General features: G+C 55.1%; 53 protein-coding genes and 1 riboswitch (1 of these 54 running past the window's edge). Of the genes, 34 read left to right on the forward strand and 19 right to left on the reverse strand.

Annotation, left to right across the window (positions count from 1 at the left end; translation table 11 throughout):
* A partial coding sequence (locus NAC44_RS10560; protein WP_250940581.1) for a hypothetical protein occupies positions 1-418 on the forward strand: 418 nt, incomplete at its 5' end.
* A gap of 37 nt (positions 419-455) precedes the next feature.
* On the opposite strand, the gene NAC44_RS10565 is transcribed toward NAC44_RS10560, so the two are convergent.
* From NAC44_RS10565 to NAC44_RS10575, 3 genes are read right to left on the reverse strand one after another with little or no spacing between them, the layout of a single operon-like run.
* Positions 456-737 carry a hypothetical protein gene (locus NAC44_RS10565; RefSeq protein WP_250940583.1) on the reverse strand — a complete coding sequence of 94 codons (282 nt, stop codon included), beginning with the start codon at positions 735-737 and terminating at the stop codon, positions 456-458.
* Between the two features lie 40 nt (positions 738-777).
* Positions 778-1131: a helix-turn-helix domain-containing protein gene (locus NAC44_RS10570; RefSeq protein ID WP_250940586.1), complete on the reverse strand. Its 354-nt coding sequence runs from the start codon at positions 1129-1131 to the stop codon at positions 778-780.
* Between the two features lie 9 nt (positions 1132-1140).
* Positions 1141-1392 carry a type II toxin-antitoxin system RelE family toxin gene (locus NAC44_RS10575; RefSeq protein ID WP_250940588.1) on the reverse strand — a complete coding sequence of 84 codons (252 nt, stop codon included), beginning with the start codon at positions 1390-1392 and terminating at the stop codon, positions 1141-1143.
* A gap of 88 nt (positions 1393-1480) precedes the next feature.
* Between NAC44_RS10575 and NAC44_RS10580 the strand changes: the two genes are divergently transcribed.
* The 9 genes from NAC44_RS10580 (at position 1481) to NAC44_RS10620 (ending at position 10377) form a co-directional block, all read left to right on the forward strand.
* On the forward strand, positions 1481-2083 hold the full coding sequence (locus tag NAC44_RS10580) for a glycoside hydrolase family 19 protein (RefSeq protein ID WP_250940590.1): 603 nt from the start codon (positions 1481-1483) through the stop codon (positions 2081-2083).
* Positions 2080-2367, forward strand: a complete 288-nt coding sequence (locus NAC44_RS10585; RefSeq protein WP_250940592.1) for a hypothetical protein — start codon at positions 2080-2082, stop codon at positions 2365-2367. Before NAC44_RS10580 ends, NAC44_RS10585 begins: the two co-directional genes overlap by 4 nt.
* The gene (locus NAC44_RS10590) at positions 2364-2780 is read left to right on the forward strand and encodes a secretion protein HylD (RefSeq protein ID WP_250940593.1); all 417 of its coding nucleotides are present in this window, start codon (positions 2364-2366) and stop codon (positions 2778-2780) included. Before NAC44_RS10585 ends, NAC44_RS10590 begins: the two co-directional genes overlap by 4 nt.
* A 37-nt stretch (positions 2781-2817) precedes the next feature.
* On the forward strand, positions 2818-2976 hold the full coding sequence (locus tag NAC44_RS10595; RefSeq protein ID WP_250940595.1) for a hypothetical protein: 159 nt from the start codon (positions 2818-2820) through the stop codon (positions 2974-2976).
* A 17-nt stretch (positions 2977-2993) separates the two neighbouring features.
* Positions 2994-3317, forward strand: coding sequence for a phage holin family protein (locus tag NAC44_RS10600; protein ID WP_250940597.1), 324 nt, complete (start codon positions 2994-2996; stop codon positions 3315-3317).
* 286 nt (positions 3318-3603) lie between these two features.
* Positions 3604-4569, forward strand: coding sequence for a hypothetical protein (locus NAC44_RS10605; protein WP_250940599.1), 966 nt, complete (start codon positions 3604-3606; stop codon positions 4567-4569).
* A 218-nt stretch (positions 4570-4787) separates the two neighbouring features.
* Positions 4788-5717 (forward strand): hypothetical protein, encoded by a 930-nt coding sequence (locus NAC44_RS10610; protein ID WP_250940602.1) that lies wholly within the window; start codon positions 4788-4790, stop codon positions 5715-5717.
* Between the two features lie 228 nt (positions 5718-5945).
* The gene (locus tag NAC44_RS10615; RefSeq protein WP_250941078.1) at positions 5946-7763 is read left to right on the forward strand and encodes an HAD-IIIC family phosphatase; all 1818 of its coding nucleotides are present in this window, start codon (positions 5946-5948) and stop codon (positions 7761-7763) included.
* A 160-nt stretch (positions 7764-7923) separates the two neighbouring features.
* A complete protein-coding gene (locus NAC44_RS10620) occupies positions 7924-10377 on the forward strand; it encodes a glycosyltransferase (RefSeq protein WP_250940604.1) in 2454 nt (817 codons plus the stop codon).
* Between the two features lie 673 nt (positions 10378-11050).
* Here the strand turns inward: NAC44_RS10620 and NAC44_RS10625 are convergent.
* Positions 11051-12871 (reverse strand): voltage-gated chloride channel family protein, encoded by a 1821-nt coding sequence (locus tag NAC44_RS10625; RefSeq protein ID WP_250940606.1) that lies wholly within the window; start codon positions 12869-12871, stop codon positions 11051-11053.
* 86 nt (positions 12872-12957) lie between these two features.
* Positions 12958-13034, reverse strand: a riboswitch (Fluoride riboswitch).
* Positions 13035-13437: 403 nt separating this feature from the next.
* Here NAC44_RS10625 and NAC44_RS10630 point away from each other — a divergent pair.
* From NAC44_RS10630 to trmFO, 6 genes are all read left to right on the forward strand, one after another.
* Positions 13438-14334: an NUDIX hydrolase gene (locus NAC44_RS10630; RefSeq protein WP_250940607.1), complete on the forward strand. Its 897-nt coding sequence runs from the start codon at positions 13438-13440 to the stop codon at positions 14332-14334.
* Positions 14335-14450: 116 nt separating this feature from the next.
* On the forward strand, positions 14451-15422 hold the full coding sequence (gene nadA, locus NAC44_RS10635) for a quinolinate synthase NadA (RefSeq protein ID WP_250940609.1): 972 nt from the start codon (positions 14451-14453) through the stop codon (positions 15420-15422).
* Positions 15419-16966, forward strand: coding sequence for an L-aspartate oxidase (locus NAC44_RS10640; RefSeq protein ID WP_250940611.1), 1548 nt, complete (start codon positions 15419-15421; stop codon positions 16964-16966). Before nadA ends, NAC44_RS10640 begins: the two co-directional genes overlap by 4 nt.
* Position 16967: 1 nt before the next feature.
* Positions 16968-17822: a carboxylating nicotinate-nucleotide diphosphorylase gene (gene nadC / locus NAC44_RS10645; RefSeq protein ID WP_250940613.1), complete on the forward strand. Its 855-nt coding sequence runs from the start codon at positions 16968-16970 to the stop codon at positions 17820-17822.
* Between the two features lie 315 nt (positions 17823-18137).
* Positions 18138-18281, forward strand: coding sequence for a DUF1127 domain-containing protein (locus tag NAC44_RS10650; RefSeq protein WP_250940614.1), 144 nt, complete (start codon positions 18138-18140; stop codon positions 18279-18281).
* A gap of 178 nt (positions 18282-18459) precedes the next feature.
* The gene (gene trmFO / locus NAC44_RS10655; protein WP_250940616.1) at positions 18460-19869 is read left to right on the forward strand and encodes a methylenetetrahydrofolate--tRNA-(uracil(54)-C(5))-methyltransferase (FADH(2)-oxidizing) TrmFO; all 1410 of its coding nucleotides are present in this window, start codon (positions 18460-18462) and stop codon (positions 19867-19869) included.
* Positions 19870-19935: 66 nt separating this feature from the next.
* On the opposite strand, the gene bcp is transcribed toward trmFO, so the two are convergent.
* Complete coding sequence (gene bcp, locus NAC44_RS10660; protein ID WP_250940618.1) at positions 19936-20406, reverse strand: thioredoxin-dependent thiol peroxidase; 471 nt, start codon at positions 20404-20406, stop codon at positions 19936-19938.
* A gap of 225 nt (positions 20407-20631) precedes the next feature.
* Between bcp and NAC44_RS10665 the strand changes: the two genes are divergently transcribed.
* A complete protein-coding gene (locus NAC44_RS10665) occupies positions 20632-24081 on the forward strand; it encodes an AsmA-like C-terminal region-containing protein (RefSeq protein ID WP_250940620.1) in 3450 nt (1149 codons plus the stop codon).
* Positions 24082-24229: 148 nt separating this feature from the next.
* On the opposite strand, the gene NAC44_RS10670 is transcribed toward NAC44_RS10665, so the two are convergent.
* Positions 24230-26221, reverse strand: coding sequence for an ATP-binding protein (locus tag NAC44_RS10670; RefSeq protein ID WP_250940622.1), 1992 nt, complete (start codon positions 26219-26221; stop codon positions 24230-24232).
* Positions 26222-26602: 381 nt separating this feature from the next.
* Here NAC44_RS10670 and NAC44_RS10675 point away from each other — a divergent pair, with 381 nt between their 5' ends.
* From NAC44_RS10675 to NAC44_RS10685, 3 genes are all read left to right on the forward strand, one after another.
* On the forward strand, positions 26603-28381 hold the full coding sequence (locus tag NAC44_RS10675) for an acetolactate synthase 3 large subunit (RefSeq protein WP_250940624.1): 1779 nt from the start codon (positions 26603-26605) through the stop codon (positions 28379-28381).
* A 15-nt stretch (positions 28382-28396) separates the two neighbouring features.
* On the forward strand, positions 28397-28969 hold the full coding sequence (gene ilvN / locus NAC44_RS10680) for an acetolactate synthase small subunit (RefSeq protein WP_250940626.1): 573 nt from the start codon (positions 28397-28399) through the stop codon (positions 28967-28969).
* Positions 28970-29239: 270 nt separating this feature from the next.
* On the forward strand, positions 29240-29515 hold the full coding sequence (locus NAC44_RS10685; RefSeq protein WP_250940628.1) for a hypothetical protein: 276 nt from the start codon (positions 29240-29242) through the stop codon (positions 29513-29515).
* An 11-nt stretch (positions 29516-29526) separates the two neighbouring features.
* On the opposite strand, the gene NAC44_RS10690 is transcribed toward NAC44_RS10685, so the two are convergent.
* Positions 29527-30783 (reverse strand): DUF6250 domain-containing protein, encoded by a 1257-nt coding sequence (locus NAC44_RS10690; protein WP_250940630.1) that lies wholly within the window; start codon positions 30781-30783, stop codon positions 29527-29529.
* Positions 30784-31095: 312 nt separating this feature from the next.
* Here NAC44_RS10690 and NAC44_RS10695 point away from each other — a divergent pair, with 312 nt between their 5' ends.
* A complete protein-coding gene (locus NAC44_RS10695; protein WP_250940632.1) occupies positions 31096-32226 on the forward strand; it encodes an ATP-dependent DNA helicase in 1131 nt (376 codons plus the stop codon).
* 6 nt (positions 32227-32232) lie between these two features.
* Here the strand turns inward: NAC44_RS10695 and NAC44_RS10700 are convergent, their stop codons facing one another.
* A complete protein-coding gene (locus NAC44_RS10700) occupies positions 32233-32832 on the reverse strand; it encodes a MerR family transcriptional regulator (RefSeq protein ID WP_250940635.1) in 600 nt (199 codons plus the stop codon).
* A 946-nt stretch (positions 32833-33778) separates the two neighbouring features.
* Here NAC44_RS10700 and NAC44_RS10705 point away from each other — a divergent pair.
* Entirely contained in the window at positions 33779-34531 is a 753-nt protein-coding gene (locus NAC44_RS10705; RefSeq protein ID WP_250941080.1) for a pyridoxine 5'-phosphate synthase, read from the forward strand.
* Positions 34532-34587: 56 nt separating this feature from the next.
* On the opposite strand, the gene NAC44_RS10710 is transcribed toward NAC44_RS10705, so the two are convergent.
* The gene (locus NAC44_RS10710; RefSeq protein ID WP_250940637.1) at positions 34588-35463 is read right to left on the reverse strand and encodes an SDR family oxidoreductase; all 876 of its coding nucleotides are present in this window, start codon (positions 35461-35463) and stop codon (positions 34588-34590) included.
* 128 nt (positions 35464-35591) lie between these two features.
* Between NAC44_RS10710 and NAC44_RS10715 the strand changes: the two genes are divergently transcribed.
* Positions 35592-35981: a winged helix-turn-helix transcriptional regulator gene (locus tag NAC44_RS10715; RefSeq protein WP_250940639.1), complete on the forward strand. Its 390-nt coding sequence runs from the start codon at positions 35592-35594 to the stop codon at positions 35979-35981.
* A gap of 8 nt (positions 35982-35989) precedes the next feature.
* Here the strand turns inward: NAC44_RS10715 and NAC44_RS10720 are convergent, their stop codons facing one another.
* From NAC44_RS10720 to NAC44_RS10730, 3 genes are all read right to left on the reverse strand, one after another.
* On the reverse strand, positions 35990-37204 hold the full coding sequence (locus NAC44_RS10720) for an MFS transporter (RefSeq protein WP_250940641.1): 1215 nt from the start codon (positions 37202-37204) through the stop codon (positions 35990-35992).
* A 49-nt stretch (positions 37205-37253) separates the two neighbouring features.
* Positions 37254-37862, reverse strand: a complete 609-nt coding sequence (locus NAC44_RS10725) for a TetR/AcrR family transcriptional regulator (RefSeq protein ID WP_250940643.1) — start codon at positions 37860-37862, stop codon at positions 37254-37256.
* Positions 37863-37954: 92 nt separating this feature from the next.
* Positions 37955-38668 carry an aspartate/glutamate racemase family protein gene (locus tag NAC44_RS10730; RefSeq protein WP_250941081.1) on the reverse strand — a complete coding sequence of 238 codons (714 nt, stop codon included), beginning with the start codon at positions 38666-38668 and terminating at the stop codon, positions 37955-37957.
* A gap of 172 nt (positions 38669-38840) precedes the next feature.
* On the opposite strand from NAC44_RS10730, the gene NAC44_RS10735 reads away from it, so the two are divergent.
* On the forward strand, positions 38841-39305 hold the full coding sequence (locus tag NAC44_RS10735) for an Lrp/AsnC family transcriptional regulator (protein WP_250940645.1): 465 nt from the start codon (positions 38841-38843) through the stop codon (positions 39303-39305).
* 3 nt (positions 39306-39308) lie between these two features.
* On the opposite strand, the gene NAC44_RS10740 is transcribed toward NAC44_RS10735, so the two are convergent.
* Positions 39309-39692, reverse strand: coding sequence for a DUF4087 domain-containing protein (locus NAC44_RS10740; RefSeq protein ID WP_250940647.1), 384 nt, complete (start codon positions 39690-39692; stop codon positions 39309-39311).
* Between the two features lie 178 nt (positions 39693-39870).
* On the opposite strand from NAC44_RS10740, the gene NAC44_RS10745 reads away from it, so the two are divergent.
* Together NAC44_RS10745 and ilvC are read left to right on the forward strand one after the other, a co-directional pair.
* A complete protein-coding gene (locus NAC44_RS10745) occupies positions 39871-40494 on the forward strand; it encodes a TetR/AcrR family transcriptional regulator (protein ID WP_250941083.1) in 624 nt (207 codons plus the stop codon).
* A 73-nt stretch (positions 40495-40567) separates the two neighbouring features.
* Positions 40568-41587 carry a ketol-acid reductoisomerase gene (ilvC, locus tag NAC44_RS10750; RefSeq protein WP_250940649.1) on the forward strand — a complete coding sequence of 340 codons (1020 nt, stop codon included), beginning with the start codon at positions 40568-40570 and terminating at the stop codon, positions 41585-41587.
* A gap of 170 nt (positions 41588-41757) precedes the next feature.
* On the opposite strand, the gene NAC44_RS10755 is transcribed toward ilvC, so the two are convergent.
* Entirely contained in the window at positions 41758-42642 is an 885-nt protein-coding gene (locus NAC44_RS10755; RefSeq protein WP_274706861.1) for a MerR family transcriptional regulator, read from the reverse strand.
* Positions 42643-43219: 577 nt separating this feature from the next.
* Here NAC44_RS10755 and NAC44_RS10760 point away from each other — a divergent pair.
* Both NAC44_RS10760 and NAC44_RS10765 read left to right on the forward strand, forming a co-directional pair.
* Positions 43220-44896, forward strand: a complete 1677-nt coding sequence (locus tag NAC44_RS10760) for a methyl-accepting chemotaxis protein (protein ID WP_250940652.1) — start codon at positions 43220-43222, stop codon at positions 44894-44896.
* 254 nt (positions 44897-45150) lie between these two features.
* On the forward strand, positions 45151-45909 hold the full coding sequence (locus NAC44_RS10765; RefSeq protein WP_250940654.1) for an NUDIX hydrolase: 759 nt from the start codon (positions 45151-45153) through the stop codon (positions 45907-45909).
* A 560-nt stretch (positions 45910-46469) separates the two neighbouring features.
* Here the strand turns inward: NAC44_RS10765 and NAC44_RS10770 are convergent.
* Positions 46470-47096 carry a DUF922 domain-containing Zn-dependent protease gene (locus NAC44_RS10770; RefSeq protein ID WP_250940656.1) on the reverse strand — a complete coding sequence of 209 codons (627 nt, stop codon included), beginning with the start codon at positions 47094-47096 and terminating at the stop codon, positions 46470-46472.
* 179 nt (positions 47097-47275) lie between these two features.
* Between NAC44_RS10770 and folP the strand changes: the two genes are divergently transcribed.
* The 3 genes from folP to folK are packed head-to-tail and all read left to right on the forward strand — an operon-like array spanning position 47276 to position 49008.
* Complete coding sequence (folP, locus tag NAC44_RS10775; RefSeq protein WP_250940658.1) at positions 47276-48139, forward strand: dihydropteroate synthase; 864 nt, start codon at positions 47276-47278, stop codon at positions 48137-48139.
* On the forward strand, positions 48132-48500 hold the full coding sequence (gene folB / locus NAC44_RS10780; RefSeq protein WP_250940660.1) for a dihydroneopterin aldolase: 369 nt from the start codon (positions 48132-48134) through the stop codon (positions 48498-48500). The genes folP and folB overlap by 8 nt, the downstream gene beginning before the upstream one ends.
* Positions 48490-49008 carry a 2-amino-4-hydroxy-6-hydroxymethyldihydropteridine diphosphokinase gene (gene folK / locus NAC44_RS10785; RefSeq protein ID WP_250940662.1) on the forward strand — a complete coding sequence of 173 codons (519 nt, stop codon included), beginning with the start codon at positions 48490-48492 and terminating at the stop codon, positions 49006-49008. Before folB ends, folK begins: the two co-directional genes overlap by 11 nt.
* Before the next feature lie 159 nt (positions 49009-49167).
* Here folK and NAC44_RS10790 read toward each other — a convergent pair whose 3' ends face one another.
* Together NAC44_RS10790 and fumC are read right to left on the reverse strand one after the other, a co-directional pair.
* Complete coding sequence (locus NAC44_RS10790) at positions 49168-49722, reverse strand: hypothetical protein (protein ID WP_250940664.1); 555 nt, start codon at positions 49720-49722, stop codon at positions 49168-49170.
* 1184 nt (positions 49723-50906) lie between these two features.
* Complete coding sequence (fumC, locus tag NAC44_RS10795) at positions 50907-52298, reverse strand: class II fumarate hydratase (RefSeq protein ID WP_250940665.1); 1392 nt, start codon at positions 52296-52298, stop codon at positions 50907-50909.
* Between the two features lie 521 nt (positions 52299-52819).
* Here fumC and NAC44_RS10800 point away from each other — a divergent pair.
* The gene (locus NAC44_RS10800; RefSeq protein WP_250940668.1) at positions 52820-53014 is read left to right on the forward strand and encodes a hypothetical protein; all 195 of its coding nucleotides are present in this window, start codon (positions 52820-52822) and stop codon (positions 53012-53014) included.
* Between the two features lie 168 nt (positions 53015-53182).
* Positions 53183-55039 (forward strand): L,D-transpeptidase family protein, encoded by a 1857-nt coding sequence (locus tag NAC44_RS10805; RefSeq protein WP_250940670.1) that lies wholly within the window; start codon positions 53183-53185, stop codon positions 55037-55039.
* 157 nt (positions 55040-55196) lie between these two features.
* Here the strand turns inward: NAC44_RS10805 and NAC44_RS10810 are convergent, their stop codons facing one another.
* Entirely contained in the window at positions 55197-55754 is a 558-nt protein-coding gene (locus tag NAC44_RS10810) for a c-type cytochrome (RefSeq protein ID WP_250940672.1), read from the reverse strand.
* 460 nt (positions 55755-56214) lie between these two features.
* Positions 56215-56940, reverse strand: a complete 726-nt coding sequence (locus tag NAC44_RS10815; protein WP_250940674.1) for an HAD family hydrolase — start codon at positions 56938-56940, stop codon at positions 56215-56217.
* Positions 56941-57181: 241 nt separating this feature from the next.
* On the opposite strand from NAC44_RS10815, the gene rpiA reads away from it, so the two are divergent.
* A protein-coding gene (gene rpiA, locus NAC44_RS10820; protein ID WP_250940676.1) for a ribose-5-phosphate isomerase RpiA crosses the window boundary here: on the forward strand, positions 57182-57671 show its 5' portion. The gene runs 206 nt beyond the window's last position; the window shows 490 of its 696 coding nt (coding positions 1-490); it begins with the start codon at positions 57182-57184; its stop codon lies beyond the right edge, outside the window.

Genomic DNA, 57671 nt, shown 5'->3' on the forward strand with positions numbered 1-57671 from the left:
CGACACCCAGCTCTACAAGGCCGAGCTGGCGCTTCTTTCCACCGTCAGCGAATATCCGGCCCTGCCGGAGGCGCTGGCAAACGTGCTTGCAGGCTTTGCCCCGGCCACGGAAACCGCCGACACCACCAGGCAGCGCTATGTCGCCGCCATCATGGCCGCCCTGAATGCCAAGGCGCGCGAACGCAATTATGACAGCATCGCCACGGCGGTGACCTATCTCAACGATGCCAATGCCACCTTCGCCGCAGAAGCCAAAGCGCTCTTTGACTGGCGCTCTGCCGTCTGGACCTATGCCACGGAAGAACTGGCCAAGGTTGAGGCCGGTGGCACCATTCCGACGCTCGATGCCTTTATCGCGGCGATGCCGGTGTTTGCGTGGCCGCAGGCGGCAACGACAACTGAAGGCGCTGCCGTATAAGCACCGTGGAACGAATGTTGCGGGTGCGAGTGAAGATCTATGAGCCGTTTTCGGCGTTGAAAGACTGCTCTTCTCTTGCGTGTTGAAAAAGATGCCATGCGTCAATGGCAAGATCGGCTCCGGCCCATGTCACCGTCAACCCGAAATCTTCTACCTTCGCGGTTTGCCAGACATGATCCAGTTTCAAGGCTGACAGGGGCAAACCACCTTTGTCTATCCAACTGGTGAGATTGATGGTGGATGATGTGCCATCTTGCCATTCTACCTTTAAAAATGAAGCAGACTGAGGCCTGACAGTTTTGATGCGGGGATTATCCATGCCAGTCCTCATTCATGCTCATCTCGCAGGTTGAATGTGTTCACACCAGATCGTCCAGATCGACCATGAGCGCTTCGGCGATGCTTTTCATGGCGCTGAGGCTGCCTTCCTTCTTGCCGCTCTCGATTTCCGAGATGTAAGGGGCGCTGAGGCCTGCGGCTTCGGCAAGCTGGCGGGCCGTGATGCCGCGATGATTGCGCCAGACACGAACGGGGTTTTCCCCCGAAATCAGCGCCTGAACAACCTCTGCCGGAACGCGCTCTTCACGCCCGCTGGCAAGGTTTGCGGCAATGCGGTCTGCCCGGGCGATATCGGCCTGGTCAATCAGCTGTTCATATTCCGGCAGGGAAAGAACAACCAGCGTTTCTCCGGCGGGGGTGGTGATGGTCTGCATTGTCTTCTCCTATTCGTACACGCTGCCGCGCGGGCCGATCCTGATCACATCAAGGACGGTTCCCTGATCGTCCATGATCACGCGCCAGTCGCCAACGCGCAGGCGGATATAAGGTGAGCCGACAAGCGCCTTGACGTTATTGGCCTGCGACAGCGGATCGAGCGCATATTGCTCGATCTTGGCCATGATGCGCTTTGCCTCATTGACCGGCAGGCGGCGCAGAACCTTCACGCTGGATTTGCTGTAGGCTATCTTTTTCATGATCAAAAGATAGCAAATAGCCAACAAAAATCAACGTCTCAATCGGCGTTGGTCAACGACCTCTTATTTCAAAAAACAGGATAACATCATGAACGACGCACATTTCTTTGCGGCGGTGCGCAGCGCGCTGTTTGGCGGGCGGCTGACCCAGCCGCAGGTTGACGGGATCAACGCGATTTTGACCGTGGCGCGGGCCTCTTTGCAGGATAACCGCATGATTGCCTATATGCTGGCGACGGCGTTTCACGAAACGGCGCGGACCATGCAGCCCATTCGTGAGCGCGGCGGCAAGACCTATCTGACCAATATGTATGACCCTGCCGGAACCCGGCCTTCCGTGGCTGCGCGCCTTGGCAACACCCGGCCCGGCGACGGCGTGCGCTATTGCGGGCGCGGCTATGTGCAGCTGACGGGGCGGCTGAACTATGACCGGATGAGCGGCCTTCTTGGCGTTGATCTGCTGGGCAACCCCGATCTTGCGCTTGAGCCGGAGATTGCCGGGCGGGTGATGCTGGTGGGCATGACGGACGGGCATTTCACCGGCAGAAAGCTTTCCGACTATTTCAACGGCGCACTGACGGACTGGGTGAATGCGCGCCGGATTATCAACGGCACGGACCGGGCCGAACAGATTGCGGGCTATGCCAGAGACTTTTTCTCCGCGCTTCAGCTGGGGAGGCTTTCGGCATGAGGGTGTTTGACCGCGCCGGGCGCGCAACGCGGAAGCGGGAAGCGGCGGCGCTGCTGATGCTGTGGTTGATTGCCCTTGCGACCTGGTATGCCGTGACGGGCGGCACGCCGCAGGCGGGCGAGGTGATCCAGCTTTTTCTGGTGCCGGTTGGCATGATCTTCGCCGGGGCCTTCGGGCTGGACTGGGTGACCAAGCAGACCACGCTGGCCGGGCCTCCGATGGCCCGGCCTGAAGACAAGCCAGAAGACAGGCCAGAAGAGACGCCGGAGGAAAAGCAGCCATGATTGCGCTTTTCCTGACCTTATGGCCGTGGCTTTTTGCCAGACTTTCCAGCCTCTGCCGGGCGCTTGGCTGGCGGGGCCTTGTGGCGGTGCTGATCTTGATTGCCGTCATCATCTGGCATGTCCGCGCCGTGACGGCGGCGCGGGAAGAGGGCGCGCAGGCGGTCCGGCTGGAATGGGCAGAGGCCAACCGGAAGGCCGATCTGCTGGCCATTCAGCGCCAGCAGCAACAGCAGGCAAAAATCAACGAAGCGGAACGCGCGCTGGTGAACGAGCGGGCGGCCCATGCGGCCCGCCAGAGCGAGCTTGCGGCGGCGCTGGCAGAAGAAAGGAAAGACCATGCAAAAGCTGGCGCTGATGGCCGCTGCGGCGGCATGTCTGAGCGGGTGCGCAGCGCGCTCAACGCTATCCGGTAGGGCGCAGGACCACCGCCCGGCGGTGTCTGCCTCAATGATGGCAGATTGTGTTTCACCGGTTGAAATTCCGCCCGATCCGCCGCCGGACCTGCAGCACCGCCTATGGGCGGCTGACCGGCTGGCGCTGGTGGATTGCCGGGGGCTGAACAGGGCCAAGGGCCGGGCGCTGCAGGCTGCGGGCCTTGCGCCGGAATAACGAGGAAAGGGCAGGGGATGTCTGAGAAGATTTCGACCGTGGCGGATGTGCTGACCGCGTGGTTTGGCGGGGCAGGCACCACCATGATTGGCGCGCTGATCGGGCGGGCGATGTGGCATGTGCAGGAAGTGCGCCGCGCCCACCGCCGCCCGCTTGGCCCGGAGCTGTTTTGGGAACTGCCGATTGCCATTGGCATGGCGCTGATTGGCGAGGGGCTGGCCGGGTGGCTGGGCCTTGGCCAGCCGGTTTCCACCGGGCTGATTGCGGCGCTGGCCTATCTCGGGCCACGCGGGGCCGAAGCGCTCTTCATGAAATGGTGGATGGGGCGCAAGCCTCAGTGACGATCAGAAAGGCCGGGAAATCGCTTTCCCGGCCTTATGCCATGTATTACTTCGAGCAGATACTCTTATATTTAGCTCTATATCAGAAATTAAATTAGTGATCATCAAGAGAATTACATATCATGAGGCGAATATTATTTAATTTTTCTATAGATATATAAAATATTATAAAACATGCGAATTAATAAAATAAGAATAATAAGCGTCATCGTTGTGTAGATTTATTAATTGATTTTAAATTATTATCTTTAATTTTGCGCATAATTCAGACGGAACGGAGTTGGAAATGGTTGAAGCTCGCAAAGGTGTCGATCCTGCTTTGATTGTATTTATACACATCATGAAGGCTGCCGGAAGTAGCGTGAATAGATTTCTTCAATACTGCTCACCGAAAGGAGAGGTTTGGCTACATAATTTTCTTAGCTCTCCTAATACATTGCGTGATGTTGCTCATCAAAGCGACTGGATCAGTGGTCATTTTAGAAGAGATGAAATTGAGCCAATAATTAAGGGTATAGGCCGAAGTGTAGAGTTTTATTCATCGGTTCGAAATCCGGCACGTCGAATCCTTTCTCACATTAATTATAGTGTAGAACGATACAGGCGACCGGATTATTATAAGCTTCACAGCAAGCGCGAGCAAATGATGGACTTCTCCATTATGTCTAAAAATTTGAATAATAAATATAATATATTCGAAATAATTTTAGAAAACGAAGAAGAATTCTGCAATATGCAGGCGAAAATGCTGCTAGGTGGAAATTTTAAAGAAATGACAAATGAAAATGCAAGAGAAATAATATCTTCATATAAATTTATTTCTACAGAAAGTAATATAGAGGAATTGTATTATAATTTTGGATTCTTATGCGAAGATAATGATGAAACGGCAGTGTTTTTTGAAAATAAATCAACACAGCACATAAACCCTGAATTGGCAGAAGATGAAGAGGTGATTGCCTTCTGTAATGAGCATTGTGGATATGATTATGTGGTATACGAAATGGTAAAGGAAATATTTGGAACAAGCGCGCCTCAAGAGAGGTGCAGGCCATCATTCACGCGACACGTGTTGGCGACTGTCGAAAACTTTGATGAAGACGCTTATTTGCTTGCAAATCCAGATGTAAGCCAAGCTGTTGCTGAGAAAGCTATTAGCAGCGGATTTGATCATTTTCTTAATTATGGCAGGGATGAGGGAAGAATGCAGTTAACATGGACACAGGTGAAATCAGATATTAGTGTTCAGTAACTGCAAATGGTTAGGTGTAGAGTTCCAATTCAGCCTGCGGACTTCAAGCTGCATGCAAATAAACAAGCCGCCCATTGAATGCCGATTTTAGCATGTGCGTTGGCTCTCTTCACCTCGGCTTATTTTAAGGTGGTAATTTGAACCGAATAGCTTTCATCCTGAGCTTCATTCTCGTTTTGGCTCCGGACGCAATCGCGAGTTTTGGCGTTGCGACGAGGTTGAATACACCGGATATAGATCAGAATGGATTGGAGTTGATCACCGATCCCGCATTTACTGGTGGGTTTTCTGCCATACCTGCATGTAAAAGGCCAGACAGCGATGCCAACTGTGCAGCCGGGAAAAAATATAATCTCAAATCTCCCCTGCATTTACAAAATGCGCCCATTCGACCAGCATGGGATTTGGCTCAATGGGGTAGCCGCACGAACTTTGATAGCATAGGGGCGGCAATGGGTCGGCGGGCCTATGAGTGGAGTACAGATACAAAGCGATTGGTAATTTATACCGATGGCACAATTGAGATGGCAGTTAACGGTGTAAAGGAATTGAATGGAGAGTACCTGTTAGATCGAACCTCGTGGCCATCACTTATCGCTTCGCAGGCGATAGCAGCGCCAGGTCCATATGGACGAGACATCGGCAACCTCGTCCAGATGACCAAGCTCATATTTAATCTAGATTTTCGACTTTTAAATGACGATGTGATGAAGCGTCCGGGTCGTAATATCGAACGCGATGCGTTGATCTTTCCGATCAATCTCACCATTCAAAACCTAAATCGAGCAAGCGCTGGCTATGGGGACTATGTTTGGTTACAGGTAACCGCTTACGATGATCGACATGCCGTCCCGAATCCGGGCGACGACAAAAACATGATAGATATAGGCACCCATAAGTTGATTTACTTCGTGCCCAGCCATGCAGTGACGCATGATGATGTTCACACTAAGCAATGGGCGAAATTCAAAGGGGACCTGCTCCCTTACGCGAAAAGATCCATCCACCTGGCATTCGAAAAGGGCCTCTTGAAATCGCAAGACCTAGCGGATTATTCGATTGGTGGGATTAACATCGGATATGAACTCACTGGTCTGAACATCGCGACTTTTCAGTTCCGAAACCTAAGCCTTAAAGCTTTCTATTGATCGAGCGCACCCTCCAGCCATGAGGCAAGCAGGTTGTCCGTAAACTCAAACTGCCTCGTAAGCCTCGGGAGCGGGACGCTTCATGGATGGCTCTTTCATGATTTGGTTCTAAAGCTCACACTCAAGAAAGGTATGGGTTTCCAATTTAGGCGATTAATTTTTCATCGAAATGCCACATGGTTTCCTATAAAGGGGATCTAATTAGATTTCTGGAGCGGATTCGTGGCCATGCAAGCATCAGATTTTTTGTTTCCCAAAGACTTAGAGGCGACCCCTGTAAAGTTAAAAAAAATACTATTTATAGGATCATGCTTGTCAGAAGCTTATGTTAATTATTATCGAAAAAAAGATTCTGATATAAGTGTTGATCATATATTATTTAATAACGCGGTCGATCTGCCCGAAAAAGATATTGAAGAAATTATATCGTACGATTTACATTATGTGCAACTTCCTCTTCGATCAGTATTGACTGATGGATTTATTCGTCAAGCTGATAGTCAGAATAGATATTTTGATTGGACTGGTTACGGTAAGTCATTCATTGACAGAATGCTTGAAAAAGCACTCGAATATAATAAGAAGTCCGGAATTCTTACACTCGTTTCCAATTTTTTGGTTCCGCAGGGTGTGACGGCGGCAAGCTTGGATAGAAGTGAGCTTTCAGATGATATTTCACATGTGGTTCGAGAGCTGAATGCCTATTTGATTCAAGCTGTAGCATCGTATAAAAATGTGTTTGTCGCTGATGTAGACATGATAGCGAATTCCATCGGCAAAAGTTACTTTCTTGACGACACAATTGTGTTTCATAGTCATGGATCAATGATTTATCCAGATTGGGCTGCGCACGAGCGATATCCCTATTGGACCGCTCCGGATTCAGGTCGTATTGATGACCTGCCTGATCTGCTTGAGATCCATCCTAATAAAACTTATGAATATTTTGATGCAGTTTATAGGCAGATTGTCGCTGCGTACAGGACTGTTCATCAAGTCGATATGGTAAAGCTGGTCATTTTCGACCTCGACAACACGTTGTGGCGAGGCCAGCTTGCTGAGCATTATAAGCCGGGCGAAAAATGGCCTTATTTTGATGGTTGGCCTTTAGGTGTGTGGGAGACCGTGCAGATTCTCAAACGCCGAGGCATCATGGTTTCCATCTCAAGTAAAAATGATCACGATTATGTCGTGAAGCATTGGCAGGATGCTGTTCCTCTTGGCTTCATCAAGTTTGATGATTTCATTCTTCCTAAAGTGAATTGGCGGCCAAAGGCTGAGAATATAATGGAAACGATCAAGCAGCTATCACTCACGCCTAAGAGTGTGGTGTTTGTGGATGATAATCCTGTTGAGAGAGAATCTGTTGCCGCACAGGTGCCTGGAATTAGAGTTATAGGATCAAACCCGTTCCTCACTAGGCGAACCCTGTTGTGGGCGCCGGAAACACAAATTTCGAAAATTACCGAAGAGTCTTCTCGCAGAGAAGAGATGCTTAAGGCGCAGGTTGAGCGTGAGAACGCCAAAGCTACCATGAGCAGAGATGAATTCCTTCAGAGTTTGAACACTGAAGTTGACGTTTGGAGTGTGGATTCAACCGAAAGTCCCAGCTTCAGTCGTGTTTTGGAGTTGGTGAACAAAACGAACCAGTTTAATACAACCGGTGAGCGCTGGTCGGTGGATGACTATGTTTCGCATTTCACATCAGGGGGGCGCGTATACGGCTTTCGTGTACGTGATCGCTTCACTGATTACGGTACTGTCGGTGTCGTATTCATAAAAGCGAATGAGATAATTCAGTTTGTGATGAGTTGTCGCGTTCTCGGCATGGATATAGAGAACTCGATATTGATTGAAATGATTAACTCGATTCGTAGTTCAGACGCAGACGGTCATATTATTGCGAAATTTGTCGAGACGCCGTCAAATACGCCTTGTAGGCAGGTATATTCGAGTATTGGTTTTGAGAAAGATGGCAATGACTATGTGTTGGATGCCAACAAAACGCTTGGGTCAAGTGTAGTCAAATTGAACTGGCTTCAATGAAGCAGAACTAGAATATGAAAATTGCGTGTAGATGGTGTGAAAGTATCTGCGCGTTTTCTAATGGTCAGCCTATATGAAATGAAATTCAGGGCAGCTCTGCTTATTTATGTGATGAACATTAAATGATGACAGATGTTTTGCTGCCGGGTTGAGAGGGTAGATGTTGAAGTCAATGTGGAAAATACTTCGGAATAAAGCTTCTGTGGCGGTTCCGCTAAATTCACTGGAAAAATATGTTAATGTACTTCAAGACTATCGCACTGCGCCTAATGAGGTAAATGAAGCAGAGTTGCAGAGCTTAATAGGCACAATCACGCCGATTGATGAGGTTTTGAATGCTGTGGACGCTGAATTTGATTCGGCGTTCTATTTGGCAGTGAACCCGGACGTGCGTCGGAGCGGTCTCGATCCCGTTCATCACTATTTGCTCTGGGGCTGGAAGGAAAACAGAACGCCGTCACGTTTTTTCGATCCCGCTTTTTATGTATCGAACCATAAAGACTTATCGGCAAAAATGTTCCCTTTGGCTCATTACCTCAAAGCCAAAAACGAGGGTGCGCTAGGTAATCGTATATCAGATAGCTTATGGTTCGAACCATTTAATCCGGATGATGCAATGTGGCGAACGGTTCAGCCCGCCGTTCGAACCAATGATACCCGCGCCGTTGTGGTGATTCCCGTTTATAAAGGTCTTGAAGAGACATTAACGGCTGTTTATTCGGCACTTCAGGCTAGAGGAAAGGACCAGTACAGCCTTTTGGTTGTCAACGATTGTAGTCCTGATGAGCTTCTGTCCGAGAAACTTCGTGAGTTGGCGGCTGAAGGCCTGTTTGACTTTTATGATAGCGAAACAAATCGTGGTTTCGTCAAGACCATCAATTACGCTATCGAAAATCTCACCCACGACTTGGATGTGGTGCTTCTAAATTCGGATGCTTATGTCAGCGCAGGATGGTTTGGTCGCTTAATTGCGCACGCCGACAAGGATGAAAAGGTTGCGACGATAACGCCTATGTCGAATAACGCAACCATCTGCAGTTATCCGCTTTATGACAAGGATAATTTCCTTTCGCTAGAGGTGTCGCCGCAAGAACTCGATCTGTTGGCAATGGAAGCCAATAGAGGCTTATCCGTGGAGACCCCCACTGGAGTTGGCTTTTGCTTCTACATGAGAAGAAGCGTCATACGCGAAATAGGTGCTTTGGATGAGAAGGCCTTTCTTTTAGGTTACGGGGAAGAAAACGATTTTTGTATGCGAGCTCTCGGAGCTGGCTATAAAAATATTATAGCGGGTGACGTATTCGTTTTTCATACTGGGTCAGTCTCATTTTCTGCTTCCAAAGAAGAGAATTTCAATAGGGGACAAACTAACCTAGCCCTTAAGCATCCAAATTATGAGTTTTTAGTTAGGGGGCACGTTGAAGTAGATCCGGAGCGTCATCTTCGAAGAAATCTTGATGCCCAACGAGTGATCAAGCAGTTTTCAGGAGCGGTAGTCGTCGTGACCCACAAGTGGGCGGGCGGTATCGAAACCTACTTAAAGCAGCTAAATTCTCGGTTCGCTGCGGAGGGACGCAAGGTTCTGGTGCTGCGCGTTCATGATGGGCATCATGTGACAATTGAAGACCCGCAAAACGGTAGAGCGCTGTTCATACCCAACCTTACGGGGCTGGATTTAAGGACAGAGTGGAATTTCTTCGTGGGCTTTTTGAATGCCCTGAAGCCCGAGATGTTGCATATAAACAGTTTTGCGGGTCTCAATTGGGGTCAGCATTCTCGACTTTTGTGCTTCTTCAAGGAACTGGCTCTTAAAATTGTTTTTGTAGGTCACGATTACGCGCCGATCAGTTGTAATTACCAACTTCTGCGTCCGGATATGATTTATGACGGGACGCCAGATGTGGAAAAATTGCGCTTCTGGTCGAACATGAAGGGTAAGGATTTAGGCCCTGATTTGTGCGATCCAGAAGAAAGACTTTCAGCGTATCGATCCTTTTTCGGAAGCTCAAATGTCACGGTGGAAGTGCCCAGCGTTGCTGCAAAAGAAATTTACGGAACGTTTTTTCCAGATCTGCAAATTTCGATAAAGCCTCATGAAGATCATTTACCCGAGGTAAATCCGGCGAAGCGAGAGGCTGGCACCCATGCTAGGCGTGTTGCTGTTGTAGGTGCTATCGGGCCACATAAGGGCAGCGGTATACTTGGAGCGTTAGCTTTAGACGCACAGGCGCGTAATCTGAACATTGAATACCACCTGATTGGGTATAGCAATGACGACAATCTTATGCGCTCAAAAGGGGTGGTCATTCACGGTGCGTATGCGTCGGAACTTGATGCGCTCGCAATGCTAGACAAGATAAAGCCCGATGTTGTCTTTATACCGAGTATCTGGTCTGAAACATTCTGCTACACTCTTTCGCTCGCGCTAAAGAAGAGAATTCCGACGGTAGTTTTTGATCTCGGTGCTCAAGCAGAGAGACTTGCTCAAGTTAAGTGGGGTGTGGTCTTCCCGCTAGACCTCATGAGAAATACTTGTAAACTTTCGGAAGCGCTTCTCGATTTGCCGCTAGAGGCGCTCTGGAATGAGGCGAGCCTGGATCGAGAGTTGTCTTGAGGAATTCAGAATTCAATTTTGACTTCTGATGATGAAGGCGCTTTCAGCTTTTGAACATGCCTTTTAAGTTTTATTTTGGTTGTGAGGGCGGATACCAACCGCCCTCTTTTTTGTCTAATGAGGTTTTCTCATGCACGAGCGGGAAACACTGTTCTTGAGCTTGCAGAATGGTCGGTTAGACGAAACTGGAATTACCATATAATGGCTCCTGCCGTTGTCCATTCGCGTACCCTAAGCACTTATGCGCAGGGTATTAAGGGGTACTGAAATTGCCGCGTAATTCGCTTAGTGGCTTAGGCGTGGCTTGGTTCCCGTGTGGCACTTTAACGAGATATTTATAACGGTCCTCCGGGTAGAGGGTAACTGGCCAAATTGATCGACCCATGTTGACACCTTTCCACAAATCCATTGGACACCTGCAAGCTAACCCATTGTTTTATAATGGCTGGACATTTGCTGTGATTGGACACTATATCACCGGAATTGCGCCGGGTTTTGTGTGGTTTGAGAGTCTTCTCGACCGCACCAATTAACCCGGCCTTGTGCCGGGTTTTTGCTTTTCTATCAACAGGTTGACTTTTAAAAGTGTCCCAGGTTTCAGAGGGCATTAGACACTCCTGAAAACCAGCTTTTGCTTGTGGCGGCTGGTTCTGGGCATTGGGGGCAGAAGACCTCAAATTGCGATTTCTTGCAGGGCGTCTTCCGTTGCCAGGGCATGCTCCTGAACATCCCAATGCTCGATGTGTTTATAGATGATGACCTTGTTTTTGAGCAGCGCGCTGTGGGTTCGGCAGAAGTGTTCGAGCTGTGTGCGGTCGGAGATCAGTTCGACGCACATGGTGAGGTCCGGGTTTGCAATTTCGAAGCCTTCGTCTTGAAGCTTACCGCTGTTCGAATAGCCGAAATGGGTGTGGTGCGCGACGGCATTCATGATGCCGAATGCCTTTGCCTGCAACACGAGTTCACGATAAAGAGGTTTGTTTCCGTTGAACCACGTGCTTTTCCCGACAGTTTTTTCGCGTGGTTTCATGTAGATTCGAACCATGCCGATTTCACGGGACGAGAGCTGGTGGATGGTCATGTTGACGGGTCTTTCCTGAAGGTTGACGGTTTTGCCCAGCGAACGCAGATGTTCCTGCGCCAGAAGATCGCCTCTGGTCTGAGCATTCATGGCGCGCATGTGGCGGATGGTGATGTCAGGGGGAATGTCGTTGGCGGCCGCTGTTTTGGGCACGCCGACACGTTGTGAGAGATAGATGCTGGAATGGCCGCTGCACAGATAGGCGACGAAGCAGGCAACCGCGAGATAGATGGCGTGGGTTGCACCGAAGAGTTCGATGCCCATGATCATGCAGGCCAGAGGGGTGTTGGTCGCGCCGGCAAATACGGCGACGAAGCCGAGCCCTGCAAACAGGTCCGGCGGAGCGCCTAATATTCCCGAAAGTGCGCTTCCTAGAGCGGCGCCGATATAAAACAAGGGGGTGACCTCGCCTCCCTTGAAGCCGGCACTCAGGGTCACGATGGTGAACACGCCCTTCCAGGCCCAACTCCAGTAATCGACATGATCGGGCCGGAAGAAATCGAGGATGACAATGTCATTTGGGTTGGGAGACCAGACGCCCAGGCCGAGATATTCTCTGGTTCCCAGCATGATGGAAAGGCCGATCAGGATGGCGCTGGCCAGAACCGGTCTGAGTGGCGCATAAGGCAGCAGCGCCTTATAGGCGGAGGAGGCAAGATGGGACAGTTCGGCGAACACATGGGCGGCGATCCCGAAGGCCACGGCGGCGATCACGACCTTCACCATCAAAAGCGCGTCGAGATGAAACCCGCTCGCTTGCCCGGTGCCCGCCAGATAGGCGATCGAATATTGCACATGGTGGATACCCCATGCATGGCAGGTCCAATCGGCAACGAGGGAGGCCAGGATCGAGGGAAGCAGGGCTTCATACTGCATCCGACCGATGGTCAGTACCTCAAGGGCGAAAACTGCGCCGGCGATCGGTGTGCCAAACACGGCGCCGAAGCCGGCGGCTATGCCTGCCATCAACAGGATCCGGATGTCGGAAGGCGTGAGCTTGAACACCTTGCCGAATGCGCTTGCCAGGCTTCCGCCAAGCTGCACGGCCGTTCCTTCGCGACCAGCCGAACCACCGACCAGATGGGTCAAAACCGTGGTGACGAGAATGAACGGGGCCATGCGCAGCGGCACACCGCCGCCCGGTTCATGGATCTGGTCGACGATGAGGTTATTGCCGCCTTCGGCGGATTTGCCGAATTTGCCATAGGCCCAGACCATGGCGAAACCTGCAACTGGCATGAAATAGATCAACCACGGAAATGCAAAGCGCAGCTCGGTCGCCCTGTCGAGACTCCAGAGAAACAGCGCAACAAGAGAGCCGACGGCAATCGCCATGGGAATAATGATCGCGATCCATTTGGCCAGACTACGGATTTGTTGAAAACGAAGACCGAAAATCGATGCGAGCGTCATGCGAAGGACGCTCCCTTATCCATAGCAGGGCTAAGAGAAAATGGATGGAAAATTTCAGACACGACTCTACTCCTTCGCGTTTATTGCGTGAAGTAGGAGTCATCAGCTTCATCAGGGAAGCGGTTTGGCTGAATGCCCGGCAGAATCCATTACCGTTTCAATCGGATAGGGCATCGGCTGGAGAGTTGTCAATAGCAGTTATAAGCAGTGCAAAAAATTGTCTGCGTGTCGAAGCCTCATATCCATGGCGGCTTGGTCATTGGGATGCGCCATGAGGCGTCTGCCAGTTTCATCAGCATTTCTGACATCGGATGGAATCTAATGAATTTACAGTATTTTGAATATGTTAGAGAATATTTCGTAAGGTTTGTGAAGGGTGTGGCGTTGTCCGTCACGGCGTGTGCGACAAGCGCAACAGGCCTTATCTGCGATCCCGGTGGCCTGCTGGCAGATTGCCTCGATAAAGCAAGATCGGATATGAGGAAAACAGGTCGCAACGTTTTTAAACGCATTTCGGTCAGTCAGGCGTTACGGTTCGTGTCAGTCCTTCATGAAAGAGAAAATCCGTGTTGATTGCATCTGCCCATGCTGAGTTGATTGCTGTTTTGACGGCGGTGACGGATGGTGCGCCGCGTGTGATGACGGTTCGCTCTGGGGAGGCCTTACCGTCCGGGCCGTTTGAGGTGGGGCATCGCAGTCTGCAAAGCGGGCTTAGAGAGTGGATCGAGAGCGAGACGGGGCATCCTGTCGGCTATCTGGAACAGCTTTACACTTTTGCCGACAGGGATCGTTCTGCCAAAGAGGAGGAGGGGCGGACGATTTCGATCAGCTATCTGGGTCTGGTGCGTGAGCAGGCAGCCCCTGGCGCCGGTCGTCCGGGCTGGCATGGCTGGTATGAGTATTTTCCTTGGGAAGACTGGCGTTCAGGTCCGCCAGCCTGTCTCGAGGTAATTGTTGAGGCGCTGCATTTGTGGGTGGCGCAGGAGCGGAGCCGCAAAGGCCATCGTCAGCGGAGACTTGATTTTTCCTTTGGTCTTAATGGGATGGTCTGGAATGAAGATCTCGTGCTGCAACGGTATGAGCTGATGTATGAGGCGGGACTGGTGCAGGAGGCCGGGGCCACGAGTGGGATGGGGCAGCCCATGTTCGCTGATCATCGCCGCATCCTTGCCACCGGCATTGCCCGACTGCGAGCCAAAATCAAATACCGCCCGGTCGTGTTCGAGTTGATGCCGGAAAGCTTTACCCTGCTGCAATTGCAGCGCACCGTCGAAGCGCTGGCCGGCTTGACACTGCACAAGCCGAATTTTCGCCGCCTGATCGATCAGCAGCAGTTGATTGAGGAGACCGGCGTTATGGCCAGCGAAACCGGTGGCCGTCCCGCCAAGCTTTTCCGCTATCGTCATGCCGTGCTGGAAGAGCGGGCTCTTTCCGGCTCAAAGCTGCCGCTCGCTCGCAGCTGAGCCGTTTCCAGTCTCAAACAAAAGCCCTTCTCGTCAACCGATTGACATAAACTCTTTTTGAGAATAACTCTTGTGCCCGAGATATACTCACTTTGAGTAGAAAGGGAGATGAGAGGATGACGGCAGCGATATCGATGGAGGCGCTCTATCAGCGCATGGCGCGGGTGGTGCCGAAGGCCGAATGGCTGGGCTTCGAGGAAGATGTCGAGGCGATCCTGGCGCTGAAAAAGACGCGCAACGCGGTGATCCTCGCGCATAATTACCAGACGCCGGAGATTTTCCATGGTGTGGCTGATATTGTCGGTGACAGTCTGGCTTTGGCGCGCAAGGCGATGACGGTGGACGCTGATGTGATCGTGCTGGCGGGCGTGCATTTCATGGCCGAAACCGCCAAGCTGCTCAATCCGGAAAAGACGGTGCTGATTCCCGATACCGGGGCAGGATGTTCACTGGCGGAATCGATCACGCCAGAAGATGTGGCGCTTTTGCGTGCCGCCCATCCCGGCGTCCCGGTGATCACCTATGTCAACACCTCGGCGGCGGTGAAAGCGGCCTCGGATATCTGCTGCACCTCCGGCAATGCGAAGCAGGTGGTGGAATCACTTGGCGTGCCAAAAGTGCTGATGATCCCGGATGAATATCTGGCCCGCAATATTGCCCGCGAGACTTCGGTGGAGATCCTCGCCTGGCATGGTCATTGCGAGGTGCATGAACTGTTCACGCCGGAAGATATCGAGGAGTTGCGCGCCGCCCATCCGGGCGTCGTGGTGCTGGCCCATCCAGAATGTCCGCCGGAGGTGATTGCGGTGGCGGATTTTGCCGGATCGACGGCGGGTATGTCGGATTATGTCGGCCGGGAAAAGCCCGCCCGCGTGGCGCTGATTACAGAATGTTCGATGAGCGATAATGTTGCTGTGCAGTATCCGGCTGTTGACTTCGTCCGTCCTTGCAATCTCTGCCCGCATATGAAGCAGATCACCTTGAAAAACATCCGCATGGCGCTGGAGGAAAACCGCCATGAGGTGACGGTCGATCCCGCGGTGGCGGATAGAGCGCGTTTAGCCGTTGAACGGATGCTAGCGATATGAGCGGGGAGCTTGCCAATCTGCAAGACCGTGTCGTCATCATCGGCAGCGGCCTTGCCGGGCTCGTGACCGCTCTTTGCCTGCGCCCGCAGCCGGTTCTGCTGCTGACGCGGGCTGATCTGGGGGCGGAAAGCTCCAGTCAATGGGCGCAGGGCGGCATCGCTGCAAGTCTTGGCTCGGATGACTGTGCCGCGCTTCATGCTGAAGATACGCTGAAGGCCGGGGACGGGCTTTGCGACACGGCCATGGTGCGGCTGATAACGGAACAAGCGCCTGCGGCTATCGCTATGCTCGAAAGCTACGGCGTGCGTTTCGATCGCGATGGCACGGGCGCAATTGCGCTTGGTCTGGAAGCGGCCCATAGCCGCCGCCGCATCGTTCATGCCGGGGGCGATGCGTCAGGTGCTGCCCTTGTGCGGACTTTGGCTGCCGCCGTGAAGAATAGCCCGTCGATCGATATTCTCTCTGGCTGCGAGGTCCGGCGCTTGATCGTTGATGAGGGTCGGATCGCCGGCCTTCTTGGGGCCACGGCAAAGGGCGCTTTACGGCTTGCCGCCAGCCGCGTGGTGCTGGCAACCGGCGGGCTCGGCGGGCTGTTTGATGCCACGACCAATCCGCAGGGCAACTACGGTCAGGGCATCATGCTGGCGGCGCGGGCAGGAGCGGTACTGGCCGATATGGAATTCGTGCAGTTTCATCCGACGGCGCTGGACAGTGCGCGCACTCCTCTGGCGCTGATCAGTGAGGCTGTGCGGGGCGAAGGGGCGGTGCTGATCAATCCGCGCGGTGAGCGGTTCATGGCGGATGTCACGGGGGCCGAGCTTGCGCCTCGCGATGTCGTCGCCCGCGCCATCAGCACTGAGCGACAAAAGGGCGGCAAGGTTTTTCTCGATGCGTGCCAAGCGCTGGGCGCGGGTTTTTCTGCGCGTTTTCCGGCGATTGACGCCTTGTGCCGCGAGGCTGGTATCGATCCCGCCAATGAGCCGATACCGGTGCGTCCTGCCGCCCATTATCACATGGGCGGTGTGGCGACTGACAGCTATGGCCGAACGTCGATAGAGGGACTTTGGGCGGCGGGCGAGGTGGCCTGCACAGGTCTTCATGGGGCAAATCGACTGGCCAGCAATTCGCTGCTGGAAGCTGTCGTCATGGGAAAACGGGTCGCCGAAGCCATGATGGTGGCAAAAAACAAGGGCGTGCACTTGCCGGATATGGCGATGCCGCCCGATGCAGATCTGCGCTCAATACGCCCTGTGGTATCGGCCCATCTCGGTGTCTTGCGCCATGAAGCCGGGCTTGCTGCTGCGGTTCGGGCCGTGTTGCCGATGGCGCTTGCCGTTCAGCCAGCGAGCGACCCGGCCATGATTGCCCTGCTGATGGCCGTCTTTGCCCATCGGCGGTGCGAATCGCGCGGCGGTCATGCCCGCACCGATTTCCCATCGCGGCTTGCCGCATCCTGCCGTCAGGAGATGACGCTGGGTGAGGCGTTGGATGCTGCGGTGACCATTCTCTCCTCCTCTCCGACCGTTCAGAAACGGAGCGCCTGACATGTCCGATTTTTTCCTGCCGCGCCTGATGATCGAACCCTTGCTGCGCCATGCGCTGCTTGAGGATCTTGGCCTTGCCGGTGACATCACAACTGATGCCGTCATTCCCGCCGGGCACCGCTCCACCGTGGTCATGGCCAGTCGAGAGTCGGGTGTCATTGCCGGTCTCGATCTGGCAGAGCTGGCTTTTGAACTGATCGATCCGGCCCTTGTCTTCACCCGCCATGTCGCCGATGGCGATCGGATCGAGGCTAAAACAGTGCTGGCGACGGTTTCCGGTCCTTCGCGGGCATTGTTGACGGCAGAGCGGGTGGCTTTGAACTTTCTCTGTCATCTGTCTGGCATCGCCACACAAACGCGGCGCGTGGTTGATGTGGTGGCCCACACGAAGGCTGCGGTCGTTTGCACCCGCAAGACGACGCCGGGGCTGAGAGCCGTGGAAAAATATGCCGTGCGCATGGGGGGCGGCATGAATCATCGCTTTGCCCTCTATGATGCGGTGCTGATCAAGGACAACCATATCGCCATTGCCGGAAGCGTGCGGGACGCCTTGCTGAGCGCCAAGGCACGCGCTGGTCATATGGTGAAGATCGAGGTGGAGGTGGATCGTCTCGACCAATTGCAAGAGGTGCTGGACATCGGTGCCGATGCGGTTTTGCTCGACAATATGACACCACAGATGTTGAGGCAGGCCGTGACCATGATTGACGGGCGCGCCATTGCCGAGGCATCGGGCGGCATTACGCTTCAACGCGCGGCAGAAATTGCTGAAACCGGCGTCGATCTTTTATCCATGGGCTGGATCACCCATTCAGCCCCGGTTCTCGACATCGGTCTTGACTATCGGCAGGGGTGAAAAACGGGTAGAATGGTGCGAAGCAAAACAGATTTTCGCGCGGTTTTTACCTCGTTATGTAAGGGGCTGGCGCCTCTTTTGGTTTACAAATGCTAAATCCCTGATTTTTCCGGGTTAATGGAGGATCGAGTGGAGTGTCGGACTGCTCATACTCCGGGCACGGAATAAGAATTAGGCAAGTCGCTGCACAAATGCATGGCAGTCGCTCAAATATTGCACTGCGAGACTCTCTGAAGCAGGTGTATAAGAGGCACCAAGGGCAGGGACGGGAAAGACCCGCAGACACCTGCCAAGGATAGTCTAGAGGAAATACCCATGAACCCGATTCGCATTGCCAAGAACTGGATCAGCTACCGCCGCACGATGAATGAACTGAGCAGCCTCTCCAACCAGGCGCTCTCTGACATTGGCGTGACGCGTTTCGAGATCCGTAATATCGCGAGCCGTTCCTTCCGTTAATCGGAACTGCATGTCGCGAAGAGCCTTGAGGCCTTTGCAAAAGCGGCATGTATAGGCGACGTTTTGATGATTTGAGCACGGCATCCGCAAGGGTGCCGTTTTCGTTTGACGAAATCTTCCTGCGAATCATCGCATCTCACCGATTGGAAGCGGCGGTCAGGCGTGATATTGAGCCGCCATGACAGACAGATCTTCTCTTTCTCCCATTCATATCGTCGGCGGTGGTCTTGCCGGATCGGAGGCTGCCTGGCAGGTGGCCAATGCCGGTGTTCCGGTCATCCTGCACGAGATGCGTGGCGTGCGTGGCACCGATGCCCATAAAACCGACGGGTTGGCCGAACTGGTCTGCTCCAACTCATTCCGCTCAGACGATGCGACCGCCAATGCCGTTGGCGTCATTCATGCGGAAATGCGGCTGGCCGGGTCTTTGATCATGGCATGTGCCGACAGGCATCAAGTTCCGGCTGGCGGGGCTTTGGCCGTTGACCGCGACGGGTTTTCTGCGGCGGTCACAGAGGCGCTGGACGCCCATCCGCTGATCACTATCGTCCGCGAGGAAATAACCGGCCTGCCGCCTGAGGATTGGGGCCTGACGATTGTCGCCACCGGGCCGCTCACCTCGCCATCGCTGGCCGAAGCGATCAGCGCCGAAACAGGTGAGGATGCGCTGGCCTTTTTCGATGCCATTGCCCCGATTGTCTATCGCGACAGCATCGACATGTCGGTCTGCTGGTATCAGTCGCGCTATGACAAGGTCGGACCGGGCGGCACCGGCAAGGATTATATCAACTGCCCGATGGACGAGGCGCAGTACAATGCCTTTGTCGATGCCCTGATTGCAGGCGATGCCGTCGGCTTCAAGGAATGGGAAGGCACGCCCTATTTCGACGGCTGCCTGCCGATCGAGGTGATGGCGGAGCGCGGGCGTGAAACGCTCAGGCACGGGCCGATGAAGCCAATGGGCCTGACCAATGCCCATAACCCTACCGTCAAGCCCTATGCGGTGGTGCAGCTCAGGCAGGACAATGCGCTCGGCACGCTTTATAATATGGTCGGTTTCCAGACCAAATTGCGCTACGGCGCACAGGCCGAGATTTTCAGGATGATTCCGGGGCTGGAACAGGCGGAATTTGCCCGACTGGGCGGTCTGCATCGCAACACCTATATCCATTCGCCGGTGCTGCTCGACCCGTCGCTTCGTCTCAAAAGCCGTCCGGCCCTGCGCTTTGCCGGGCAGATCACCGGCTGTGAAGGCTATGTCGAAAGCGCTTCCATCGGTTTGCTGGCCGGTCGCTTTGCCGCTGCCGAACGCAAGGGCGAAGAGATTCGTCTGCCACCGGCCACGACGGCGCTCGGCTCGCTGCTCAATCACATCACCGGCGGTCATATCGTCTCGGAGGATGAGTCCGGCAAGCGCTCCTTCCAGCCGATGAACATCAATTTCGGCCTGTTCCCCGAGCTTCAGCCCGGCTCTCTCGTCAAGCCGGAAGGGGTGAAGCGCTTCCGCGGCAAGGACAAGACCATCATGAAGCGGCAATTGATTGCCGCCCGCGCGCTGGAAGACTGCCGTCAATGGCTGGGGCTCTGAGAGGCTGATTTCAAAGATGTTACAGTGCCCTGCACCCATGTATGGCGCAGGGCTCTTTAAGCGGCGTTAACCCAGCTCCTGCACGGCTTTCAAAACGGCTTCGGCATGGCCTGCCACCTTGACCTTGGGCCAGAGGGCGGCGATTTTGCCATCCTTGTCAATCAGAAAGGTGCTGCGCTCGACCCCCATATAGGTCTTGCCATACATGCTTTTTTCCTTCCAAACGCCATAGGCCTCGACCACGCTTTTGTCTTCATCCGCACCGAGAATGACGCCAAGCCCGTGTTTGGCGACGAATTTATCATGGCTTTTTACCGGGTCTGGCGAAATGCCGATAACGGCGGCACCAGCCTTTTCGAATTCCGGCAAGAGTTCGGTGAAGGATTTGGCTTCAGTTGTGCAGCCGCTGGTGTCGTCCTTGGGGTAGAAATAGACGACGACGGGTTTGCCCTTGAATGCAGCGAGCGAAACATCGCCGCCGCCGTCACGCGGCAGGGTAAAATCGGGAGCTGTAGCTCCAATCGACAATTCAGCCATAGGATACCTTTCTTTTGCCGGGTTTGTGGAAATATAAGACCGCGAAGGATATAAGGCGCGCTTTCCTTGCGTCTAGCGGTATACTGCCGTGCAAATCATCAAACAGCATTGCGCTGAATGAGGGCCAATTCTGGCTGAACGGGTTATGAAGTCTATTGCAATTCCGGACTCCCAGTCCTCGCTTTTGCTGGAATTGCCGCATGTGTCGGGAGCAACGGGCCGGGAATGGGCGATATAAGGGGCGAAAAACTTCGGTTTCGCAAGCGCGACATCATCGCCCTGGAAACGCTGCCCTCAGCGCAGGCGCATGAGCCTCTTATTGTGCACTGCCCGCCTAAAAGGGGGTTGGTGATCCGCTTTTGCCGGGTAATGATCGCGCTTTCGGTCGTTGTCTTCGTTCTTCTGTCGGCTGCCACCATTGCCATTGAAACCGGCAGTTTCGACCGCATGCTGTTCACAGGTGCAAGGGCTGCGCTGCAATCGGCCATCGGTGCGGATTTCAAGGCAGAGATCGGTGGCACCTCGATCCGTTTTTCCAAAAGCCTGCATCTGTCCGTCGCCGCTTTGAACGTTAAGATCATCGATGCGCAGACCGGTGAAAGCTTGAGCGACACCAAAGAGATCAAACTGGTGCTCGATCCCTTGGCGCTCTTGGTTGGCCGGGTGTCCGTGACCGAGATTGAAGCGGATGGCATTACCTTCAACAGTGCCCTTTTGCCGTCTGGCGGCAAGATCGATATGGCCGGACTGCGTATTGATCAGTTCCCGGCCTTCATGGATCGTGTCTTTGTCGGCATCGATCAGGTCCGCGGTATCATCACGCGCGGGGGGCTTGATCGCCTCAGGCTCGATAATATTCAGATCGCCGCCACGGATAATATCGGTACCCCGGTCACCGTGACGGTGGAGGATCTGGCGCTGGCCCGTAAAAAGGGTGAGGCGCTGGCCATTCACGGCCAGATATCCATCAATGGCCACAGGAGCCTGCTGAGTGCCGAAGCGACAGGACAGGCCAACCGCACGACCGGGCTGACCGTCGGTGTCAGTGATCTTTACGTCACCCCTTTCGCCATCAAGCGTGCCCCGGACGGGCAATGGCGGGAAGGGCTCGATTCCACTCTTGACGTAAGCCTTCATGCGGACCGGCAGACCGCAGGTGAAAAACCCGACTTCGAGGCCCGGATCGTCAGCGGTAAGGGCGTGCTCTATATGGATGGCGATCAGCAGGTGCTCAATCGCGCTGATATCAATGTAGCCTACGATTTCGACCGGATGCGCGCAGAGATCCGGCCTTCCGTTGCCGATTTTGGTGAGACGCATCTTCCCCTGAGCGGTTTCGTGGTCGATGTCGATCGCAGTCAGGCTTCTGCGTCTGACTCGGGCCAGGCGTCCGTCTCGGCTCAGGTTCCCGCCTCAGGCATCGCTCTCAGTCTGTCCATCGACAATGGCAGGGCCTCCATTCCAACGTCCGGTGAAAAGCCTTTTGCCTTCTCCATCGCTGCGAGCGGAATTTTCCATCCGGACACCACCACGCTGAATGTCGATGCTTTAAAGATTTCTTCGCCCTATGGCACGATGAATGCGACGGTGGATGTCAAATTCGGCGACCAGTCGCCGGAAATCCGCTTCAATGGCAAGCTTGCCCAGATGCGCACCCAGGTGATCAAGCAACTCTGGCCTTACTGGATGGCCAGCAAACCGCGCCAATGGGTGATGACCAATCTGCATGGCGGAACAGTGTCGCAAGGCTCGATCTTTGTCTTTATTCCCGCAGGCCGGATGAAAACGGTGCCGACACCGCTCGATCTTGGGCCGGATGAACTGAAAATCCAGTTCGACATTAGCGGCGCGCGGCTGAATGTGGTTGGCGATATCCCGCCTGTGCGTGACGTGACAGGCCATTTCGAGGCAACCGGCCCGCAGATTAAGATGCGGATCGACAGCGGCACGTCCGTCTTTCCCTCCGGCCGCAAGGTGAAGCTCGATCAGGGCCTCTTCTCCGTCAATGATGCCTATCTGAAGCCGCTGATGGCCGATATCGATCTGTCACTGAGCGGCAAGGCCGACGCTATTGCCGAACTGGTGAGTTTCAAGCCGATCGAGGCAATGCAGCGCATCGATATGAGCGCTGACGATTTTACCGGCGATATCAAGGGCAAGGTGCATCTGCACGGCGGCATCATCGAAGAGCAGCATCCGCCACCGATGGACTGGTCCGCCTCGGTGGACATGAATGGCGTGTCGCTCAAGCATCCCTATATGGGCCGCAAGATCACCGGCTTTGATGGAACCCTTTCGGTTGACCCGAAAACGGCGGTCCTCAAGGGCAAGGCGGGCATTGATGGTGTGCCGATGACCATTTCGCTCACCCAGCCGGTCGAAAAGAACAGCAAGGACCAGACACAGTGGACCGCCAAGGGCATTGTCAATGACGATGATCGCGAAAGGCTGCTGCCGGAACTGTCGCAATTCATCAAGGGGCCGATGGCGGTGGAACTCACCCGTATCGATGACGATACCATCGGGGTCCAATCTGATCTGACCGATGCCAGTCTTTCTGTTCCCTGGCTTGGTTGGACCAAGGGGGTCGGCGTCCGCGCCAAATCCACCTTGAACCTGACCACAAAGGGTTCGACAACCACACTCGACAAGTTCAATCTGAGCGGTGACGGTTTCGGCGTCACGGGCAAGCTGATCCTGGCCAAAAACCATTTGGCCTCGGCCCTGTTTGACCATGTCAAACTGACGGCGAATGATGATTTTTCTGTTGCGGTCGATGTTAGCAAGAGCGTGATGCAGGTGAAGGTCAAGGGTGCATCCTTTGACGGTCGCTCGCTGTTCCGCAAGATCAAATCCGGCGGTGGTGACGGTGCGGGAGCGAAGAAAGAGGCCAACAAGGACGATGATCTCGATGTTCAGGTCGATTTTGACAAGGTTATCGGTTTCAACGGCGAGGTTCTGTCCAGTGTCAAGGCCATGTATGGCGTTCGCAATGACAAGGTGATCATTCTCAAGCTCAATGCGCTGACCGACAGCGGTCAGGCCGTTGTGCTGCAAAGCAGCAATGTCGGCGATATCGGCCACTATTCGCTGATCACCTCGGATGCGGGCGATCTGGCGCGGCTTCTGGATCTTTATGATCACATGCGCGGCGGGCTGCTTGATCTGAAACTGCAGGGCGAGATCGGCAAGAGTCTGACGGGCAGCATCGATCTGCGCAATTTCCAGCTGGATAACGAAAAACGCCTGCAGCAGATTGTCAACACATCGCCGGACGGTCGAAGCGAGAGCCTGAACCGTGCCGTGAAAAGCGACATGGATCTGAGTTCGGAACGCTTTCAGCGCGCCTTTGCCACGATCAGCTATCGTGACAGCGTTTTGTCGCTGCAAAACGGCATCGTGCGCGGCGAGCAGGTCGGTGCGTCCTTCCAGGGTGTGCTCAAGGATGCGCGCGGGCAGATGGAGATGACCGGTACTTTCATGCCGGCCTATGGCCTCAACCGGCTTTTTGCCGAATTGCCAATCATCGGCACCATTCTCGGCAATGGCCGCGACCGCGGGCTGATAGGTATCACCTTCAAACTGACCGGATCGGCCTCATCACCGAATATCTCCGTCAACCCGCTATCGATCATTGCGCCCGGGGTTTTCCGCCAGATTTTCGAATATCAGTGAAGATACTGCATAATGCCTTAAATCGGGTGAGATTTAAGGTGAAAATGATGCAGCAGATTAAAAGAGTTACAGCGCCTTGCGCCAAATTTGGCGCTCAGCGCTGTAAAAGGTGCTGGTTTTTCGCCCCGTTACTCTTCGTTGCGGCCCATTACTCTTCGTTGCGGGTTGTCAGCGGACGCTTGAGAATGCTGTCTCGAAGGCTCATGCCGCCTGTATCCTTGCGTGGTGCGGCAGGGCGTGGCACAGCCGGTGAGGGGGCTGTGGCAAAGAGGCCACCGCTTTCGGGCTTGCGCAGTCCGGCATAGGCGCTTTGCGGGCGGAAACCGGATTTCTGCTCCGGTGCCGGTGAAAAATCCTCTCCGGCTCCAGGTAACATGCCGGGTCTGTAGGGTTCCAGCACCGGTTCTACAGGGAGGGAAGGCTCTTCTGCGAGGGGAAAGTGCGGCGTGCCAGAATGCGCCGGCGCCTCGAAGGTGTGCTCTTGCGCCAGATAGCTTTGCTGGAAGGCGGAAATATCCGGCTCTGTGCTGGCACGCATGCGGGAGATGACCTCGCTCAGATCGATGGCATCCGGCTGATCATTGCCTGCATGGACCGCAAGGCCGCTGGCCTTGGGCAGATAACGCTTTGAGACGCGCTCGAATTTCATCCGCATCGGCACGGCAATCGCTTCACCAAAGGCAATCGCCTCGCCATTGCCAATGGAGGAGATGAAGCTGGTTGTGGATATCGAGCTGTCGGGTAAGGCGGAGCGGATGATGTCCTGGTCGCGCTCATTGGCAAGCCGCATGGCGAAAACGGTGGAGCACTGCGATAATATGGTCTGGTCGAGTTCGCCCGGACGCTGGGTGATAATGCCGAGCGAAATTCCGTATTTGCGGCCTTCCTTGGCGATACGGGCAATGGCCTGACGGGTGGGAAAGAAGCCAAGATTGGGGTCGGCAGGCACATAACGATGCGCCTCTTCACAGACCACCAGCATGTGTACGGCACCCTTCGACCACATGGCGAGCTCGAAGGCCATGCGGCAGAGCACAGAAGCGACGGCATTGACGATTTCAGACGGAATACCGGCCAGTTGGAAGGTCGAAATTGGCCGGCCGTTACCCGGCACCCGGAAGATATGCGCCACCGTTTCGACAATGGTGTCACTGATCGTATTGCTGGAAAACATGAAATGATAGCGCGGATCGTTGACGGCAGAGAGAATGCGCATCTTCAGCGCCCTGAGATAAGGTTTCTCGTCGCGCCCGTCCAGCTTGCCGATGCGTTCGTCGATCAGCGCCAGAAGATCGGCCAGCCGATAGGGCACCGGTGTATCGGCCGTAAAGCCTGCCCGCTCGCTGCGTCGCATCAGCCCGGATTCGCTGCCCTTGAAGGCGCGCTTGGCCTCCGGGATCAGATCGCGCAGAATATCCACCTCTTCCGGCACAGGTGTACGACCGCGATAGATCACTTCCGTAAATTCTTCCAGCCGCATCAGCCAGAAAGGCAGGTCCAGCGTGTCGGTGTCGATCACCACGGCATGGTCGGGAAAGGCGGCGGCAAATTCATTGTGCGGATCGAGGATCAGCACCCGAAGCTTCGGGTCGCTTTCGATTGCCTTGTGCAGCAGCAGCGAAACGGCGGTGGATTTGCCCACGCCGGTTGAGCCGACCACGGCAAAATGCTTCGACAGCATGGAGGGAATATGGATGGTCGCATCGATGGAGAGGTCCTGGCTCAATCGACCGATCACACAGGCACCGCTCTCCTGCGCATGATAGATGCATTCCAGATCGGAGCTGCGGATGCGATGGGCCACCGCGCCGAGATAGGGATACTGGGTGATGCCGGAGGAAAACCGTTCAATCCCGTCCGGTCCGCGGCAGACTTCGCCCATCAGTTCGGTGTCGATGATCAGGCTGTTATCGGCTTGATCCGACCAGAACCCGTTTGCCGTGCGCATGGCATAGACAAGGGCAACCACGCGGTTTTCACCGACATCGATGGAGATCAGCCGACCGATGGACCAGAGAGAGGTGAGATCGGTATCACCATTTTGAACCATTGCTGCAATGGTGGCGCGGCCACCGGTGCAGGCGCTTACCCGCCCGAGAAGACGGTTGCCCAAGGTCAAAGGATCGCGTCGATCCGCCATGACAGACGAATCTTTCTGGGGCAGGTCAGGATCGCGCAAAAGGAACTCCATACAATTCCTCCTATTATATCAGGGGCTTTGTTAAGAATGGGTTGAGCTCTTATGCAGTCGTCATGTATCGATCTGCTGCGAAAATATGCAGCCTGTGCCGAAAAACAGCGCTTTTCGGCGTTGACGTGCTGCCATCGAGTGGCTATCACTTCGTTCCATGACAAACTTTTCTATTATTCTTGTGGTGGGATGGCGCATGGGCATGACGGTGTAACCGTCAGGCATTAGCCACCCATGCGCGACGAACAGGCTCCTCCAAGGGGCCTTTTTTTATGGCCAAAATCAAGATAACAGCTAGGTTCAAACGGGAAAGAGGCAGGCGGAAACGGGATGAGCGGTAACGACAATCAGATGACCGGCGCGGAAATCGTATTGAGGGCGCTGAAAGACAATGGGGTGGAACACATCTTCGGCTATCCGGGTGGTGCCGTTCTTCCTATCTACGACGAAATCTTCCAGCAGGACGATATCCAGCATATTCTCGTGCGCCACGAACAGGGTGCGGGTCATGCGGCGGAAGGCTATGCCCGCTCGACAGGCAAGGTCGGCGTTATGCTGGTGACTTCCGGCCCTGGTGCGACCAATGCGGTGACACCGCTTCAGGATGCGCTGATGGACAGCATTCCGCTGGTCTGCATTTCCGGCCAGGTGCCGACGACGCTGATCGGCTCGGATGCCTTTCAGGAATGCGATACCGTCGGCATCACCCGGCCCTGCACCAAGCACAACTGGCTGGTTAAGGATGTCAACGATCTTGCCCGCATCATTCACGAGGCGTTTCGCATTGCCCAGTCCGGTCGCCCGGGTCCGGTGGTCGTTGATGTGCCGAAGGATGTGCAGTTTGCCACGGGCACCTATGTTCCGCCGGAAAACCGGGTGATCCAGAAAAGCTACCAGCCAAAGGTGCAGGGCGATGCCAAGGCCATTCAGGCGGCGGTGGAACTGATGGCCAGCGCAAAACGTCCGGTGATCTATTCCGGCGGCGGCGTGGTCAATTCCGGCCCGGAAGCCTCGAAACTGCTGCGCGAACTGGTCAATCTCACCGATTTTCCAATCACCTCCACCCTGATGGGTCTCGGCTCCTATCCGGCTTCGGGAAAGAACTGGCTCGGAATGCTCGGCATGCACGGCTCCTACGAAGCCAACATGGCCATGCACGATTGCGATGTGATGGTGTGTATCGGTGCCCGCTTCGATGACCGCATCACCGGGCGGCTCAATGCCTTTTCGCCCAATTCGCGCAAGATCCACATCGATATCGATCCCTCCTCGATCAACAAGAATGTCCGTGTGGATATTCCGATCCTCGGCGATGTCGGTCTGGTGCTGGAAGACATGGTGCGTCTGTGGCGGGCTATGGCGAAAAAGCCGGATGCTGTGCAGACGGCGGAGTGGAAGGACAGCATTGCTCGCTGGAAGGCGCGCAAGTCCTTCTCCTATACGCCGTCGCGTGACGTCATCATGCCGCAATATGCGCTGGAACGTCTCTATGCCCTGACCAAGGATCATGACACCTATATCACCACCGAAGTCGGCCAGCATCAGATGTGGGCGGCGCAGTTCTATGGTTTCGAGCAGCCGAACCGGTGGATGACCTCCGGCGGTCTCGGCACCATGGGCTATGGTTTCCCGGCGGCGATCGGCGTGCAGGTTGCCCATCCTGAAAGTCTCGTCATCGACATTGCCGGTGACGCCTCGATCCAGATGTGCATTCAGGAAATGTCCTGCGCCGTGCAATATAACCTGCCGGTCAAGATCTTCATCATGAACAACCAGTATATGGGCATGGTGCGGCAATGGCAGCAATTGCTGCATGGCAACCGGCTGTCCAATTCCTATACGGAAGCCATGCCGGATTTCGTCAAGCTGGCCGAGGCCTATGGCGCGGTTGGTCTGCGCTGCGAAAAGCCGGAGGATCTCGATGGCGCGATTTCCGAGATGATCGCGGTGAAAAAGCCGGTGATCTTCGATTGCCGTGTTGCCAATCTGGCCAACTGCTTCCCGATGATTCCGTCGGGCAAGGCGCATAATGAAATGCTGCTGCCGGACGAGGCGAGCGACGAAGCCGTTGCCACCGCCATCGACGCCAAGGGCCGCCAGCTCGTCTGATCAGAGGACAAGACCATGAATGCACATCTACAACCGACCGGGTCGGCCTATTTCATCTCCCCGGAAACCGCAGCCGTGGAAAACCATACGCTTTCCGTGCTGGTGGACAATGAGCCGGGCGTTCTTGCCCGGGTCATCGGTCTGTTTTCCGGTCGTGGCTACAATATCGAAAGCCTCACAGTTTCTGAAACCGAGCATGAGGCGCATCTGTCGCGCATCACCATCGTCACGCGCGGCACGCCCGCCGTTCTTGAGCAGATCAAGGCGCAGCTTGAGCGCATCGTGCCGGTGCATCGGGTGCTGGACCTGACGGTGCGCGCCCGCCAGCTCGGTCAGGAACGGCCGATCGAACGGGAAGTGGCGCTGGTCAAGGTGATCGGCAGCGGTGAGGTCAGGGCGGAGACTTTGCGTCTGGCCGAAGCCTTTCAGGCCAAGGTGGTCGATGCCACGCTTGACCATTTCATCTTCGAAATCACCGGCAAATCCTCGAAGATCGATCAGTTCGTCTCGATCATGAAACCGCTCGGCCTCAATGAAATCTGCCGCACCGGCATTGCCGCCATGAATCGCGGCCCACAGGGCATGTGAGATCAGACGCCCTTCTTTATCCAGACAAAGCCCTGCATCTTTTATGACGCAGGGCTTTGTCTGTTTTTTGAGGCTGAAAATTGCAGGAACGGATTGAACCGGTCTGGTTCTCGATTGCTTTGTTTTGATTTGCTTTTCGAGCAATCCATCTCCCGCTTTCAGCAGGCGGTCAGCACCGAAGCCGGAAAACGTTAACAAACCGTTATTCGTCGTGATTGAACAAAAGCAGGGCACTTGCGTTGTCATCGCAGGTAGAAAAGGAGCCTTGCCATGAAAGCCGCAACGGTCATTCTTACTCTTGCAACAGTATTGGCGCCCGCAGGTCTTGCTGCGAAGGCCTATTTTGAAAATCAACCTTATACCGTCTTCAATCCGCCGCAGTTTAAAACGGTTGTGCTGCAAAAAACATCAAGGCTGGTGCAGGAGCAGTCTGCGCTGACCTCCGAAGATGGCGGCGACTGGGCTTCCGACTGCTATAATGCCTATGGTCATGGCGGTGCCGTGGAAGACAATGCCAAGGTTCTCAAAGCCTGCATTGAAGGATAAGGCTTGCCAGATCAGGCCGTTTTCAGCACCTTCTCCATCAAGCCGTGATAGGCTGTAATCAGCCGATCCACATTGAGACCGGCTTCCTGCGGGCCGAAACTGAGATGGCTGACGGTGAAGCCGGAATAGACGGCGGTCTTGCGATTGAGAAAAGCGGGCAGGTCAACTGTGACCGCTCGTTCATCATCGCAGGGGCCAAGGGCAAGATGCTGAATATCGCGGCCAAGCCAGGCGATGAAGTTGATCGACTGTCGCTGATCCCATTCCATGACGGCGGCAGGAAGCGGCAGGTCGGGCTTTGGCAGTTGCAGCACATAGTCATGCAGGGCCGTGGCCTTTTCAGCGCTTCTCCACAAGGTTCCGCCGAAACCACCGGGTGGATTTTCAAATTCGCCAACAGATGCGGGAATGGAGCCAGCCACCTGCTGCAGATAGGCGCAGATGCCATTGTTGATGACATTGGCCGAGACGACAAAATATTGCGGATGACGACGGCGGAATTCGATGAAACCTGCCAGCCCCTCAAGATCCATATAGACGATGTCGTCGTCGCATTTGAGGAAGACTGTATCTTCAAAGGTTTTGAGATGGCGGGCGTAATAGGCATAGGCATGCCAGTAGGGCATGGGCGTCGAGGTATCGCCGATATAGCGGCGGATCGGCGTATTGACTTCCGGCAGTTCCAGATCGCCGCCCCAGCCTCCGCGCAGCATGATCTCTGCCCCTTTTTCCAATGACAGGCCGGACCACGCCCCCACGGTCACGCCATTGACGAACAGTGCCAGAACACCACTCGCTTCAATGCTTAAAACGATGTCATTGGCCTTGCCGGGGCTGAGAACGGATGGCGTTGGACTTGTCCATAAAGGTGTGACGTGATCCCGATCCGGGTTTTTCAGTTCCGTGCGCGGCAGATGCCGCACGGCAGAGGCGGTATTGTTCCAGCCGCCAATGACGATCTCGTAAAAATAGTCCGGGTCGTCGTTTGGCAGTAGCGCCAGATGCAGATCGTTGGTGATCGACGCTTTCAGGCGATAGGGGCTGATCGGCGTCAGTTGTCCATGCTTCTGATAGGCTGCTTGAGCCTTCATGAAACGCACCGGTCCGAATTCCCGGTTCAGCCATTCGTGATCGCTTTCCGCCCGCGTCAGATCCCAGACATGCCATTCGTCGATCAGGCCGAGATCAAGCGCCCGGCGAACATAATGATTGAGAATGTCCATGCGTTTTTCACGTCCGGCGAAGGTGACGAGAATGACTTGAGCCATGCAGAGCCTCGTTAAAGAATCAGTCGCAGTCATCGTCACCGGTAGCAATCTGTCCGGATCAGAAGACGGGCGGGGGAATGAAAGGATTGAAAGCCATGGTCAGTCAACGGTTCCGATCATCGAAACGCAACGATCACCTCATCTGAAAAGGGGAAATCCTTTTCAAACCGGCACTTTGGCCAGCAGTCGAATCGCAAGCCTAATTTAGCGATTTTTGGATTTTGATACAGCGGAATTTCGTGATGCAGAAGCTGCGGGAGAAGACTGCTTTTTCCTTGCTTTCCTCAGCCGAATCCGGGCATCTCACCTGTCATGCAGTTTGCTCCGCAACAGGATGAAGCCCTGAAAGCCGTTTCCCGCTGGCTGAAAGAGGGCAAGACGCCGGTTTTCCGTCTCTTCGGCTATGCCGGGACGGGCAAGACCACGCTTGCGCGTTATTTTGCCGAACATGTCGATGGCGATGTGCTGTTTGCCGCCTTTACCGGCAAGGCTGCGCAGGTGCTGCGCTCGCGCGGGGCATCCAATGCCAAGACTATTCATTCGCTGATCTATCGCCCGCGCGGCGAAGAACAGGTTGAGGATGAGGAAACCGGCAAGACGTTGATGTCGCCGATGTTTTCCATTAACCGTCAAAGCCCGGTTGCCAAGGCGGCGCTTATTGTCATTGATGAGTGTTCGATGGTGGATGAGCAGCTTGGCCGCGATCTTTTGAGTTTCGGCACGCCGATTCTGGTGCTGGGCGATCCGGGACAGTTGCCGCCGGTCTCGGGCGGCGGTTTTTTCACCGAGCAGGAACCGGACTATCTCCTGACGGAGATCCATCGTCAGGCCCGTGACAATCCGATCATTCAGCTTGCCATGCAGATTCGCGAGGGGCGCGAGATCATGCAGGGTGATTATGGCGAAACGGCCAAGGTGATTTCGCGACAGCAAGTGACCCAGGATCTGGTGCTGGAGGCCGATCAGGTGCTGGTTGGCACCAACAAGACGCGGCGGCGGTATAACCAGCGGCTACGCGAGCTGAAAGGCTTTACCGCCGATTATCCGCAATCGGGCGACAAGCTCGTCTGTCTGCGCAACGATCAGGTCAAGGGGCTCTTGAACGGTTCGCTGTGGAAGGTGATGACCGCATCACGGGAAACTGTGAAGCCGGGGATCAACCTTCTGATCAAACCGGAAGATGACGACATGGATCGCGGCGCCGCCAAGATCAAGCTGTTGAAAGCGGCCTTCGAGGAGATCGAGGGAGAAATTCCCTGGTCGACCCGCAAGCGATACGATGAATTCGATTATGGCTATGCGCTGACAGTGCACAAGGCGCAGGGTTCGCAATGGGACAATGTCGTGCTGTTCGACGAAAGCTGGGCATTTCGCGATACGCGCGAACGCTGGCTCTATACCGCCGTGACCCGGGCTGCCGAGCGTCTGACCGTCGTGCGATAAAATGGCTCAGGATGAGATCAGGCCAAGCAGTACGGCTTTTGCCACCGCCTGAAACCGGTTCGTCGCCTTCAGCTTGCGCATGATACCGGTTTCCAATGCCTGTATTGCCTCAGGGGTCATCTGCAGGTTTCGTGCTGCCCGCGGCTGGGTATACCCATCGGCCATGAGTTCCAGATATTGATATTCGAGTTCGGTCAATTCGATACCATGTCCTCTGTGATCATCATGCTCGTCGCTGCCGTCGGAGGGCGTCAGCAGACCGTTGATCTGATGCAATTGCCGGATCATCATCGACTGCGTGGCGATCAGTTCGCGCTTGCGTGCCTCAAGCGCCTCACGAAACAGGCTGTCGGCCTCTTCCTGGGAGGAGGTTTCCTGCAGTTCCGCCAGAAGATCCTGAATGGCGGCAATCGGCATTCCGGTTTCCCGGCACAGATTGATCAGCATCATGCGGCGAATATCGCGGTGATAATAGACCCGCATAAGCCCCATGCGGCTGGAACTCAGAAGATTTTTCTCTTCGTAGAAATGCAACGTACGGTGGGTGACGCCGAACAGATTGGCCATGTCGGAAATCGCCACCGGCTCTGGGGGCAAATCGTTCATAAGCGGCAGATTGGGCAGGGTCACCCCACCGTCAAAGCCGTCACGGTCTGGTGATGCTATGGTTTTATGAAATAGATTATATGGCTCCATTCTATCGTACCCCCTGCCCATCCAATGTCCAAAATGATACTATATGCCGTTCCGAAGATGTGCTAATTCTTAAAATTAAAATATACGAAAATACTAAAATTTACAATAATCCAAAGGATATCTGCGGGAAGGGCACCCAAACAGACGAGGTAATCCCTCGCCGTTTCACAAAAATCGTATTCTCATTCCATTGCCGCAATACGAAAGGGAGCGATTGTTACGCTTGCGTCTCAATCGGCGGCACCTGCATCCATTCCTTCAATCGACCCCCATTTGAGGAATGGTGCAGCCATGGATGAGGTCAAGAACGATGTTTGCGGAGGAATTGGTCTGCGATCGATTCGTCCTGTCCCTTAAGGATTATTTTATACAAAAAATATTCAATGTTAAGTTGTTTTTATCCTTTCCAGCCCCTTTCTCCACGGCTTGGTGCTCTGAAGCTTGTCGCGTTTTATTGTCCTTCATAAAAGGATAACGCACATGCGAAAAAAACAAAGGCTTAAAGCACGCTGACTGAGGCTGATAAGCCGCAACGTGCTTTAGCAGGCTGCTGAAAAAGGCGCGCCGGACGAACTGCCTCTATGGATTTGTTCGGGAAAGATGCCGGGGGTTTGAATGGGTCTGCGGTGATGAAAAAGCTTTGCGGGGGATAGAGCGTTCCGACCATTGAACGTAACATTCGATTTTCTTATCGATGCATCTGAGAAAATCATTGGTATTGCCGGTTTTAACGACGCAGAGCTTGTCGTGAAGGCCAAAATCGCCCATGACCTGATCTCTAATGATGACTATCGGGTTGGGCGGCAACAGCGTTCCAGTCGTTCCCCCCCGTGAGAAAAGAGGCTTCAGTCCAGCCATGCCCGCCAAGCTCTCCGTCAATCTCAATGCTATTGCCATGCTGCGCAACCGCCGAGATCTCCCTTGGCCGGATGTTGCGCATTTTGGCCGCCTGGCGCTTGGCGCCGGTGCCTATGGTCTGACCGTCCATCCAAGGCCTGATCAGCGGCATATCCGTTTTGCCGATCTGCCGGTGTTGCGCGCCCTGATTGATGATGAATTTCCTGAGGCCGAGTTCAATATCGAAGGCTATCCGACGGAGGATTTTCTGGCGCTGTGCGAAAGGACCGAGCCGGATCAGGTGACGCTGGTGCCGGACGATCCGGCGCAGGCCACATCCGATCATGGTTGGGATTGTATTGCCCATCAAGCCTTCCTGAAAGAAACGGTGGCGCGGCTTAAGGGGCAGGGCATGCGTGTGTCGCTGTTTCTCGATGGCGATGGCAATCAGGCCATGGCAGAGGCCGCCAGCGCCACCGGCGCGGATCGTGTTGAGCTTTATACCGGTCCCTATGGCGGCTGTTATGATGCAGCGGAAGAGGCAGACAGACAGATCGCGCTCTTGGGAAAAACGGCTGATTTTGCCCATGCGCTCGGTCTTGGTGTCAATGGCGGACATGATCTGACGGTCGCCAATCTACCCGCGCTGGTCAAGCGCATCCCTTATCTGGCCGAGGTCTCTATCGGCCATGGCCTGACGGCGGATGCACTGGAATATGGCATGGCGGAAACCGTGCGGCGCTTCCGCCGCGCCTGTGGTGAAAGCCTTTGAAGCAGCTTTGAAGACCCGGCAGACCATGGTGGCCATGCCGGATCTTTCATGCACGGTCAGCCGAGCAAGGCATCCTTGCTGGCTGTGATGAAAGCCTCGAAGCTGACGCGCGGTTTTCCCGTCAGCTGTTCTGCGTCATCGGTGACCATGGCCAGATCGTCCTGACGAATGGCCTTGTCGATCGAGGCGAAGACGGGCGCGACAGCGGCGGGAAAGCCTGCGGCTTCCATGCCGGCAATCAAAGCCTCGTCCGAAATATCCACCACCGTCAGCGGCTTGCCCGTCGTTTTCGTGACCAGCGCTGCGATCTCACGCTTGGAGAAGGCACGGCTGCCGGTCAGCGTGTAGGTCACATTGTCAGACACGGGGCGGGCAAGGCCGGCGGCGATGGCGCTGGCAATATCATTGCGGGCGATATAGGAAACGCCGCCCTCGCCGGAGGCGCTGAACCATTGGCCGCTCGCCAGCGCCTTGGGCAGCGACATGAGCAGGTTTTCCATATACCAGCCATTGCGGAAAATCGTATAGGCAAGGCCGGAGGCCTTGATTGCTTCTTCCGTACCGAGATGCTCGGGGGCAAACTGAATGGCAGAGGCATCGGCCTTGGGCATGGAGGTGTAGAACACCCGCTTGACGCCAGCGGCCTTCGCAGCGTGAACGGCTGAAACATGTTGGGCAAGACGCTGGCCGATGGCGTCGGTTGAAATGATCAAAAGACGCTCAACACCTGAAAACGCCGTTGAAAGGCCTGCTTCGTCGCTGAAGTCAACCTTGCGGGTTTCGATACCCTGTGTCTTCAGGGCTTCCAGATCCTGCGGATTGCGGCTGCCGGCGATAATGTCGGCAGGAGACAGGCCCTGGCTGTCGACAAGGTGGCGGATGACGAGACTGCCAAGTTTGCCCGATGCGCCGGTGATCAGGATTTTTGCCATGGGGGTAACTCCGCTTCGATTTTTCTGATAATGGATGCTCTCAATTCGAGAGCTGGTCTAAAATCTTTATCCAGAGCCGGTTTGTAAAGAAGGCAGTTTTCAATCCCGTGGTTACAGAAAGGGAACCGATGAACGAGATGCGCTCAATACGGCCCGATATCATCAGGAAAATAGCGCCCGAACTGTGCCCGGTGCGCACGGTGATTGCTCATATCGGCGACAAGTGGTCGACGCTGATCCTGTCCCAGTTGATGAAGCAGCCGCATCGTTTTGGCGAATTGCGCCGCGCCGTTCCCGATATTTCCCAAAGAATGCTGACGCAGACGTTACGTGACCTGCAACGGGATGGCTATGTGGAGCGCGAAGTGTTTGCCACCAAGCCGCCCAGCGTCGAATATCGTCTGACGGAGCTTGGCAGATCTTTGGTTGGTTCCTTGCAGCATCTGGTGGATTTTGCCTTTACCAACCACGACCGGGTTTTGCAGGCCCGGGCGCGGTTCGATGCGGAAAACGGATGATGTAAGCCTCACGCCTTTTGCGGGCGCTCCGTCAGAATGAGCAGCAGCGATCCTAGCGGGAAACACAGACCCAGCCAGCAGGTGAGCGTCCAGCCGCCGCTGGCATAGGCCCAGCCACCGACAGCCGACCCCAAGGCGCCGCCGAGAAAGAAGGTGGCCATGTAGAGGCCGTTCAGCCGGCTGCGATGTTCCGGGGCCATTGAATAGATGATGCGCTGGCCGCTGACCAGATTGGCCTGTACGCCAAAATCCAGCAGAATGGCAGAGGCTGTCAGGGAGATCAGGCCGAAGACGGGCGAAAACGCCATGCTGATATGGGCGAGCAAAAAGGACAGGATGGCCAGCACCATGGCACCGATGGAAACGGCGCGGGTCAGGCCTTTGTCAGCCAGCCGCCCGGCAATCGGCGAGGCGATGGCGCCTGCTACGCCCGCCAGCGCAAACAGCGCGATGCCGTTCTGGCTCAGATGAAAAGCGCTGCCGGATAAAAGCAGCGGCGAGGTGGTCCAGAACAGGCTGAAGCCGCCGAACATGCCGGCCTGATAGAGGGCCCGCCGTTGCAGCACATGATTGGTGCGGGCGATATGGGCCATGGAGTGCAAGAGTTGCGCGTAGCCCATCTGGCCATGTGGCTTCCTGCGCGGCAGGCTGACAGCGGTGAGGGCGACGAGGCCGATCATGGCAATGGCGGAAAGCCGATAGATCATTTCCCAGTTCGATGCTTCGGCCACGAAACTGGCAACGGGCCGTGCCAGCATGATGCCGCAGAGCAGGCCGCTCATGACATTGCCGACGACGCGACCGCGCTTTTCCTCACTGGCCATGCTGGCGGCAAAGGGCACAAGCACTTGCGCGACGGTCGAGACAAGGCCGATGGCAAGACAGGCGAGAAGAAAAAGAAAAGCAGTTGTGGCAAGCGAGGCCGACCAGAGCGCGACAGCAGCAATGACCAGCATCGCAATGATCAGACGGCGGCTTTCCATAAGGTCGCCCAGCGGCACCAGCAGGATCAGCCCGAGGCAATAGCCGATCTGGGTGAGGGTGACGATCAGCCCCGTGGCGGCGGGGGTGAGGTGAAGATCGCTGGCGATCAATCCCGCCAGCGGCTGGCTGTAATAGAGATTGGCGGCGACGAGGCCGCAGGAAAGGGCAAAAATAAAGGTCAGCAGGGGCGAAAGCGCTTCGTCCGCGCCGTGCCTGAGCAAGGTCCGGGAAAGGGGCATCTCTTTTTCTTTCAGTTGGCCGGAGGGGAGGAGGTCTCCGGATGAAGGGTCAATTCAATAATGTCATTGCGGTGTCGACCACGGCCAGCATGGCCGCATGGCCGGGATCGGTCTTGCCCACCACGCGCATGCCCATGGTCAGGCATAAAAGCGTCATGCTCATTGTTTCTGCATCGATGTCTTGTCGGATCGAACCATCTTCCTGGCCAAGCAGGATCATGCGCTTCAGCCTGTCCCGGTTGGCCTCAAAGGTTTTGGCGATATGCGCGCCCGCATCCGCATCGAGCAGGGAGAGGTCATTGGCGCCACCCACCACCAGACAGCCGCGCCTGCCCTCCTCGCCAAAGGAATGGTCGGCATAATGGTCGAGAATGCCGCGCAGCTTGTCCCGACCGGTTTTCAGGCCGGAAATGCGCGCCATGATCATCCGGTTGCGCTCAGACCAATACCGGTCGAAGGCCGCCAGAAACAGACCACGCTTGTCGCCATAGGCCTTGTAGAGGCTGCCCGCCGTCAATCCTGTCGCCTCGACCAGATCACTGATGGCGGCAGCCTGATAGCCACGTTCGGAAAAGACTTTCAGAGCCGCATCGAGCATCTGATCCGGGTCGAATTCGCGTGGGCGGCCGGGGCTGCGTTTTGTTTTGATATCCGTCATGGGAGATTAAATAGGATATGATCGTTTCCAAATCAAGCAAAAAATCAGCGGCCCCTCCAGGTCGCTGAAAAATCTCAAGAAAACTGATTGGATCAGGCCGATTTTTTCAATGCTGTCTGGCTGAGGGAAAATTCGACAGCCGCCTGACAATGTATTGTTGTGGAATCGAAACCAGGCAGAACCAGCGCGTTCGGGTCGAGCAGCAGGCAGATTTCCGTACAGCCGAGAATGACGCAATCGGCCCCTTCGGCTTTCGCCTTGTCGATCACGGTGAGGAAGGCATCGCGCGAGGTATCCTTGATCTCACCGGCGCAAAGTTCGTTGAAGATCACGTCATGCACCATCTGCCGGTCTGCGGCATCCGGCACCATCGGATCAAGCCCCAATCCGCGCATACGATCGGTATAGAACCCGTGTTCCATCGTGTATTTCGTCGCCAGCAGCAGAGGACGAGCGTACCCGGCCTGTTTGATGGCGGCAGCCGTTTCATCGACGATATGGATCAGCGGAACCCGCACCCGTTTCGCCACGGCATCGGCAATCAGATGCATGGTATTGGTGCAGATCAGCACGCAGTCGGCGCCGGCGCGCTCCAATGCGGCAGCAGCGTCGCCCAGCGCCTTTTCCGCCAGATCCCAGCGGCCCGCTTTCTGCAGGGCGACGATTTCGGCAAAATTCACTGAGCGCATGACGAGATCGGCAGAAGAAAGACCGCCGCACTGTTTGCGCACCGCCTCATTGATCAGGCGATAATAGACCGCCGAGCTTTCAAAACTCATACCACCGATCAGACCGATCATCCGCATTTTGCTCATCCCGTCATGCTGTTGATGTGATGCCTTCATAGTGCAGCAAAGAGGAAGCAGGCGGTGTGCAAACTTGCCAGAATTTTGCGTGTTATGCGCATCTCCATTGCGCAGAAAAATTCTTCTGTGCACAATAGATGCGTTAAAGGTGAGATTTTTCGGAGAGACGCGCGTGCTGGACGAAAGAGACCGGAAGATTCTGGACTGTCTGCAACGGGATGCAACCCAGCCGGTGGCGGAACTGGCCGATAAGGTGGCGCTGTCGGCTTCCGCCTGCTCGCGGCGCATTCAGCGGCTGGAGGAGGCGGGCTATATCGAGCGGCGGATTGCCGTGTTGAACCGCGACAGGATCGGCGTACCGACCACTGTTTACGCGCTCGTCAAGACCGCCCATCACAGCGACGAATGGACGGAGGAGTTTCGCCGGGCCATCAGCGATATTTCCGAAATCGTCGAGGCGCACCGGTTGACCGGGCACCACGATTATATCCTCAAAATCGTGCTGCCGCGGGTGGAGCATTACGATGTCGTCTATCGCAGGCTGGTGCGCCGCATCGAGCTTTTTGACGTGTCCGCCTCGATTTCCATGGAAACGATGAAAAGCGGCAGCGCGGTGCCGGTGGATTACGCATCATGACCTTTATTGCGGCGCGCCGAGCGTTGTATCCGTCTGACATTGTTTGAGCGGCAATTGCTGGAAACTGTAGATGGCGGTAATGCGCTGCACCCCGTTTTCCGTCAGCGTATCCACTTTCATGCAGGCGCAGGCATAGCCGTAATCGCCGTTGGTGCGCACATATTGGCCGGTAGAGAGATCGCCGATCTTGTCCATGCCATCCGGTTCATCCGGTGATCCCTGGGTGAGAATGGTCCAGCTGCCTTGCGCGTCGTTCAGCCAGTAATTGCCCGGTGTCGGATTGACGATCCAGCCGCAGCGTTTTTGCGGTGCAGCCTGTCCCTGTGTCGTGAAAAGCGCAAGGGCCGGGGCAAAGGCAAGCGTGGCGATCAGAAAACGGAAGCGCATGTCATCTCCTTTCGTCTTTTGGTTTTGGCATCCCCATTGGTCTGTCGGCCATGATGGCGCCAAACGGATTCTTTTCATTTAAAGCAAACTCCTGCTTGACGGGGAAATCGATTCCGCGTTAACAAGAACCGTACCGTACGGTACTTTCTTTGGGAGCGATCCGGTGACGACAGAAACCATGAACACGGCGGAATTTTCAGCCCGGCAGAGCGCCGTTCTGACGGAAGCGCTGCGTCTTCTGGTGGAGGGCGGCGACAAGGCGCTGACCACGGCTGGTCTGGCGCGTGCGGCCAACTGCTCCAAGGAAAGCCTGTATAAATGGTTTGGCGACCGCGACGGTCTGCTTTCGGCGATGATTTCGTTTCAGGCGAGCAAAGTACGCACCTTTGAGCGTGCGGGCGAACGGCTGACGGCCCAGAGCCTGACAGAGCATCTGGAAGTTTTCGGCTGCGATCTTCTGGAGGTGCTCGCCGGTGAGGTGTCGCTGGCGCTGAACCGTCTTGCCATCGGCCAGACCAGCCGCGACGGCTCCAAGCTTGGCCAGATGCTGTTGGAGCGCGGCCGCCGTCAGATCGACCGACGCGCCCGCGCCCTGCTTGATGCCGGTCGCCGCGACGGTTTCCTGCGCTTTGACGATGGCGAGGAGGCCTATCGCACGCTTTACGGTCTGATCGTCTCGGATCAGCATGTGCGGATGCTGCTTGGCGAAAAGCCAGACAGCCGAAAATTTCCAGCGCGCGCCCGCAAGGCGGTTGCCGCTTTTTTGATGTTGCATGGAACGGAAAAAGCCGCTCCGGCATGAGACCGTCATTCTGACGGTCACTGCTCTTCACTCGTTCACAAACACGGACATAGCATAGGGAAGGATACACGAAATGCGCGTCTATTACGATCGTGATGCCGATTTGAACCTGATCAAATCGAAGAAGGTTGCCATTATCGGTTATGGGTCTCAGGGTCGCGCCCATGCGCTGAACCTGAAGGACAGCGGTGCCAATAATGTGGCCATCGCCCTCAAGGCCGGTTCAGCAACCGCCAAGAAGGCTGAAGCCGATGGCTTCAAGGTCATGACTGTGGCCGAAGCTGCCGCCTGGGCCGATCTGATGATGATGGCGACGCCGGACGAATTGCAGGCCGACATCTACAAGGCCGAGATCGCGCCGCATATCCGCGACGGTGCTGCCATTGCCTTTGCTCATGGTCTCAACGTGCATTTCGGCCTGATCGAGCCGAAGGATACGGTTGACGTTGTCATGATTGCGCCGAAGGGTCCTGGCCACACGGTGCGCGGCGAATATCAGAAGGGCGGCGGCGTTCCCTGCCTCGTTGCCATCCACAAGAACGCTTCCGGCAATGCACTGGAACTGGCTCTGTCTTACGCCTGCGGCGTGGGCGGCGGCCGTTCCGGCATCATCGAAACCAGCTTCAAGGAAGAATGCGAAACCGATCTGTTCGGCGAGCAGGTCGTTCTCTGCGGCGGTCTGGTCGAACTGATCCGTGCCGGTTTTGAAACCCTGGTTGAAGCCGGTTACGCTCCGGAAATGGCCTATTTCGAGTGCCTGCACGAAGTGAAGCTGATCGTCGACCTGATCTATGAAGGCGGCATCGCCAACATGAACTATTCGATCTCCAACACCGCCGAGTGGGGCGAATATGTCACCGGTCCGCGTATCATCACCGCTGAAACCAAGGCGGAAATGAAGCGCGTCCTGCACGACATCCAGACCGGCAAGTTCACCTCCGACTGGATGCAGGAATATCGCGCCGGTGCCGCCCGCTTCAAGGGTATCCGCCGTCTGAACGACAGCCACCAGATCGAGGAAGTCGGCGCCAAGCTGCGCGGCATGATGCCGTGGATCGGCAAGAACAAACTCGTCGACAAGGCCCGCAACTAACAGCGGCTTGCCGACCCCCGCTTCATGCTGGCACGCCTTCGGCGATGCGGGAGATCGGCAAGAACAAACTCGTCGACAAGGCCCGCAACGAACAGCGGCTTGCCGATCCTCTTTTGCTTTTTGCGTATCTCAGAGGGCAGGGATCGGCAGCATTGAAATGGAAAAACTGGCTATCCGGCCAGTTTTTCCTGAATGGCAGCCTCGAAGGCTTCGAGGCTGGGCAAATAGCGCAGACCTTCGCTGGCCTGTTCCCCGGTCCAGGCCGGTCCGCCGATCCAGATTTCGGTCCTGTCAGAAACGCTCTGACGAATATGCGATATCAGGTTGACCACATGGGCAGGTTTTCCCACAGTGGCCGCAAGACAGACGATATCGGCGTCTGCTTTTGCCGCCGCATCGGCAATATCTTGAGCCGGCATGTCGGGACCGAGATAAAGCGTGTGGACACCGTGTGCCAAGGCCAGCACTGTTGCAATCAGCACGCCCATTTCATGCATTTCACCTTCAGCCGTGCAAAATACAATGCGAAGCCGCCGGTGTGGGGCGGGCATTAATTTCATGCTGTTGCCAAGCAGCCAGCGGATCGAGGCGGAGACAAGATGTTCGCTGGCGACGCTCATCGATTTATTGGCCCAGCGTCTGCCGACTTCCCGCATGAGCGGCAGAACGATCTGCCGTGAAAAATCCACCGGGCCCAGGGTGAGGAAATGGGCATTCAAGATACGGTCCATTTCCACATTATCGAGACTTTCAATGGCGCTCAAAAGTGGGCCGAAGCTTTCCACCTGGCCTCTTTCGCTCAGCATGGCGCGCAAGGCGTTCTGATCAAGATGCGCGATCTTGCCGATGCGGTGACCCGAATCCGTCAATAGTTTGAGCAGTCGAAGGCGCATAACCTCTTCGCGGCTATAACGTCGACGGCCAGTTTCGGATCGTTCCGGTGATACAAGGCCAAAACGGCGCTCCCAGGCATGAAGAACCAACTTGGAGAGTCCCGTAAATTCCATGGTTTCCCTTAGGGTGAAAAACTCTCGCGATGGCGGTGTCCTGTCCATGATTTCCCTTCTAAAGATATGCTAGATGCATAATATAAGAAGTTTCTGTATATTTCATTGACTGAATGTCAGGATTCCAGATTGACTTGTTTTTAAGGATAAATTGCCACCGGACCGATGATATGAGCAAGCCTCGTGACGCAAACGATAGGATGAATATCAGAATGTGCTTTATATATGATTATCTATATATTCAACTGGAACATGAAATCTGCATGTAAGAATATGTTTTTAAAAAATCGCTGCAAAGCTGGAGCTTCCCGGCACCATGTCGATTTTCGTTTTTAACCGTTAACTGTCAAAGACAGGAACACATGCGGTATCTCCACATGGAATTTTTTTAGTAATATTAAATATACCTTTTGATTGCATAGTCCTGCCTATTGTCAGTTTCATACACCGCCTCTTTGGTGATCGATCCTGATCATCACTGTGTCCTGCAGTGAGTGGTTCTCCTGCATCATTCCTTCAATCGAGAATGGTGAAGGGGCACATTCAGCAGCGTTCTTAGACTGTTACTGCGTCTTTATGGGGGCTAAACCAACTCATGCCGGCGCCGATCAAAGGGTGGGGAAATATGTCCTTGTTAACGTTGCGGGGTGATGCGCAGGCTGAAGTTGACGCCATGCGGCGGTCCCAGGCTGTCATCGAGTTCACCCTGGATGGGATCATCCTCGACGCGAACGAAAATTTCTGCAAAGCGCTGGGTTACAGTCTTTTAGAAATCAAGGGAAAGCATCACAGTATTTTTGTCGATCCGGTAGAGGCGAAACAACCGGAATACAAGCTGTTTTGGGATAATTTACGAGCAGGGAAGTTTGATCGGCGCCAGTACAGACGCATCGCAAAAGATGGGCATGACGTCTGGATCGAGGCATCTTACAACCCGCTTTTGAAAGGCGGAAAGCCCTATAAGGTGGTGAAATACGCCACCGATATAACCGCTGCTAAGCTGAAGGCACTGGAAGATGACGCCAAGCTCAAGGCGCTGTCTGCATCGCAGGCGCTCATCGAATTTGCATCCGATGGCACGATCCTGACGGCAAACGAAAATTTCTGTACCGCACTTGGCTATCAGCTGTCCGAGATTTCCGGTCGCCATCACCGCATGTTTTGCGACCCGGCCTATGTCAAAACCTCGGCCTATGAGGATTTCTGGGCAAGGCTTGCAAGAGGCGAAGTGGCAGCGGGGGAATTTTGCCGCATTGGCAAGGCTGGAAACGATGTCTGGATCCAGGCATCTTATAATCCTGTGTTTGACAGCAGGGGCAAGGTTTACAAGATCGTCAAGATTGCCACGGACGTGTCCTCACGCATGAATGCGATCTCCGAAATTTCCAGAGCATTGAGAGCCCTGTCAGCTGGTGATCTGACCATAGCGCTGGACAAGCCGCTGGTCCCGACCATGGAGGCATTGCGCCACGATTTCAATGACACCATCACCGGCCTGCGTTCCATCATTCAAAATCTCATGGCAAGCGCGGACAACCTGACATCCAGCGCCGGTGAACTCAGTATAGCTTCCACCGATTTGGCCAAGCGAACCGAACGCCAGGCCGCTTCGCTTGAGGAGACGGCGGCGGCGATGGAAGAGGTGACGAACACAATCAAGGACTCCTCTCAGCGCGCTGCCAATGTGGGCAGGCTGGTGGAAGACATGCGGGCCCATGCCGCTCATTCCGGTCACGTGGTTCAGGATGCTGTCAGCGCCATGAGCGCTATCGAGCAGTCGTCCCGCCAGATTTCCAGCATTCTCGGCGTGATTGATGAAATTGCGTTTCAGACCAATCTTCTTGCCTTGAATGCGGGTGTTGAAGCGGCCCGTGCCGGTGAGGCGGGCAAGGGCTTTGCCGTGGTGGCGCAGGAAGTGCGGGAACTGGCTCAGCGTTCTGCGTCTGCTGCCCGCGAAATCCGGCAATTGATCGGTACCTCTGCCGCTCAGGTGGAGCACGGTGTTGAACTGGTGGCCAATACCGGACAATCGCTTGAGAAAATCGTCGCTCAGGTCCAGCAGGTCAGCGAGAATATCAATGTCATCATCCACAGCGCCAGCGAACAGTCCGGTTCGCTTGGCGAAATCAACACATCTGTCAACGTTATCGATCAGGAAACCCAGAAAAACGCAGCGCTTGTCGAGGAACTGACGGCGACAACCGTGATGGTCGGAGAAACCGTCGATGCCTTGCACGCGGTCATTACACGCTTTCACCTCAGTGAGGCGGCCCAGCAGGTCAGGCATGGCAGGGCTGCGTAAAGCCTGACAGCAGTGCCCCGCCATTTTGTTGATCCGGACCCCGGGCAAAACCAGGTGGCTGCTTCGGGTTATGTCATAAGATTGCAGTGCAGTATGGACATGATTGTGCTACTGCGGATTTACCCCTGAACGCGGAATCGATGTCGTGGGGAAATGCGCAGCAGAATGCAAAATCTTACAGTGTCCCTTGCGCGTCTTGCAAAAAAACGCTGGCACTTTAAGTGTTTGCCAGCCGGAATGCAGGAGATCGAGTGATGGCGCCCTTTACGCACCGTAACGTTCTGGAGACGAAGGCCGCAGACGATCATCAGCACTGGCCGCAGGATAATGACGTTTTCAAACTTCACCGTCTTGAGTTGTCGATATCGACGGATGAGCATCCCTTTCATCGCGATCATGCCGATGCTGCACGCCGCAACTGGGTCACTGAAGTTGCGGCCAAGCCCGCGCTTTTCGATGGAAAGTTGATCCTGTTCAACAGCCTGACCATAAGTGAGGGGGAGATTGAGGGGGTCGGACATGTCATTCCCTATTCCACCTATCTTTTCTGGCGAAAGCAGCCCGCGCCCTCAAGCGGCTATCATCTCTTTGGTTTTCCCGTGATCATGTCCAGCGACGGTGCATTGATTGCCGTGGAAATGGCCTCTCATACCGCCAATGCTGGCATGGTCTATTGTCCGGCGGGTTCTCTCGATCCCAGCGATATCGTTGCAGGACGGGTGGATGTAGAGGCGAATATGCGGCGTGAAGTGAAAGAGGAGACAGGGCTCGATCTTGTCGGTGCCCGTGTCGATCCGTTTCTTTATGCCTATCGCAGGGGCAGACGTGTGACGGTGTTCCGGCGCTTTGACCTGCCTTTGACGAGCGAGGAAATTTTCGCGCGGATTACTACTCATATGGAAACCGATCATGAGCAGGAAATTGCAAGGCCGCTTGCCATTCGCGGCGCTGATCCTCATGCCCATCCTTACAACCCGGCTATGTATCCCCTGCTTGATTACCTGTTCGGGTGAAAATGGGCGTCTCCTTGTCCAGCTTGTCGTGCGAACATGATCGCCAAAGCTTGTTGAAAAATACCCCGCCTCGCCGGGGCGAGAGCGGGGCAAGGTGGGCGCATGATCGCAAACGCGGGAGGATGACGTTTTCGACAGTGTCTGCGCCGGGAACAACCGGATATGAACGTTTCAACGCCCTGCCGCCTCGTATAATGCCGGACAGGTCGATACGGATGTGCAGCATCATGCTTTTCAGCAAACGCATCATGCTGGTATGGGCGTAAAGCGAAAATTTTTAAGCGCGTATCGGTGCGATAAACTCAAACACGAAGGGACGCTACTCAGGCATATTGTCCAGATCACGTGCGGCGAACATGCGTTCACCGAATGTGTTCCAGAAATTGTTTGAGGCAATTCCTGACGCGAAACCGGACTCCACTTTCGCTAGAGTGGGCCTGTCCTGATTTCTTTCATTGATTGTATTTCTGTTTTATGCAGAAATAAACTACAAGATTTTATCGATTATTTTATCTGTTGCGTCTGTTATCGCTGAAACACATGCGCCACACGTAGAGCGATTATCCGGACACGCCATAAAGCTGCTGAAAGCGGTATTTCAGCAGGCGCATGAGCCGGGCATCATAATTGATGGCCTCAATCCGGTCGAAGCGCAGTTGATCCTCATCCTGTTCTTCACTGACCTTGTCCGTTACGGCGACGATTTTTTTCTGCAATGCCTGACAGTTTGGGTAGGAGGACAGGGCCATCAGACGGCGGTCGAGATCGCGGGCGTGTTGCACGGCGATTTCGGCATGGCGGGCCTCGTGCCGGCGGATGTCGTAATAGATCGTGTCCCAGACCAGCGCCAGATTGCGTGAGGCATGGCGGCGGTTGATCCAGCGCGGGATGATGATCTCGATGGACACGGTGACGCGAGATCTGCCGATTTTGCAGCTGTCAGGCGTCCTGACATAGGTGAGGGTGCCGCCAAAGCGGATGCGCGCCGCACCGGGATGTCGCCCGGCTGAATTGCTGGTATGGGGTCCCTTACTCTCCAGTTCCCGGTCGAGTTCTTCGGCTGTATGTCCGCCAATGCGAAAATAATGCATGGATTTATGCACAATTGTCTGGGCATTGGCGCTGCCAGACAAGACATAGAGAGCGATCAGTGGCAGCAATGCGCGACTAAGATGTCTTGAAACCATTCCGGGGCGGCTCATGCGATTGAATTTGAAAGTAGATTGCGGCAAAGAACCCGGAAGGTCAAACATCTCCTTTCAGGATGGTCAATAGTAGAGCGCCCGTCATCCTTTTGAAAGGCGGGAATCGTCTGTCTGATCTTTGGACAGCCGCATTTGAAAAGAAGTGTGAAGGACGGCATAAGATGAGACAAAGGCTCTGGCGGCTGGCGCATGGACGCGAGATTGCGTTGGCAGAACGCTCCCGGATCATGGCAATTGTCAATGTCACGCCGGATTCCTTTTCCGATGGTGGACGCCATGCAACTCTGGAAGCCGCATTTCGCCATAGCCTTGGCTGTCTGGAAGACGGGGCCGATATTCTCGATATTGGTGGCGAATCGACGCGACCGGGCGCTTCGGATGTCAGCCCGGCAGAAGAGCAGGACCGGGTGCTACCGCTCGTCAGTCGTCTTTCAAAAGAAACCGATGCGCTGATCTCGATCGATACCTATCGGGCAGAGACCGCCGCTCTGGCGATCGCCGAGGGAGCCCATATCATCAACGATGTCTGGGGCCTGCAACGTGAGCCCGCCATCGCCGACGTTGCGGCGAAGACGGGTGCAGGGATTTGCATCATGCATACCGGGCGAGGACGCACCCCGCTTTCTGATCCCATTGAGGATCAGCGGCAGTTTTTTGCTCGTTCGCTGGAGATTTGCAAACAGGCCGGTGTGAGGGCGGAAACAATCGTGCTCGATCCGGGATTTGGCTTCGGCAAGGAAACGGTTGAGGCGAATATGGCGCTCATGGCCCGTCTCGATGAACTTCAGGAATTGGGTTTTCCCTTGCTGGTCGGCACATCGCGCAAGCGGTTTCTGGGCGCGCTCACCGGGCGCGAACCGCAGGATCGGGACGTGGCCACGGCCGCAAGCTCGGTGCTGGGGCGCCTCAAGGGTGCAAGCCTTTTCAGGGTGCATGATGTGTGCAGTAATCGCGATGCTCTTGCCCTTGCCGATGCGATGGTGCAGACAGGCTGTCTCAAACAGAAAGTGCCGGACCATGGCTGAGACCTATTGGATTACGCTTAAGAATTGTGGATTTTTTGCCCGGCACGGCTTTCACGAGCAGGAAGAGTTTCTCGGTCAGCGCTTTTTCGTTGATGCTGAACTGCAGGTGCGGTTTTCAACAGCACTCGAAACCGACGAACTCGCTGGAACGGTGGATTACGGCGCCGTCTTCAACGTCATCGAGGAACTCGTCACCGGCAAACGCCGCTATCTGATCGAGGCGCTGGCGCTGGATATCGCCAAAACGGTCTGTCAGCGGTTCGAGCCGATTGTGCGGGCCAAGATCACCGTGCGCAAACCCAGCGCGCCGATTACCGGAATGCTGGATTATGTCGAGGTCTCGGTTGAACATGCCTGTTGAGCCGCAGCCGGCAAAGGTGGCGCTTGGTCTTGGCGGCAATATAGACGATCCGGCCATGTCCATGCGCCATGCCTTGAAGGCGTTGGACAGTCGTGAGGAAACGCGCGTGCTGTCCGTTTCGCCGCTCTATCGTACGCCGCCCTGGGGAAAGCTTGATCAGGCCGAGTTCTTCAATGCTTGCGCCTTGATAGAAACCGCGCTTGCGCCGCAGGATCTGCTGCGCGTCTGTCTCGATCTTGAGCGCGCCATGAAGCGGGTGCGGCTTGAACGCTGGGGACCGAGAACGCTGGATATCGATATCCTGCTTTACGACGCCCTGACGATCGATGAGCCGAGCCTGCAAATTCCTCATCCGCGCATGCTGGAACGGGCTTTTGTTCTGCATCCACTGGCCGATATTGCCGCGGATTGGCGCGTCAAGGACAAAAGGGTCGAGGACTGGCTCAAGCAGGTGGATGATTCTGGCATTACGCTTTGGGATAAAAACAGCGATTGGTGGCGGGATTGAACGCCTGTTGCGGTCGTTTATGATGGACTTGTATCTTAAAGCAATGCCGCGTTTCATTGTCGCGAGAAAAGTATGAAGCGGTTTTCTGTCCCGAAACGCTCTAAACGACAAAACCGAGACCACTGGCCTCGGTTTTTATAGTGCGCGCGGTTGAAAGACTTATTTCGTGATCGAGCCGACCATCTCATGATCAATCTGCGGCTGGCGATCGAGGTGAAGACCGATCACCGGCACCATCTGATCGTCAACCTTGACGGAGATGGTGATATTCATCGCTTTCTCGCCTTCAAGGCTTGCCACCATGGCGCCATTCAGCTTGGAACGGTTGATGGCCATGACAGCACGACCATCATTGACCTGGCCGGAGATGATGTCGAGACCCTTGCCTTGGGCGCCATCGAGAAACTGGCCCTTATAGGTGCCGCTTTTCAACGCAATCACGGCATTCATTGGTTGAGAGAAGACGCCAACGCGGCAGGTGCCGCCAAGCTTAATGCCAGGATCACTGCCCTCGACCGGTTCTCCAGTCAGATTGCAATTGAACTTTGTGCCCTTGTATTTCCCGGCAACAATCTCACCCGGACCGCTCCATAAGCCGGCAACCGAATGAAAGAAGATCTTGTCCTTCTGTGCCGCCAGCGCAGGCTGGGCTGACACCAGGGCAATCGAGGCTGCGGCTAGGCTGCCGAGGGCAAACAGGGGGCGAAGCGACATCGGTTTTCCTTGGATGGTCACAGAAATCATTAAGACTCATTTACCCCCAATATGGTTAATATTCCATTTATTTTGGTCTGTCTATCTGAGCTGGTTGACGTCGGCAGGTGCCGGTCAAGGCCTGGTTGGGCCGTTACAACATGCTGGGAAAGTTGTATAATTTCTGCAATCGGCAGCGCGGGAAAGAGTGAATGAAACGACAGGTGCGTTAATTTTAAAATGGCAGGCTGTATCGCTGTCCGTAAAACATTGAAAAGCTCTAGGGTCAAAACTCAATCAGGATGGTTGTTCTGCAAGGCGTATTTTGTGTCTGAGTAGAAGGAAAGGTGCAGGAAATGCTCCCCATTTTCAAACCTTTCCGACGCCCGCAGGCACAAAATACGCCTTGCCCGAAGGGTTGAACGGGACGGGCCGCCTGATTGCGAACAATGCTCGACAAGGCCAACCGGCCTTGTCTTGCGCTTGTTCGCTGCCATACAATCCCATCCCGTTCAACAGAACACCCATCCTGATTGAGTTTTGACCCTAGGGCATCATTCCTGAAATCGGGTGAGATTGAAGGTGAAAATGATGCCGCAGGTTAAGTGTGTTACAGCGAGTTTTGTGCGCCATATTGGACGCACGGCGCTCTCAGGAATTATAGGTGCCGACAGAATCATGACATGCTGACGATAAAAACGGGGCACAAGGCGGTGATCTGTGACCCTTTCAGCGGTCGGATTTTTGAAAATAGACGCTTCGAAAGTTGTCCTGCTGAATAAAATTTTTGTTTTGATATATGAGTTTTTCTATTTTTAAAGCGATATGCTGTATTGAAGCGATCTCTGAATACTGGAATATTATTTTTTATTATTCCAGAAAATATGGATTTTTGAGTGTTATATTTTTCTAATTGATAGCTGTGTGGGTGGTATTTTCATTTTCGTCATGAGATTGTTATGCTTGCCGCAGATAATACATTCGTCTGAACAGGAAAGCTTCTGCGATCTGGCGATCAAGGTGTCTCGTGGGCGGACATATGTTGTGAGACTTTTCATCTTTTCATTTCAGCACGAAAAAAGGCGGCGAAATTCGCCGCCTTGTTTTTTGTCCCGCACCCGGATGTGAGAGCGTTTCCGTGTTTCACGGACATGTTCCAATATCGCCATGCATTTGGTGAACCGCACGGCGATAAGATGCTCGGTTTATTGCGGGCCGATCATCAATTCCGGACGCACGATGGCGTCGAATTCTTCATTGGTCAGATAGCCACCACCAACGGCTTCATCGCGCAGCGTCGTGCCGTTCTTGTGAGCGGTCTTGGCGATCTTGGCGCAGGTGTCATAGCCCAGCTTGCCGTTCAGCGCTGTGACCAGCATCAGCGAATTTTCGACACCCTTCTTGATATTGTCCTCGCGCGCTTCGATGCCGACAACGCAATTGTCGGTGAAGGAGACCGCAGCATCGCCGAGCAATTGCACCGATTGCAGGAAATTATAGGCCATCATCGGATTATAGACGTTGAGCTCGAAATGGCCCTGGCTGCCGGCAAAGGTGATGGCGGCCTGATTGCCGAAGATATGGGCGCAGACCTGTGTCATGGCTTCCGACTGGGTCGGGTTGACCTTGCCCGGCATGATGGACGAGCCCGGTTCGTTTTCCGGCAGCGCCAGTTCGCCGAGACCTGCGCGCGGACCGGAACCGAGGAAGCGGATATCGTTGGCGATCTTGAAGCAGGCAGCGGCAGCGGCATTGATTGCGCCATGGGCAAAGACCATGGCGTCATGGGCGGCCAGCGCCTCGAACTTGTTGGGCGCAGTGATGAAGGGCAGGCCGGTGATTTTTGCAATTTCTTCCGCCACCTTCTCGGCAAAGCCGACGGGTGCGTTCAGCCCGGTTCCGACGGCGGTGCCGCCCTGGGCCAGCTCGTAAAGGCCGGGAAGCGTGGCTTCAATTCGCTTGATTGCCGAGGCAACCTGGGCGGTATAGCCGGAAAACTCCTGGCCCAGCGTCAGCGGAGTGGCGTCCTGGGTATGGGTGCGGCCGATCTTGATGATGTGGGCAAAGGCCTTGGCCTTGGCGTCCAGTGCATCATGCAGATGCCTGAGGCCGGGGATCAGGTGATGAGTGACATATTCGGCGGCGGCAATATGCATGGCCGTCGGATAGGTGTCGTTCGACGACTGGCTCATATTGACGTGATCGTTCGGGTGGATCGGCTTTTTGGAGCCCATCACGCCGCCGAGCATTTCGATGGCCCGGTTGGAGATCACTTCATTGGCGTTCATGTTCGACTGGGTGCCGGAGCCGGTCTGCCAGACGACGAGCGGAAAATGGTCGTTGAGCTTGCCGTCGATGACTTCCTGCGCCGCCTTGATGATGGCGTCACCCAGAGCCGGATCAAGTTTGCCAAGCGCCATATTGGCGCGGGCGGCGGCCTGCTTGACGATGCCGAGCGCGCGCACGACGGGCAGGGGCTGTTTTTCCCAGCCGATTTTAAAATTACCGAGCGAACGCTGGGCTTGCGCGCCCCAATAGCGGTCGGCGGCGACGTCGATCGGGCCGAACGTATCGGTTTCGGTGCGGGTGGCGGTCATTGCTAACTCCCATAATCGGTTGCAAAAGGCGGGGCAGGCCGTTGCTGAAAAAGGATGGCCTTTTCCTTTGTCAGCCTGTCCGGTGTCGCAGAAAATGCGGTTTGCGGTCAGGCCGGCAGCACGGTCGCTTCAGGCTGACTGTTATAGGCAGGTTTGCATTCTCTGCAATGGTCAAGACCGCCCCCCTTCGGATGTTTGTAATTTTGTCGCGCCTTGCATTTCAGATCTGGCAAGTGGCTCTGGTGGTCACATCTTGTCATCGGCGGCCAATATAGAAGGTATGGTTACCAAATCTTAACGCTTTGGCGGGTTAATCTTAATACTTCGTTGAGAGCCGGAATGCTGCGTCATGTGACGAGCGGGCTCTGTGCTGTTGTAGAACACATTAAAGACGAAACGTGCATGAAGGCGGTCAAACAGAAAGGCTGCAATGCACCTTGTGTCACGCAAAATTGCGTGCGCATTTCGAGCCGGATACATATTGCTGGTTGTCCAGTCTATGCCAGTCCGGATAAGATTGGATGAGCGGGATGATCTATCGACAAGCAACGCTGCTTTCAGGACTGTCCGCATTCCAGCGACGAGCAATTTGTAAAACGCATAAACAGCGCTGCCGCCCGAAAAACGGCTGCCTGTGCCTCCTTGAAGCCGACCCGGTTCAAGGAATTATGCAGCAAGGCAAGAGAAAACTTTTCAAGAATCACGTTATCGGCTAGGGAAACGCCAAATGCCGGTGATGTTGTCATAATATGGAAAGCCGTGATGCCGGACGCACGACAGGAAAACGTGAATGTAACCTGAAGGCATCCTCACGGTTTTGACGCAATTGGCTGCAACAGCCATCGCCATCCATGCGCCGGAAGATACTAGATTGGGGTAGAAACTTGCAGAAACCTACGTTCCAAGGGGCGATCCTCGCCGCCCTTCTGACCACCACGGCCAGCTTTGCCGCTTCGGCCACACCAGCCCATGCGATCACGCTTCTGGAGTTTCTGCGCGGCGGGCCGGGTAATTCACCGTCTCACAAAAATGAGGTGCCGCCACCGGAAAACATTCCGGCCTCGCAACTGGCCGATCCGGAGCCGCTACCGAAGGTTGCATCCCCCCGCTATTATACTTACAAGCCGGATTCGGAACGCGCCATTGCCGTAAAAGCGCCGGACACGCCAATTCTGGCGTTTGGCGATGCTCGCGACGCCGCTGAAAACCGCCTTGCCATGTCCAAGGTCAAGGTCGAGGCCACCGATGATGTCGCCAAGGCTGTCGAGCAATATTACAACAATAAGGGTGCGCTGATCTGGGTGAACGATTCCGGTATCACCGATCAGGCGAAAAGCGCTATGGCGGCTCTGGCCAGTGCCGATACTGTCGGGCTTGAGCCTGCCGATTATGCCGTAACCGTGCCGCAAGGTCTCGACACCATGGACAGCGACGCCAAGCGTCAGGCACTGATGGCGTTCGAGCTGTCGTTGTCGGCCAAGGTGTTGACCTATGTGCAGGATACGGTGCGCGGTCGCCTCGATCCCAACCGTATTTCTGGTTATTACGATTTCAAGCGCAAGGTGGTCGATCTCGCCCCCGTTCTCGATATCGTTCGCATGAGCCCCGATGTCGAGGCCTATCTGCGCAGTCGCGATCCGTCCAATCCGCAGTTCGTAGCGTTGAAAAACGAGCTCGCGCGCCTGATGGCCGAGGACAAGCAGCAGCAGGCCGATGTGGTCAAGGTGCCGGAAAACACATTCATTCGGCCGGGTCAGACCAGCCCTGATCTGCCCAGCGTGATTGCTGCGATCAAGGCCTATTCCAGCGATTCCCTGAAGGTGGATCACGTTCAGGCGCTGACAGGCTATTCCGGCGACCAGACTTATTCACCCGATCTTGTCCAACTGGTCTCGGATTATCAGAAGGAAAAGGGATTGAAGCCGGATGGCGTGATCGGCCCGGCAACGATCCGCACGATGACCGGTCATTCGGATGCAGAGAAGATCCAGAAGGTCATTGTGGCCATGGAAGAGCTGCGCTGGTTGCCGGCTAATCTTGGCCCGCGTTACGTGCTGATCAATGCTGCTGCATTCCACGCCTACTATTATGATGACAGTCAGCAGAAACTGGCGATGAAAGTGGTTGTCGGCGCGCCCCAGCACCAGACTTACTTCTTCCAGAACATGATCCAGACTGTGGAGTTCAATCCTTACTGGGGTGTGCCGCGCTCGATCATCGTCAATGAATTCCTGCCGAAGCTGCGCCGTGACCCGAGCTATCTCGACAAGCAGGGCTATCAGGTCAGCTATCACGGTCGCCGCGTGTCGTCAGCCTCGCTCAACTGGAACACAAATCCGGATGTCGATGTGCGTCAGCCGCCCGGCAGTGACAATGCTCTCGGTGATCTGAAGATTCTCTTCCCCAATTCTCATGCGATCTACATGCATGACACCCCGGCGAAGAGCTTCTTCAAGCGTGACATGCGCGCGCTCAGCCATGGCTGCGTTCGGCTTTCCGAACCGCGCGTTATGGCGGCGGCGGTCATGAACACATCCGTGGACGATATCAATCAGGAGATCGCCACGGGGCAGAACCGCGCTGTGCAGGTGCCGCAGAAGTTCCCGGTCTATATCGCCTATTTTACCGCCTGGCCGGATAAGGACGGCGTCGTGCAATATTACAACGACATTTACGGTCGTGATGATGCAACAACCAAGGCGTTTATCGCGACGTCCACGGCACGCGGCGCGCATATCTAGAGCATAATCCGACCGGAGTGAAACGAGGGTCGATAAGATTATGCATAAAAAAAGAAACCCTTAGAACGTCCATCTGATTCATTCAGATTGAGTTGCGCTCCAAGATTTTAAATTTGTAGCCGGCCCGAAAGGTAACGCCTTTCGGGCCGGCTTCTGTTTATTGCGAGGGTGAAGCCGGCGCTGGCATGTTGTTCTGCGCGTCTTTTACCAGCGTTGCATAGTCTGCGGCGGAAATGCCCTTGTCCTTGTGGAGGAATGCGGCAATAGACCAGAGTGTATCGTCGCTGAAGCTTTTGCCGAAAGCTGGCATACCCGTCATCTTGATCCCGTATTTGGCGACATAATAAACCTGATTGGGATGGTTTTTACGTGTGGCCTTGAGCAGGTTCGGCGCGTCTGGATAAATGCCCTTTCCGATCGGATCGAGCGCCATACCCGGCGCGCCGTGACAGATGGCGCAATGCTGCTGGTACAGTCCGGCTCCGGTTGACACTCTTTCTGCCGTTTCCAGATTGTCGGGAATGGCGATATCTTTTGTTCTGCTTTCCATGGAAGACTGATAGGTCTGGTGAAGCGCCCAGGTCACAATCGGATAGTGCGGGCTTGTTGCTCGATAATCGAACAGGCCGGAATAAATAAAACCGATGGTTCCTGCTCCGCCCAGGGCGCAAAGCCCGACAATGGCACAAACGCCGGTCAATATTGGTCTTTTCATGATCGATCTCCTGATCTGGCAGGTGCGATCCGGCTGCGGATTTAGGTCCTGCTGAAAAACGGTGAAGGCCTTTCAAGCTCTGCGAAACAGAAGATGCAGTCGGCTGGAAGGGTTCTCAGGAGGTGATCCTAGAAAATTACGGGTCTGACTTGATGATTCAAATCAAGTGGTGTGGACGTACACGTCACTGTTGCGAAGCACTGCATACACATTTTCGTGAGGTCTGATTCCGTGTGATGAAAAGCCCTCAGGCTTAACAGCACCGTGCGTTTTATCAAACATACATAAGATGCTGTAACGCTCTAAATCTACTGCATAATTTTCTCCTCAAACCGATTCCGGTTCAAGGGATTATGCAGTAGGCTTTGAGTGCTGCCGCATGATGTGGTGCAGACGGAAATTCACGCCTTTTCCTTGAATCATGCTGCCAATTGTCACCGATTCTTGTGGCGGTTTGTCCTTACCGATTGAGCAGACGTTTGACGATTTCAACGGTCAATTCATCGAAGTGAGAGATGACATGGGAGGGAGAAAGCGTTTCGACCGCCACATCCGAATAGCCAAAGGGAACGGCAATCGATGGGATTCCGGCATTCTGCGCCACAAGAATGTCGTTGCGGCTATCGCCGATCATCAAGGCCTGTTGTGGGTCTCCACCGGCTTTTTCAATGGTACCCAGCAGGTGGCGGGCATCCGGCTTGCGCACTTCAAACGTATCGCCGCCGGTGATCGCATCAAAATAGGCGGTCAGGTCAAGACCATCAAGCAGCGGTCGGGCCAGACCTTCCAGCTTGTTGGTACAGACGCAAAGAGAATAGCCGGCGGCCTTCAGCCGGTCGAGGGCTGCGATGAGGCCGGGATAAGGCCTGCTCTTGCCGGGCATATTGGCTTGATAATGGGCTATGAAGCGCTCAAGCAGCGGCTCGATATCCGTCTCCTCGAGCGGCTTTTGCCGAAAGGCAAAGGCGCGGGCAATCATCGCTCTTGCCCCATGGCCGACGAGATGGCTCACATCGTCAAGACCGACAGGTTCGAGATCGGCTGCGGCAATGGTATGGTTCAGGCTGTCGATGAGATCGGCTGCGGTGTCGATCAGGGTGCCGTCGAGGTCGAAGACGATGGCTGGCTTGGTCAAGACTGGATGCTCCCGGCAATGAAGAGAGAAAGCCTGCCGCCGTAAATCCATGCGTGGCGACAGGCTTCGGGTTCAGATCGCTTTGAGGCCTAAGCCCTCACGGCAAAAAAGGCAATGAAAAGGGGCTTTCGTTTGGCTTGAGAGACGTGTAAACAGCAGCCACATCATCAGATAGTCCGCTTGGGTTTGCTCATGAAAGGATCGTCTGATCATCTTGTATGTGCAGGATTTCAGTTCGCAAACCGGTTGCCGCTCATCGCACAGCCTGCTTGCCAGGGAGTTTAGGACGCGCATGGACCTTCGTCAGATGAAGATCAGGGCGGCGGAAAAAGCCTTGTCCTATGTCGAAAACGGTATGCGCCTTGGTATTGGCACCGGTTCGACGGCGGAGGAATTTGTCCGTCTTCTGGCAGACAGGGTTTCTGCCGGGCTGACAGTTCGCGGCGTGCCGACCTCGGAACGCACCGCACGGCTCTGCTCGGAACTGGGTGTGCCGCTGGCGACACTGGACGAGCTTCCGGAACTGGATCTTACCATCGATGGCGCCGATGAACTGGATGGCGCGCTGAGCCTGATCAAAGGTGGTGGCGGGGCTTTGCTCCGGGAAAAAATCGTTGCCGCCGCATCAAGCCGTATGATCGTTATTGCCGATGAAACCAAGGTGGTCGAGACGCTGGGCGCCTATCCGCTGCCCATCGAGGTCAATCCCTTCGGCTCCGTTGCGACGAGAATTGCGATTGAAAAGGCAGCGTCCCGGCTTGGCCTGACGGGCTCGATGGCGT

This window comes from Allorhizobium sonneratiae, assembly GCF_023700755.1.
GTDB lineage: Bacteria > Pseudomonadota > Alphaproteobacteria > Rhizobiales > Rhizobiaceae > Allorhizobium > Allorhizobium sonneratiae.

Excerpts from the sequence above, each read along its gene's own strand:
- folB (WP_250940660.1), top strand. The coding sequence starts at position 48,132 with ATGGCTGAGACCTATTGGATTACGCTTAAGAATTGTGGATTTTTTGCC.
- NAC44_RS10705 (WP_250941080.1), top strand. The coding sequence starts at position 33,779 with ATGCCCGCCAAGCTCTCCGTCAATCTCAATGCTATTGCCATGCTGCGC.
- NAC44_RS10770 (WP_250940656.1), bottom strand. The coding sequence starts at position 47,096 with ATGGTTTCAAGACATCTTAGTCGCGCATTGCTGCCACTGATCGCTCTC.
- nadC (WP_250940613.1), top strand. The coding sequence starts at position 16,968 with ATGTCCGATTTTTTCCTGCCGCGCCTGATGATCGAACCCTTGCTGCGC.
- NAC44_RS10650 (WP_250940614.1), top strand. The coding sequence starts at position 18,138 with ATGAACCCGATTCGCATTGCCAAGAACTGGATCAGCTACCGCCGCACG.
- NAC44_RS10605 (WP_250940599.1), top strand. The coding sequence starts at position 3,604 with ATGGTTGAAGCTCGCAAAGGTGTCGATCCTGCTTTGATTGTATTTATA.
- ilvC (WP_250940649.1), top strand. The coding sequence starts at position 40,568 with ATGCGCGTCTATTACGATCGTGATGCCGATTTGAACCTGATCAAATCG.
- NAC44_RS10810 (WP_250940672.1), bottom strand. The coding sequence starts at position 55,754 with ATGAAAAGACCAATATTGACCGGCGTTTGTGCCATTGTCGGGCTTTGC.
- NAC44_RS10700 (WP_250940635.1), bottom strand. The coding sequence starts at position 32,832 with ATGAACGATTTGCCCCCAGAGCCGGTGGCGATTTCCGACATGGCCAAT.
- NAC44_RS10565 (WP_250940583.1), bottom strand. The coding sequence starts at position 737 with ATGGATAATCCCCGCATCAAAACTGTCAGGCCTCAGTCTGCTTCATTT.
- NAC44_RS10725 (WP_250940643.1), bottom strand. The coding sequence starts at position 37,862 with ATGACGGATATCAAAACAAAACGCAGCCCCGGCCGCCCACGCGAATTC.
- NAC44_RS10570 (WP_250940586.1), bottom strand. The coding sequence starts at position 1,131 with ATGCAGACCATCACCACCCCCGCCGGAGAAACGCTGGTTGTTCTTTCC.
- trmFO (WP_250940616.1), top strand. The coding sequence starts at position 18,460 with ATGACAGACAGATCTTCTCTTTCTCCCATTCATATCGTCGGCGGTGGT.
- NAC44_RS10580 (WP_250940590.1), top strand. The coding sequence starts at position 1,481 with ATGAACGACGCACATTTCTTTGCGGCGGTGCGCAGCGCGCTGTTTGGC.
- NAC44_RS10790 (WP_250940664.1), bottom strand. The coding sequence starts at position 49,722 with ATGTCGCTTCGCCCCCTGTTTGCCCTCGGCAGCCTAGCCGCAGCCTCG.
- NAC44_RS10600 (WP_250940597.1), top strand. The coding sequence starts at position 2,994 with ATGTCTGAGAAGATTTCGACCGTGGCGGATGTGCTGACCGCGTGGTTT.
- NAC44_RS10665 (WP_250940620.1), top strand. The coding sequence starts at position 20,632 with ATGGGCGATATAAGGGGCGAAAAACTTCGGTTTCGCAAGCGCGACATC.
- NAC44_RS10690 (WP_250940630.1), bottom strand. The coding sequence starts at position 30,783 with ATGGCTCAAGTCATTCTCGTCACCTTCGCCGGACGTGAAAAACGCATG.
- ilvN (WP_250940626.1), top strand. The coding sequence starts at position 28,397 with ATGAATGCACATCTACAACCGACCGGGTCGGCCTATTTCATCTCCCCG.
- nadA (WP_250940609.1), top strand. The coding sequence starts at position 14,451 with ATGACGGCAGCGATATCGATGGAGGCGCTCTATCAGCGCATGGCGCGG.
- NAC44_RS10760 (WP_250940652.1), top strand. The coding sequence starts at position 43,220 with ATGTCCTTGTTAACGTTGCGGGGTGATGCGCAGGCTGAAGTTGACGCC.
- NAC44_RS10615 (WP_250941078.1), top strand. The coding sequence starts at position 5,946 with ATGCAAGCATCAGATTTTTTGTTTCCCAAAGACTTAGAGGCGACCCCT.
- NAC44_RS10815 (WP_250940674.1), bottom strand. The coding sequence starts at position 56,940 with ATGGATTTACGGCGGCAGGCTTTCTCTCTTCATTGCCGGGAGCATCCA.
- folP (WP_250940658.1), top strand. The coding sequence starts at position 47,276 with ATGAGACAAAGGCTCTGGCGGCTGGCGCATGGACGCGAGATTGCGTTG.
- NAC44_RS10695 (WP_250940632.1), top strand. The coding sequence starts at position 31,096 with ATGCAGTTTGCTCCGCAACAGGATGAAGCCCTGAAAGCCGTTTCCCGC.
- NAC44_RS10585 (WP_250940592.1), top strand. The coding sequence starts at position 2,080 with ATGAGGGTGTTTGACCGCGCCGGGCGCGCAACGCGGAAGCGGGAAGCG.
- NAC44_RS10720 (WP_250940641.1), bottom strand. The coding sequence starts at position 37,204 with ATGCCCCTTTCCCGGACCTTGCTCAGGCACGGCGCGGACGAAGCGCTT.
- fumC (WP_250940665.1), bottom strand. The coding sequence starts at position 52,298 with ATGACCGCCACCCGCACCGAAACCGATACGTTCGGCCCGATCGACGTC.
- NAC44_RS10620 (WP_250940604.1), top strand. The coding sequence starts at position 7,924 with ATGTTGAAGTCAATGTGGAAAATACTTCGGAATAAAGCTTCTGTGGCG.
- NAC44_RS10715 (WP_250940639.1), top strand. The coding sequence starts at position 35,592 with ATGAACGAGATGCGCTCAATACGGCCCGATATCATCAGGAAAATAGCG.
- NAC44_RS10800 (WP_250940668.1), top strand. The coding sequence starts at position 52,820 with ATGAGCGGGATGATCTATCGACAAGCAACGCTGCTTTCAGGACTGTCC.
- NAC44_RS10675 (WP_250940624.1), top strand. The coding sequence starts at position 26,603 with ATGAGCGGTAACGACAATCAGATGACCGGCGCGGAAATCGTATTGAGG.
- NAC44_RS10710 (WP_250940637.1), bottom strand. The coding sequence starts at position 35,463 with ATGGCAAAAATCCTGATCACCGGCGCATCGGGCAAACTTGGCAGTCTC.
- NAC44_RS10590 (WP_250940593.1), top strand. The coding sequence starts at position 2,364 with ATGATTGCGCTTTTCCTGACCTTATGGCCGTGGCTTTTTGCCAGACTT.
- NAC44_RS10740 (WP_250940647.1), bottom strand. The coding sequence starts at position 39,692 with ATGCGCTTCCGTTTTCTGATCGCCACGCTTGCCTTTGCCCCGGCCCTT.
- folK (WP_250940662.1), top strand. The coding sequence starts at position 48,490 with ATGCCTGTTGAGCCGCAGCCGGCAAAGGTGGCGCTTGGTCTTGGCGGC.
- NAC44_RS10765 (WP_250940654.1), top strand. The coding sequence starts at position 45,151 with ATGGCGCCCTTTACGCACCGTAACGTTCTGGAGACGAAGGCCGCAGAC.
- bcp (WP_250940618.1), bottom strand. The coding sequence starts at position 20,406 with ATGGCTGAATTGTCGATTGGAGCTACAGCTCCCGATTTTACCCTGCCG.
- NAC44_RS10685 (WP_250940628.1), top strand. The coding sequence starts at position 29,240 with ATGAAAGCCGCAACGGTCATTCTTACTCTTGCAACAGTATTGGCGCCC.
- NAC44_RS10755 (WP_274706861.1), bottom strand. The coding sequence starts at position 42,642 with ATGGACAGGACACCGCCATCGCGAGAGTTTTTCACCCTAAGGGAAACC.
- NAC44_RS10625 (WP_250940606.1), bottom strand. The coding sequence starts at position 12,871 with ATGACGCTCGCATCGATTTTCGGTCTTCGTTTTCAACAAATCCGTAGT.
- NAC44_RS10670 (WP_250940622.1), bottom strand. The coding sequence starts at position 26,221 with ATGGCGGATCGACGCGATCCTTTGACCTTGGGCAACCGTCTTCTCGGG.
- NAC44_RS10640 (WP_250940611.1), top strand. The coding sequence starts at position 15,419 with ATGAGCGGGGAGCTTGCCAATCTGCAAGACCGTGTCGTCATCATCGGC.
- NAC44_RS10730 (WP_250941081.1), bottom strand. The coding sequence starts at position 38,668 with ATGCGGATGATCGGTCTGATCGGTGGTATGAGTTTTGAAAGCTCGGCG.
- NAC44_RS10595 (WP_250940595.1), top strand. The coding sequence starts at position 2,818 with ATGGCAGATTGTGTTTCACCGGTTGAAATTCCGCCCGATCCGCCGCCG.
- NAC44_RS10745 (WP_250941083.1), top strand. The coding sequence starts at position 39,871 with ATGAACACGGCGGAATTTTCAGCCCGGCAGAGCGCCGTTCTGACGGAA.
- NAC44_RS10575 (WP_250940588.1), bottom strand. The coding sequence starts at position 1,392 with ATGAAAAAGATAGCCTACAGCAAATCCAGCGTGAAGGTTCTGCGCCGC.